The sequence below is a fragment of the Peribacillus deserti genome, assembly GCF_002863585.1.
GTDB lineage: Bacteria > Bacillota > Bacilli > Bacillales > DSM-1321 > Paraperibacillus > Paraperibacillus deserti_A.
Window position 1 is genome coordinate 1 of record NZ_PGUY01000027.1, and the last position, 57,671, is coordinate 57,671.

At 42.3% G+C, this 57,671-nt stretch carries 54 protein-coding genes, 1 pseudogene and 2 other annotated features (1 of these 57 running past the window's edge); of the genes and pseudogenes, 8 read left to right on the forward strand and 47 right to left on the reverse strand.

Annotation, left to right across the window (positions count from 1 at the left end):
• The 4 genes and pseudogenes from safA to nadA (CUU66_RS25380) form a co-directional block, all read right to left on the reverse strand.
• On the reverse strand, positions 1-2,013 hold a 2,013-nt coding region (gene safA, locus CUU66_RS25535), incomplete at its 3' end, for a SafA/ExsA family spore coat assembly protein (protein WP_257967940.1).
• Positions 2,014-2,348: 335 nt separating this feature from the next.
• The gene (locus tag CUU66_RS24105) at positions 2,349-2,504 is read right to left on the reverse strand and encodes a hypothetical protein (protein ID WP_180955220.1); all 156 of its coding nucleotides are present in this window, start codon (positions 2,502-2,504) and stop codon (positions 2,349-2,351) included.
• A 38-nt stretch (positions 2,505-2,542) separates the two neighbouring features.
• A pseudogene (nadA, locus tag CUU66_RS08770) lies at positions 2,543-2,779 on the reverse strand (quinolinate synthase NadA); the annotation flags it as partial.
• Positions 2,676-3,023, reverse strand: coding sequence for a quinolinate synthase NadA (gene nadA, locus CUU66_RS25380; protein ID WP_101641312.1), 348 nt, complete (start codon positions 3,021-3,023; stop codon positions 2,676-2,678). The gene nadA (CUU66_RS25380) and the pseudogene nadA (CUU66_RS08770), both read right to left, overlap by 104 nt.
• A gap of 257 nt (positions 3,024-3,280) precedes the next feature.
• Here nadA (CUU66_RS25380) and CUU66_RS08780 point away from each other — a divergent pair, with 257 nt between their 5' ends.
• Positions 3,281-3,820, forward strand: coding sequence for a transcription repressor NadR (locus tag CUU66_RS08780; RefSeq protein WP_101641313.1), 540 nt, complete (start codon positions 3,281-3,283; stop codon positions 3,818-3,820).
• 37 nt (positions 3,821-3,857) lie between these two features.
• On the opposite strand, the gene pheA is transcribed toward CUU66_RS08780, so the two are convergent.
• From pheA to CUU66_RS08930, 30 genes are all read right to left on the reverse strand, one after another.
• Positions 3,858-4,736, reverse strand: coding sequence for a prephenate dehydratase (gene pheA, locus CUU66_RS08785; protein ID WP_101641314.1), 879 nt, complete (start codon positions 4,734-4,736; stop codon positions 3,858-3,860).
• Between the two features lie 631 nt (positions 4,737-5,367).
• Positions 5,368-5,817: an ACT domain-containing protein gene (locus CUU66_RS08790; RefSeq protein WP_101641315.1), complete on the reverse strand. Its 450-nt coding sequence runs from the start codon at positions 5,815-5,817 to the stop codon at positions 5,368-5,370.
• A 59-nt stretch (positions 5,818-5,876) separates the two neighbouring features.
• Positions 5,877-7,172 carry a GTPase ObgE gene (obgE, locus tag CUU66_RS08795; protein ID WP_101641316.1) on the reverse strand — a complete coding sequence of 432 codons (1,296 nt, stop codon included), beginning with the start codon at positions 7,170-7,172 and terminating at the stop codon, positions 5,877-5,879.
• Between the two features lie 52 nt (positions 7,173-7,224).
• The gene (locus CUU66_RS08800) at positions 7,225-7,758 is read right to left on the reverse strand and encodes a Spo0B domain-containing protein (RefSeq protein WP_101641317.1); all 534 of its coding nucleotides are present in this window, start codon (positions 7,756-7,758) and stop codon (positions 7,225-7,227) included.
• Positions 7,759-7,894: 136 nt separating this feature from the next.
• Positions 7,895-8,185, reverse strand: a complete 291-nt coding sequence (gene rpmA, locus CUU66_RS08805; RefSeq protein WP_101641318.1) for a 50S ribosomal protein L27 — start codon at positions 8,183-8,185, stop codon at positions 7,895-7,897.
• 12 nt (positions 8,186-8,197) lie between these two features.
• Positions 8,198-8,533, reverse strand: a complete 336-nt coding sequence (locus CUU66_RS08810) for a ribosomal-processing cysteine protease Prp (RefSeq protein ID WP_101641319.1) — start codon at positions 8,531-8,533, stop codon at positions 8,198-8,200.
• 9 nt (positions 8,534-8,542) lie between these two features.
• Complete coding sequence (rplU, locus tag CUU66_RS08815; RefSeq protein ID WP_101641320.1) at positions 8,543-8,851, reverse strand: 50S ribosomal protein L21; 309 nt, start codon at positions 8,849-8,851, stop codon at positions 8,543-8,545.
• A 16-nt stretch (positions 8,852-8,867) separates the two neighbouring features.
• Positions 8,868-8,950 (reverse strand) — a sequence feature (ribosomal protein L21 leader region).
• A 72-nt stretch (positions 8,951-9,022) separates the two neighbouring features.
• The gene (locus CUU66_RS08820) at positions 9,023-10,507 is read right to left on the reverse strand and encodes an Rne/Rng family ribonuclease (RefSeq protein ID WP_101641321.1); all 1,485 of its coding nucleotides are present in this window, start codon (positions 10,505-10,507) and stop codon (positions 9,023-9,025) included.
• A gap of 65 nt (positions 10,508-10,572) precedes the next feature.
• Positions 10,573-11,439: a M50 family metallopeptidase gene (locus tag CUU66_RS08825; RefSeq protein ID WP_101641322.1), complete on the reverse strand. Its 867-nt coding sequence runs from the start codon at positions 11,437-11,439 to the stop codon at positions 10,573-10,575.
• The gene (locus tag CUU66_RS08830; protein WP_101641323.1) at positions 11,432-12,190 is read right to left on the reverse strand and encodes a M23 family metallopeptidase; all 759 of its coding nucleotides are present in this window, start codon (positions 12,188-12,190) and stop codon (positions 11,432-11,434) included. Before CUU66_RS08830 ends, CUU66_RS08825 begins: the two co-directional genes overlap by 8 nt.
• Positions 12,191-12,400: 210 nt before the next feature.
• Positions 12,401-13,207 carry a septum site-determining protein MinD gene (gene minD / locus CUU66_RS08835; protein ID WP_101641324.1) on the reverse strand — a complete coding sequence of 269 codons (807 nt, stop codon included), beginning with the start codon at positions 13,205-13,207 and terminating at the stop codon, positions 12,401-12,403.
• Positions 13,208-13,209: 2 nt separating this feature from the next.
• Positions 13,210-13,890, reverse strand: a complete 681-nt coding sequence (gene minC, locus CUU66_RS08840) for a septum site-determining protein MinC (protein ID WP_101641325.1) — start codon at positions 13,888-13,890, stop codon at positions 13,210-13,212.
• A gap of 109 nt (positions 13,891-13,999) precedes the next feature.
• Positions 14,000-14,512 carry a rod shape-determining protein MreD gene (mreD, locus tag CUU66_RS08845; protein WP_101641326.1) on the reverse strand — a complete coding sequence of 171 codons (513 nt, stop codon included), beginning with the start codon at positions 14,510-14,512 and terminating at the stop codon, positions 14,000-14,002.
• Complete coding sequence (gene mreC, locus CUU66_RS08850; RefSeq protein ID WP_101641327.1) at positions 14,509-15,387, reverse strand: rod shape-determining protein MreC; 879 nt, start codon at positions 15,385-15,387, stop codon at positions 14,509-14,511. Before mreC ends, mreD begins: the two co-directional genes overlap by 4 nt.
• Positions 15,388-15,519: 132 nt before the next feature.
• On the reverse strand, positions 15,520-16,545 hold the full coding sequence (locus CUU66_RS08855; RefSeq protein WP_101641328.1) for a rod shape-determining protein: 1,026 nt from the start codon (positions 16,543-16,545) through the stop codon (positions 15,520-15,522).
• Between the two features lie 155 nt (positions 16,546-16,700).
• Positions 16,701-17,390, reverse strand: coding sequence for a RadC family protein (gene radC, locus CUU66_RS08860; RefSeq protein WP_101641329.1), 690 nt, complete (start codon positions 17,388-17,390; stop codon positions 16,701-16,703).
• Between the two features lie 55 nt (positions 17,391-17,445).
• Entirely contained in the window at positions 17,446-18,003 is a 558-nt protein-coding gene (locus CUU66_RS08865) for a Maf family protein (RefSeq protein WP_101641429.1), read from the reverse strand.
• Between the two features lie 402 nt (positions 18,004-18,405).
• Positions 18,406-19,401, reverse strand: coding sequence for an SPOR domain-containing protein (locus tag CUU66_RS08870; protein WP_101641330.1), 996 nt, complete (start codon positions 19,399-19,401; stop codon positions 18,406-18,408).
• A gap of 106 nt (positions 19,402-19,507) precedes the next feature.
• Positions 19,508-19,966, reverse strand: a complete 459-nt coding sequence (locus tag CUU66_RS08875; protein ID WP_180955222.1) for a type II secretion system protein — start codon at positions 19,964-19,966, stop codon at positions 19,508-19,510.
• A gap of 17 nt (positions 19,967-19,983) precedes the next feature.
• Complete coding sequence (locus tag CUU66_RS08880) at positions 19,984-20,769, reverse strand: pilus assembly protein PilO (protein WP_101641332.1); 786 nt, start codon at positions 20,767-20,769, stop codon at positions 19,984-19,986.
• Entirely contained in the window at positions 20,770-21,450 is a 681-nt protein-coding gene (locus CUU66_RS08885) for a hypothetical protein (RefSeq protein ID WP_101641333.1), read from the reverse strand. It abuts the gene before it with no gap.
• 3 nt (positions 21,451-21,453) lie between these two features.
• Entirely contained in the window at positions 21,454-22,446 is a 993-nt protein-coding gene (gene pilM, locus CUU66_RS08890; RefSeq protein WP_101641334.1) for a type IV pilus biogenesis protein PilM, read from the reverse strand.
• A gap of 24 nt (positions 22,447-22,470) precedes the next feature.
• The gene (locus CUU66_RS08895; protein WP_101641335.1) at positions 22,471-23,235 is read right to left on the reverse strand and encodes a prepilin peptidase; all 765 of its coding nucleotides are present in this window, start codon (positions 23,233-23,235) and stop codon (positions 22,471-22,473) included.
• Between the two features lie 13 nt (positions 23,236-23,248).
• Positions 23,249-23,713 carry a pilus assembly FimT family protein gene (locus CUU66_RS08900; RefSeq protein WP_101641430.1) on the reverse strand — a complete coding sequence of 155 codons (465 nt, stop codon included), beginning with the start codon at positions 23,711-23,713 and terminating at the stop codon, positions 23,249-23,251.
• Between the two features lie 130 nt (positions 23,714-23,843).
• Complete coding sequence (locus CUU66_RS08905; RefSeq protein WP_101641336.1) at positions 23,844-25,052, reverse strand: type II secretion system F family protein; 1,209 nt, start codon at positions 25,050-25,052, stop codon at positions 23,844-23,846.
• Positions 25,052-26,092 carry a type IV pilus twitching motility protein PilT gene (locus CUU66_RS08910; protein ID WP_101641431.1) on the reverse strand — a complete coding sequence of 347 codons (1,041 nt, stop codon included), beginning with the start codon at positions 26,090-26,092 and terminating at the stop codon, positions 25,052-25,054. The genes CUU66_RS08905 and CUU66_RS08910 overlap by 1 nt, the downstream gene beginning before the upstream one ends.
• A gap of 15 nt (positions 26,093-26,107) precedes the next feature.
• Positions 26,108-27,772, reverse strand: coding sequence for a GspE/PulE family protein (locus CUU66_RS08915; RefSeq protein WP_101641337.1), 1,665 nt, complete (start codon positions 27,770-27,772; stop codon positions 26,108-26,110).
• A 25-nt stretch (positions 27,773-27,797) separates the two neighbouring features.
• Positions 27,798-29,180 carry a VanW family protein gene (locus tag CUU66_RS08920; RefSeq protein ID WP_101641338.1) on the reverse strand — a complete coding sequence of 461 codons (1,383 nt, stop codon included), beginning with the start codon at positions 29,178-29,180 and terminating at the stop codon, positions 27,798-27,800.
• Between the two features lie 19 nt (positions 29,181-29,199).
• Entirely contained in the window at positions 29,200-29,937 is a 738-nt protein-coding gene (locus CUU66_RS08925; RefSeq protein WP_101641339.1) for a PRC-barrel domain-containing protein, read from the reverse strand.
• Positions 29,938-29,967: 30 nt separating this feature from the next.
• On the reverse strand, positions 29,968-31,461 hold the full coding sequence (locus CUU66_RS08930; RefSeq protein WP_101641340.1) for a hypothetical protein: 1,494 nt from the start codon (positions 31,459-31,461) through the stop codon (positions 29,968-29,970).
• Between the two features lie 138 nt (positions 31,462-31,599).
• On the opposite strand from CUU66_RS08930, the gene CUU66_RS08935 reads away from it, so the two are divergent.
• Genes CUU66_RS08935 through CUU66_RS08945 form a run of 3 tightly spaced genes read left to right on the forward strand, consistent with a single transcriptional unit; the run spans position 31,600 to position 34,369 of the window.
• Positions 31,600-32,082 carry a type IV pilus modification PilV family protein gene (locus CUU66_RS08935; RefSeq protein ID WP_101641341.1) on the forward strand — a complete coding sequence of 161 codons (483 nt, stop codon included), beginning with the start codon at positions 31,600-31,602 and terminating at the stop codon, positions 32,080-32,082.
• Positions 32,075-32,716 carry a type IV pilus modification PilV family protein gene (locus CUU66_RS08940; RefSeq protein ID WP_101641342.1) on the forward strand — a complete coding sequence of 214 codons (642 nt, stop codon included), beginning with the start codon at positions 32,075-32,077 and terminating at the stop codon, positions 32,714-32,716. The genes CUU66_RS08935 and CUU66_RS08940 overlap by 8 nt, the downstream gene beginning before the upstream one ends.
• A 12-nt stretch (positions 32,717-32,728) precedes the next feature.
• Positions 32,729-34,369 (forward strand): hypothetical protein, encoded by a 1,641-nt coding sequence (locus CUU66_RS08945; RefSeq protein WP_101641343.1) that lies wholly within the window; start codon positions 32,729-32,731, stop codon positions 34,367-34,369.
• Positions 34,370-34,390: 21 nt separating this feature from the next.
• On the opposite strand, the gene CUU66_RS08950 is transcribed toward CUU66_RS08945, so the two are convergent.
• The 5 genes from CUU66_RS08950 to CUU66_RS08970 all read right to left on the reverse strand — a co-directional run bounded on the left by CUU66_RS08950 (position 34,391) and on the right by CUU66_RS08970 (position 45,130).
• Positions 34,391-35,311 carry an ankyrin repeat domain-containing protein gene (locus CUU66_RS08950; RefSeq protein WP_101641344.1) on the reverse strand — a complete coding sequence of 307 codons (921 nt, stop codon included), beginning with the start codon at positions 35,309-35,311 and terminating at the stop codon, positions 34,391-34,393.
• A 75-nt stretch (positions 35,312-35,386) separates the two neighbouring features.
• Positions 35,387-38,866 carry a DUF5057 domain-containing protein gene (locus CUU66_RS08955; RefSeq protein ID WP_180955223.1) on the reverse strand — a complete coding sequence of 1,160 codons (3,480 nt, stop codon included), beginning with the start codon at positions 38,864-38,866 and terminating at the stop codon, positions 35,387-35,389.
• Positions 38,867-38,967: 101 nt separating this feature from the next.
• Positions 38,968-40,677: a sensor domain-containing diguanylate cyclase gene (locus CUU66_RS08960; protein ID WP_101641346.1), complete on the reverse strand. Its 1,710-nt coding sequence runs from the start codon at positions 40,675-40,677 to the stop codon at positions 38,968-38,970.
• A 294-nt stretch (positions 40,678-40,971) separates the two neighbouring features.
• A complete protein-coding gene (locus tag CUU66_RS08965; RefSeq protein ID WP_101641347.1) occupies positions 40,972-42,264 on the reverse strand; it encodes a bifunctional folylpolyglutamate synthase/dihydrofolate synthase in 1,293 nt (430 codons plus the stop codon).
• Positions 42,265-42,502: 238 nt separating this feature from the next.
• Positions 42,503-45,130, reverse strand: a complete 2,628-nt coding sequence (locus CUU66_RS08970; RefSeq protein WP_374702985.1) for a valine--tRNA ligase — start codon at positions 45,128-45,130, stop codon at positions 42,503-42,505.
• 93 nt (positions 45,131-45,223) lie between these two features.
• Positions 45,224-45,467, reverse strand: a binding site (T-box leader).
• Positions 45,468-45,780: 313 nt separating this feature from the next.
• On the opposite strand from CUU66_RS08970, the gene CUU66_RS08975 reads away from it, so the two are divergent.
• Positions 45,781-45,972, forward strand: a complete 192-nt coding sequence (locus CUU66_RS08975; RefSeq protein ID WP_101641349.1) for a hypothetical protein — start codon at positions 45,781-45,783, stop codon at positions 45,970-45,972.
• 209 nt (positions 45,973-46,181) lie between these two features.
• On the opposite strand, the gene ysxE is transcribed toward CUU66_RS08975, so the two are convergent.
• From ysxE to CUU66_RS08995, 3 genes are all read right to left on the reverse strand, one after another.
• Positions 46,182-47,231, reverse strand: coding sequence for a spore coat protein YsxE (ysxE, locus tag CUU66_RS08980; RefSeq protein ID WP_308302475.1), 1,050 nt, complete (start codon positions 47,229-47,231; stop codon positions 46,182-46,184).
• Positions 47,232-47,358: 127 nt separating this feature from the next.
• Positions 47,359-48,861, reverse strand: a complete 1,503-nt coding sequence (gene spoVID, locus CUU66_RS08985; RefSeq protein ID WP_180955224.1) for a stage VI sporulation protein D — start codon at positions 48,859-48,861, stop codon at positions 47,359-47,361.
• Positions 48,862-49,652: 791 nt separating this feature from the next.
• Positions 49,653-50,126 (reverse strand): hypothetical protein, encoded by a 474-nt coding sequence (locus CUU66_RS08995; RefSeq protein WP_101641352.1) that lies wholly within the window; start codon positions 50,124-50,126, stop codon positions 49,653-49,655.
• A 103-nt stretch (positions 50,127-50,229) separates the two neighbouring features.
• Here CUU66_RS08995 and CUU66_RS09000 point away from each other — a divergent pair, with 103 nt between their 5' ends.
• Genes CUU66_RS09000 through CUU66_RS09010 form a run of 3 tightly spaced genes read left to right on the forward strand, consistent with a single transcriptional unit; the run spans position 50,230 to position 52,227 of the window.
• Positions 50,230-50,568, forward strand: coding sequence for a hypothetical protein (locus CUU66_RS09000; protein ID WP_101641353.1), 339 nt, complete (start codon positions 50,230-50,232; stop codon positions 50,566-50,568).
• Positions 50,569-50,571: 3 nt separating this feature from the next.
• Positions 50,572-51,819 carry a glutathionylspermidine synthase family protein gene (locus CUU66_RS09005; RefSeq protein ID WP_101641354.1) on the forward strand — a complete coding sequence of 416 codons (1,248 nt, stop codon included), beginning with the start codon at positions 50,572-50,574 and terminating at the stop codon, positions 51,817-51,819.
• A 21-nt stretch (positions 51,820-51,840) separates the two neighbouring features.
• On the forward strand, positions 51,841-52,227 hold the full coding sequence (locus tag CUU66_RS09010) for a DUF350 domain-containing protein (RefSeq protein WP_180955225.1): 387 nt from the start codon (positions 51,841-51,843) through the stop codon (positions 52,225-52,227).
• Between the two features lie 472 nt (positions 52,228-52,699).
• Here CUU66_RS09010 and CUU66_RS09015 read toward each other — a convergent pair whose 3' ends face one another.
• From CUU66_RS09015 to CUU66_RS09035, 5 genes are all read right to left on the reverse strand, one after another.
• Entirely contained in the window at positions 52,700-53,713 is a 1,014-nt protein-coding gene (locus CUU66_RS09015) for a potassium channel family protein (protein WP_101641356.1), read from the reverse strand.
• A gap of 143 nt (positions 53,714-53,856) precedes the next feature.
• Positions 53,857-54,756: an ABC transporter permease gene (locus tag CUU66_RS09020; RefSeq protein ID WP_101641357.1), complete on the reverse strand. Its 900-nt coding sequence runs from the start codon at positions 54,754-54,756 to the stop codon at positions 53,857-53,859.
• A gap of 12 nt (positions 54,757-54,768) precedes the next feature.
• A complete protein-coding gene (locus tag CUU66_RS09025) occupies positions 54,769-55,773 on the reverse strand; it encodes an ABC transporter permease (RefSeq protein WP_101641358.1) in 1,005 nt (334 codons plus the stop codon).
• A 73-nt stretch (positions 55,774-55,846) separates the two neighbouring features.
• Positions 55,847-57,451, reverse strand: a complete 1,605-nt coding sequence (locus tag CUU66_RS09030) for an ABC transporter substrate-binding protein (protein ID WP_101641359.1) — start codon at positions 57,449-57,451, stop codon at positions 55,847-55,849.
• 49 nt (positions 57,452-57,500) lie between these two features.
• Positions 57,501-57,671, reverse strand: the 3' end of a protein-coding gene (locus CUU66_RS09035) for an ABC transporter ATP-binding protein (protein WP_101641360.1). Its footprint extends 798 nt past the window's final position; 171 of the gene's 969 nt are visible here — the last part of the coding sequence; the start codon falls outside the window, past its right edge — the gene reads right to left on this strand; it ends in the stop codon at positions 57,501-57,503.

A 57,671-nucleotide genomic window follows, 5' to 3' on the forward strand; every position in this document is an offset into this window, starting at 1 on the left:
TTGCGTTCCATATCCGGCTGGACCCTGCCCTCCGTATTGCGTTCCATATCCGGCTGGACCCTGCCCTCCGTATTGCGTTCCATATCCGGCTGGACCCTGCCCTCCGTATTGTGTTCCATATCCGGCTGGACCCTGGCCTCCGTATTGCGTTCCATATCCGGCTGGACCCTGCCCTCCGAATTGTGTTCCATATCCGGCTGGACCCTGGCCGCCGTACTGCGTTCCATATCCGGCTGGACCCTGGCCGCCGTACTGCGTTCCATATCCGGCTGGACCCTGGCCGCCATAGCCTTGCGCATAATAATCCGGCTGACTCTGCATCATTTGATCCTGGATAAATCCGCCTCCTGACTGAGAATCAACTGGCGATTCAGGCAGATACTGCTGGCTTTCCCCGCTATAAGCTCCCATTTGAGGAGATTCCTCTGACGGAAAGCTTTGCTGCGGAAATCCTCCGGGAACCTGCTGCCCGTAATAGCCCGTACCTTGAGGGTATGTTCCCTGGAATCCGCCAGGCACCCCATAACCGGCAGGCATTTGCTGATAACCTCCTTGACCTTGAGGGAAAGGCTGTGGTACCTGGGCATGAGTAGGTACTGCCGGATGTAAAGGGATAGGCTGACCTCCTCCGCAGCCGCAGTCATCTGCTGCAGCCTCAAGCGACGGCTGAGCCGTAAACTGACCCATTACCTGCTGAGGAGCGGGCTGCGGTGTCTCCCATGGCTGCCCCGCGTGCACCTGATGCCCGTAATACAAGGAATGCGGAATACTGCTAGATCCTCCGAAAGCTGAACTTGGTGATTCATAAGCTCCTGTATACGATTGTGTACCAGGGTGCGGGATAAATGGCATCTGCTGGCCTCCTCCATATAATGGGTAATTCTGATGCCCGTATCCAGCAGCCGGAAACGGCTGCAGCGTTCCTGGTGCATAGGAAGAAGATTCAAATAAAGAACTTTCATCTTGCTGCATATGAGACGGCTGTGCATACATTCCCTGCACTTGAGCCAGGGGCGGCTGCTGCATGTATGTTCCCTGTACCTGCTGTGGGACAGGAGGCTGCATGTATGTTCCCTGTACCTGCTCGGGGGCAGGTGGCATGTATGTTCCCTGCACCTGTTCGGGGACAGGCGGCATGTATGTTCCCTGCACCTGCTCGGGGGCAGGGGGGTGCATATATATTCCTTGTGCTTCTGGAACACTCGGCTGCTCCATAAATGCCCCGTGTTCCGGCATGAAATGCTGCTGCGGGTAGAACGGCATTTGTGGAAACATAGGTGCTGCCGGGAATGGGAAATTCGCCATATTTATCGGTTCATCATAGCCGGTCCCCGGCATTACAGGTGAAATGGGAATACATTGGTCCTCCGCTGGAACTGCAGCACCTTGTACTTGTGGCGGTGCTTCCATGACAGGAGCTTCTTGTATTGGTACTTCCTTCATTGGTGCTTCCTTCATCGGTGCCTGCTGCACTGGCGCTTCCTTTACCGGTGCCTGCCCCTTTATTGGCATTTCGGTGATGGGCATATCCTGAAACTGTTCCATCATTAAGCCGGGAAGCACATTTTGTGGTTTTTCTGGAATACTCGGGCCCGGAGTAGGCATTTGTGCAGACATATCAGCCATATTAGCCGTATAGTAATTAGTAATTTCAGCTTCCGTCACTTCGGGCTGGGTTGCCTGTGTTACCGATGGCGGTGCCTGCGGAAGCTCTGCCGGCTGCGCCTGTTCTGCTGGAGCGGCGGCAATGGGTGCTTCCTTTACAGACTCTTTTATAAACGGAATCGGTTCACCTTTAGGAGCTTCCTTAGCGCTATAGGTAATTTTTGCGCCTGACCCTGTTTCCGCTTTTAACGGTTTAGCAGTACCAGGTATTTTTATTTTCATCCCTGGCATAATCATATCCGGATTGCTCAATTGTGAATTCAGCTTTTTTAGCTGTTCAAAATTCACGCCATATTTTTTAGCCAGATTCCAAAGAGTTTCCCCTTTTTTTGCTATATGAATTTTCACGCTGTCTTCCCTCCTATGCAAATGTCCTTATATCCTATGAAGGTCTGGGCAAAGTGCTAACGTTTTTTTCATGAAAACTTATGCCTGAAAACATTTATTTAGAAGAGAAAGACAGAAATAATATAGGAATTTCCTCTTTATAGTGCAGTTTCTTTTCGGGGCAAATGTCTGGCAGTTTTATAGGATCGGGAGGATAAAGTCCTTTCTGGTACAGAGGGGCGTGCTGCTTTCGAGTCAATCAGCAACGGAGGGAGTAAAGACATAATGTATGGAAATATGTATAAAAACTCTGAGTGTTTTCTAGCTCATTCGGAGCTTCTGCTGCCTTTCTTCCACTATTGATCCGTTTTACAACATTCCTTCAATACTGCAGAACGGCGTCTATCTTTGTGAATCCTTTCTTTTACATAATCACCTTTTTCGATCAGGGTCCTTTTATCCAAGAATTCTTCAGAAGTTTCAAGATTAATTAAACACATCATCCGCTCCATACATAAACCCCTTTCTGCAAAGGAAAGGAGGCAAATCATTATCCAATTGCAATCATCCTGTGAAGAGCCAGGATCGCTTCTTCTGCTGTTTCCTTGTCTACTTTTATAGAATGAACAGGCCGTCCTTGTTCAATAGATTCCAAGAACCACAAAAAATGCGGCGGGTCGATTCTATTCATCGTAAGACATGGACATATATTGGAATTTAGCGATATGATCGTTTTGTCTGTATGTATTGTTGCAAGGCGGTTCACAAGGTTCATTTTCATTCCGACTGTCCACTCTACTCTGTTCCAGGCTCAGCGTTTTCGATCCTATTAAAAATGTAAGAGCCGAACCGCTGTAATCTGACCGTTCTACTACATCACGAGAACATTCCGGATGGACCATGATCTTCATGTCCTTCTTCTTCGAGCGGATTTGATCGATATTTTGCATGGTAAAGTTTTCGTGAACCGAGCAGTGTCCTTTCCATAATAAAATTTTTAGGTCCTCGATATTTTCCTCTGTTATTAGCATTTTAGCAAAAGATCCCGGACCGCCATCTATGACAGTGGAACCCCAAGTTCATAGGCTGCGTTTCTGCCAAGATGCTGATCAGGCAAAGGAGCTAATACGAATTTCATTTGAAAGTCACGTAGGCAGCAGACATCCAGGCGCTTGCCCACGCGGTTTCAGATATTGCACGGGAGCTCCACGTATCAATTTAGCCATTACTTAAAACCCTATGATAAAATAGTAAAATAATTTCCTTGGTAAATAAGGAGCGTTGATGCATGAAAGAAGATAAAAAACTGCTTGGAGAAAATAGAAGAAACCGGCTGCTTGAATTATTGAAAGGAGCCCAGGCTCCTATCACCGGTTCAGAGCTTGCCCGCCAAGCTAACGTCAGCCGGCAGATCATCGTTGGCGATATAACATTATTAAAAGCACGAAATGAACCCATTATCGCAACAAGCCAGGGCTATTTATATTTACATTCCCCTGTTTCACCCGCCCTGCAAGAAAGGACAATCGCATGCCGCCACACACCATGCCAGGCCAAAGAAGAACTGTATTTACTCGTAGACCTGGGTGTTACTGTTAGAGATGTAAAAGTGGAGCATCCTGTCTATGGGGATTTAACCGCATCCATCATGGTTTCCAATCGCAATGAGGTAGACCAATTTCTTGAAAAAATCAGGCAGACCCAAGCAGCCTATCTTTCCGAGCTGACAGAAGGAATCCACCTGCATACCATTTCGGCATCCAATGAAAATACTTTGAACCAGGCAGAACAGGTATTAAAGAAGTCCGGTTTTTTAATCGAATACTAATAAAGAAGGTCTGACCGCTGTCAGACCTTCTTTGGATTTAACAAAAAGATTTCGCTTGATTGGTAATTAAAAAGCTTGGGTAGCTGCCTAAAACCTTGACGGAACATCCCAGCGCTTCAAGTTCGGCAATTGTGCTCGGAATTAACACATGGTCCATTTCCATATTGATATCAATGATAAAAAAGTAATTCCCGAGCCCGGTTTTCATGGGGCGGGATTCAATCTTGGATAAATTCAATTTTCTCCACGAAAAAGCAGAGAGTACCTGGTGCAGAGCTCCAGGGTGATCCGCTGGCAACGTAACCATCAGGGTTGTTTTAGCACCATTTTCTTGTTCAGAGTGACTCCCGAAATCAATCTCTTTCTTGGAAACAGCAATAAAACGGGTATGATTGTGGGCAAAATCATGTATATTATGCTTGACGATCTCGAGGTTATATTCCTTTGCCGCCAGTTCATTTGCAATCGCTGCAATTTTAAGCTCAGGATGTGCCAAAACATATTGTGCGGCCGCTGCAGTGGAAGTCATGGCTTCACAGGCGGCTCCTCTAAGGTTTTTATGCAAAAATTTGTGACATTGAGCAATGGCATGTGAGTGAGAAAAAATCGTTTCAGCACTCTCCCAGTGATCCCTATGTGCCGGATGCACCATCAAATGCTGGCTGATCGGCGCCACTACTTCCCCCTGGATCGGCAAATCCACTTCATGAACCAGGTAATCTAATGTAATATTGACTGAGCCTTCCAGAGTATTCTCAATCGGAATAAGCGCAATATCCGCCTGATTCTCCTGGACCGCCTCAAAACACGCCGGAATGGTCTGAAGAGGCATCCTTTCCTCATCAGGAAACAGCTTTGCCGCAGCCAAGTCTGTAAATGTCGCTCTAGGTCCCAGAAAAGCTACCTTATATCCCAAGTCTGTCTCTCCCCTACAATAAAAATTACTGTTAATCTTAGTCTATTTTTTTGATAATTACAACAAATTTATGTATTTTTGCCGGACTATGTTGTGGAAAAGCCTTCCTTCAACCAAGAATATTGACCAACAGGTAGTGATTAACTCGCACTGTTAAACGTTTTATAAATCAGGCTCGAAGTATACAGATTAAAGGGGGCGGCTAAGTATCGACAAGAGAATGAGCCAATTCAATTCACAATGTAACACTTATGTGGCTATTTCATCGTTTTATGTGGGTTTCCCCCACTTTTATGTAGCTGTTTCATCGTTTTATTGGCCTTCCCCCACTTTTATGTGGCTGTTTCATCGTTTTATGTGGCTGTTTCATCGTTTTATGTGGCTTTCCCCCACTTTTATGTGGCTGTTTTACTGATTTATGTGGCTTAGCCTTTTTATGTGGATTCCAGCGTAAATTTGCATGCCGGCCCAAAATTTTACATTATGAGCAGTGCTTAGCCATAAAAAATTGTATAATATCAATCATTACTATTATCGTGCTCCCAAGCAGCAACTCAATTATTCAAAGCTTGGATACCGCTGTCCCCATCTAAAACAAAAGCGCACAGCCAAGTTAGCTGCACGCTTTTTGTTATGCTCCTGTCCCGAGAATCTCAACTTTTTCTACGAATTCAAGTTTTCTCAGTTGTGACAGAAGATGATCGATATCGGATTTCATGCCGTTTGTGTTCAGTGACAGGGTGACGTTTGCCCTGTTCTGCAAAGGAATGGTCTGATGGATGGTCAAAACGTTGCATCCGGCAGAAGCCACGACACCCAAAAGCTGCGAAAGTGTTCCCGACCGGTCTTCCAGATGAAAAAACAGCGAGATGATCCGTTCTTTTACAATCGTATGAAACGGAAAGACTGTGTCTCTGTACTTATAAAAAGCACTCCTGCTGATATCCACCTGCTGAACAGCTTCAAGAACGGAATCGGCTTTTCCGCGGTCCAGCAGTTCTTTGGCCTCCAGAGTCTTTTGCATTGCCTCAGGAAGGACGTCTTCGCGAACCAAATAAAATTTTCTATCTGTTTTATTCATGTTCTCCCCCGCACATTATTGGCCATAACAAGAGCAAAACTTACCTAAACCTAACCCTGTTATTCAATAAACTCAAATTCATAATCGAGAAGTCTGATGACATCTCCATTTTCGGCACCTTTTTCCCTGAGTGCTTCATCCACACCCATAGCGCGGAGCTGTCGTGCAAACCTCTTGATTGATTCATCTCTGTTGAAGTTCGTCATCTTGAATAATCTCTCTATATTGAAGCCGGAAATGACGAAGGTTCCATCCGAGTCACGGGAGATGACAAAGTCCTTATCCGGTGTTTCATGCTTGTACATAACACGGTTAACCTGTCCTTCTTCAGCTTCTTCCTGATGCTCAAGTGGAAACTCAGGTGTTGTTTCTAATTTATCCGCTACTTCAAATAACAGATCACGGATTCCCTCTCTGGTAACAGAAGAAATCGGGAAGATTGGCAGATCGCTGCCCACTTTTTCTCTAAATGATTTCAGGTTTTCCTCGGAATCCGGCATATCCATTTTGTTTGCCGCGATAATCTGAGGACGCTCGGTAAGCCTTAGATTGTATTCTTTCAGCTCATTGTTAATCGTTACATAATCCTCATACGGATCACGTCCTTCGAGACCGGACATATCGATCACGTGGACAATAACCCGTGTCCGCTCAATGTGCCTTAAGAATTGGTGGCCAAGGCCCACTCCTTCAGATGCTCCTTCAATGAGTCCGGGAAGATCGGCCATAACGAAGCTCCGATTGTCTTCCGTTTCCACTACACCCAGATTTGGGGCAATGGTGGTAAAGTGATATTCAGCAATTTTTGGCCTTGCTGAAGATACGACAGAAAGCAGGGTGGATTTTCCAACGCTCGGGAATCCTACAAGGCCTACGTCTGCAAGTAATTTGAGCTCCATGATGATATAGCGCTCCTGGCCCGGCTCGCCGTTCTCAGAAATCTCCGGAGCCGGATTGGCCGGCGTCGCAAATCTGCTGTTTCCTCTTCCGCCTCGTCCGCCTTTTGCGATAACGGCACGCTGCCCATGCTCCGTTAAATCAGCAAGGACTTCTTTTGTATCTTCATCCATGACCACTGTACCCGGAGGGACTTTAACAATCATATCTTGGGCATTACGTCCATGCATGTTTTTTGACATACCATGCTCTCCGCGAGGTGCTTTAAAATGCCTTTGGTAGCGGAAGTCCATAAGCGTACGCAAGCCCTCTTCCACTTCAAAGATAACATTTGCGCCGTTACCGCCGTCACCGCCGGCTGGTCCTCCTTTAGGAACATATTTCTCCCTGCGGTAGGCAACTAATCCATTACCGCCATCTCCGCCTTTTACATAAATCTTGACCTGATCGACGAACATTCCATCACTTCCTTTTTCATATATGTATAAACAAAGCTGTTGTCTTTTCTTCTTAGCAGTCTGCCATAACCTCTATGGACAGTTCTCCACGTTTCATACTTAACAAATTTATCTGTAAGCCATGGTGCTTTTGTTTACTAAATGACTTTATTTTCTCTTCTGATGTTATATTACCCTGCAGTTCATAGAGAAATCGTATATTTTTCGCTTCTTTAAAAATTGATATCGTTAATGTACTTTCCAGAAAGGGTTCAATCACCGTCTCAATGTTCAAAAATAATTCTTTTGTCCAATGTGTCAGAGACTTGTCCAGCTCAGGGCCTGCATTCCCGCTTCCCAGCAATTCATATTCAATTTTAAACGAGTACCCATTCCAGTTTCCGGTAAGCAGCAGTTCAGAAAACAGGGGCATATTAAGCTGAGACAACATTGCTTCACTTTGCGATTCAATGATTATTTCTTCAATGATAGCTTTGGCCCGATCTATCTTATTTAACTCTAGGTTACCTTTAATCAGCTGTATTTTATTCAGCCAATCATGTCTGGAGTGTCTCATGGCGTCAATTATATTCCACTCTTTTTCCATCTGAAGACTCCCGTTTTCGCAAATTGATATTAAAGAGGCGTAAAGCCTGTTCATTGTTTCCTTTAAGTATAACAGAATTTTAAGCTAAAAAAAGAAAACTCCAACCAGGAGGTTAGAGTTTTCTTAGATGCAGGATTTAAGCTTCTTGAGCAGCTGGATATACGCTAACTTGTTTGCGGTCACGGCCTAGGCGTTCGAAACGAACTACGCCGTCAACTTTTGCGAATAGAGTATCATCTCCACCGCGTCCAACGTTTTGACCTGGGTAAATTTTTGTACCGCGCTGACGGTAAAGAATTGAACCACCAGATACGAATTCACCGTCTGCACTCTTAGCGCCAAGGCGTTTAGAGATAGAGTCACGGCCGTTCTTTGTTGAACCTACTCCCTTTTTGGAAGCGAAGAACTGAAGATCTAGTCTTAACATATGTTCCACCTCCTATTTATTAATGGTGATTTTTATATATTGTTCGTAATCTCTTTCTATCGTCTGCAGGGAAATAAGCATGGCTTCCAGAAGCAGCTGAACTTTGTCAGATGTCTCTCCGGTGATAGAGCGGGGCATTACACATTTAAGGTAACCTCCGTCGCCTTCCATCTCAATTTCGGGTTCTACATCCGCGAGCGCCATAATGGCGTTCACTGTTCCAAACGAAACAGCCGATGCACCTGCACAAACGATATCCAGACCATGTTCAGCAAAATCAGCATGTCCGCTCATGGTAAAAGATTGAATCTTACCGTTACGGGCATAATCAAAAATAACGTTTATCATTCGTTAGCCTTACGCGTTGATCGCGTCGATAACTACTCGAGTGTATGGCTGACGATGACCTTGCTTTTTGCGGTTGTTTTTCTTCGCTTTGTATTTGAAAACGATGATTTTCTTCGCGCGGCCGTGTTTTTCAACTTTAGCAGTTACAGTAGCTCCCTCAATAACCGGGCTTCCTACTTTCACGTTGTCTCCGCCTACGAATAAAACTTTATCAAAAGTTACAACTTCACCAGCTTCAGCGTTTAACTTTTCAATTGTGATAGCTTGGCCAGCTTCAACTTTGATTTGTTTACCGCCTGTTTCAATAATTGCGTACATATACTTGCACCTCCTCTAATTAACTCAGACTCGCCATCACAGGCGTTCTGCCTTTTAGCAAACTCTTAAAAAACCTGATCTGCGCGGTTGTAGCACGGGTGCTACAAACATAACATAGAAAATATTATCATATACCTGGACTATGTGTCAATACTATTTTAGAGAACAGATTTATACGTTGTGTTCACCTTTAATTCTTACCTGGATTTCTTCTAAACTTCCCATGTGACGGATGTGGTAATGAGGTATAGAGGTGTCCTGTTTAGTAAATATCAATTTTTTTGCTGCAAGCCCTTCAACGAATTCCAAGTGTTCATTTTTAGAGCCTGCCAGTGCCTCAATAACATTTACTGCGGCTTCTATCCAGACTGCCTCTGAATCATTTCCCCGAGCTTCTAAAAGCTCTCTTTCCAAACGAAATGCTAATGTTTCCGCACTTTCTATACTTCCGCTGCCGCTGCAGACTGGGCATGGGACCATAAGCTTCTCATGGATGGACGGCGATGTTTTTTTGCGCGTAAGCTGCAGCATGCCCAGACCTGTAAATCCTGCGATATGTGTAGGCATCTCATCTGCAGCCAGCGCTTCTTTCAATGCCTGCACGACCTTTCTTTTATTATGCTCTTCCTGCATATTCATAAAGTCAATTACAATGATGCCGCCGATATTACGAAGCCGAAGCTGCCGTGCCGCCTCCTTTGCTGCAATGATGTTGGCTTGTGTAAGAGTGGCTTCCTTTTCAGATTTCCCTGTGAAGCTTCCCGTATTTACATCAATAACGGTACATGCTTCTGTTTCTTCAATCACGAGATAAATGCCATCTGTAAGCATAACGTTTTGTTTAAATACAGATGAAGCTTCTGTTTCAATGTGGAATATAGAAAAAATATTTTCAGCTCCACGTTCGAAATGCACTTCCACTGCTTGATCCGTCAATTCTTTCCTTATATCCTGATAAAATGAAAAGTCATCAATGATAACTGCATCCAGCTGTGCCGCTTGGCTCAGCACCGCTTCCCGGAATTTATCCATTTTTAAAAGCAGCCCAGGTTTGTTTATCGAAGATGCTCTAGACAACACACTCTCCCAGCGCTTACGTACTTCCTCCAGTCCAGCATCAAATTCATCTTCTGAAGCTTTTTCCATAGTTGTTCTGATAATAAAGCCTTCTCCCGGCTTTTTCTTGGAAAAAGCCCTTTCTCTCCAATACTTCTGGGTTTCCAGACTGGACATTTTTTTTGAAACACCTATATAGTTTGTGCCAAACATTGCAACCATTTTATCAGAAGTCATTTCAATAATGCCTGTCAGTTTTGGCCCTTTTGCTCCTTCCGGGTCACGGACTGCCTGTACAATAAGTTTTTCACCCTGCCTGATAAAATGTCCTATCGGTAGACTTTTCTTCTTTTTAACATCCATTTCAGAAAGCTGATAGGAAGGAAGCTGATCTCTATGCAAAAACCCCTGTTTTGCCCCGCCAATATCGACAAAGGCGGCATCCATGCCGGGAAGCACTTTTGTTACAGTGCCCCAATAAATATTTCCTGCTATACTCTCATGTCCGGGCTGGTGTACCTCAAGTTTTGTGACTGTATTATTTTCGATCATCGCAAATCTTTTTTCTCTGCCCTTTGCATTAACAATTATTTTCTTCATATAAAAATCCCTTCTTCAAAAGGAACGGGCGAAGCCCTGTTCCGCTTGAAGAAAGGATACCATAGTTAATAGGAGTATAACAGGTCGCCCATTCTGACATTTGTCAGCTTGTCTGTAAAATAAGCATGAAGAATCTCATTTTCATCAAGAACACCGCGTTCTTTGCCTTCCTTCGATACAATGATCGGATGTTTACAGCCTCTCTGGAACCTTCCTAGAACATCGGTAATACTTTCGCTGACATCTGCATGGATCGGTCTTAGTGTTTGAAACCGTTCATTCCGTCCATAATGTCTTTCTAAAAGAAACCGTACGAATACAAAGTGGCGCTGCTTCCATTCCATAAAGAGCGAAAAGAGGATAAAAAGAACCATCACCCACATATTAAGATTATTAGGAGCTACTATTGAAAAAAGCAGCAGTCCCAGCCCCGCTAATATCGTAGAAGCGATAATCGTCAATCTATGAGCATCTAAAAAGGGATACCTCTGGGATAAACAAACAAAAACCAGCTTACCTCCATCAAGAGGCCAAATAGGCAGAAGATTGAACAGGAAAATCACCAGATTCATGTAGAAAAACTGATAAAACGCTTCATGAGTGATAAGCTGCGATTGAAACAAAACAAACCCTATTGCACACAGCCAAATATGCTGTGCCGGTCCGGCAAGTGCCACAATGAGATCTTCTCTAAGGCTTCTGTTCCCATGTTCCTCTGTTTCTAATGCACCGCCAAAAGGAAGAAGTTTGATGGATTTAATTCTCCAAGAATAATACTGGGCTGCAGCAGCGTGGCCCAGCTCATGAATCAATACGATTAAAAATAGCAGGCAGATTGGGATAAATTGCGCTGTAAGGATCCCTATTCCTAATACGAGCCAAAAAGTGGAATGAATTTTTATCTTCGTAAGCAGGGTGAAGTATTCATTCAAACTCTATCACCTGTTTCGGGTCTACAAATTGAGACCCTTTTTTGATAGCGAGATAAAAGGTGCCTTTTGCTCCATCCTCTGTATTGGAAACTTTCCCAATAATTTTCCCTTTTTTCACGGTTTCATATAAGCGGACATCAATGGTACCTAAATGTCCATACCAGGATTCACTTTTATCACTGTGCTGAATGACAACCGTTTTTCCCAGCTTATCCTTCTCCCCGGTAAAGATGATGACACCCTCCTTGGTAGATTCAACAGGCTGATCTTTATCTGTTTCTATCATCATTCCCTGTCCGTTAACCTCGAAGGACTCAGAAATCTTTCCTGCAGCCGGCAGAGCAAATTCCTGATTTTCCTTTTTCGCTGTAACTGCTGGCTCCTTGTCGGACGGAATAAAAACAAGAGGCTTGCCAAAGGTATCCTGGTACCAATCTTTAGCAGCAGCAAACTGAAATTCTTTCTTCATATAATGATTGACCACATCCCTCGTTTCCTCAAGCCTCGGAATCGGCTTTTTAAACATGATGGCCACCATAAGAAAAAGAACGATTGAAACAAGAATTTTAAAATAGAAAACTTCTTTCCGAAATAAGGGATGATCTGTTTCCGGAGGAATTTCATAGCTGGCTGTACTATGGAATCCGTCCTGATCTTCATTATAAGTAACCGACCAGCTGTCTCTTTTCTGCCCCTGCATTTTTCTTCTTTTAGCGATTTTATCTCTGATTTCCTTTTGCCTGTCCTTCATTTTAAGCCCCCCTTTACACAGCGATACCTGTAAAAAATGTATGAGCTACTTGTCCTATATATTCCAGTGTTTTTGGGGAGGCTGCTAAAAGTACTTGGGAGGAAGGAGTCCTGTGAGGTCTGAGTGTGGGAAATAATCGGGAAATGGGGGACAGTCCCCATATTTGGTTCCAAAATAAAAAACAGCCCACTGTGACAGGCTGTTAAGGGATTAGGCACGGACGCCGAAGAATTTTTTGATTTTCGCAACAAAGCCTTTTGGCTCTTCATCAAGAGGTTTTAAAGGCACGGATTCACCGAGGATCCGGCGTGCTATATTACGGTAGGCAATCGATGCTCTGTTGTTTGGATCCAAAGCAATCGGCTCACCCTGATTCGAAGCTTTAATGACTTGGTCGTCATCCGCCACAATTCCGATTAAATCAATGGACAGATGTGATGTAATATCATCAATATCAAGCATTTCACCGCTTTTGACCATATGGCTTCTAATGCGGTTAATGACCAGCTTAGGAGGTTCTACATTTTCTTCTTTTTCCAGAAGCCCGATAATTCTGTCTGCATCCCTTACTGCGGACACCTCAGGAGTAGTAACGACAATAGCTTTATCAGCACCCGCTACTGCATTTTTGTAACCTTGTTCAATTCCAGCGGGACAGTCAATGATAATATAATCATAATCCTGCTTCAGACCATCAATCAGCTGCTTCATCTGTGCCGGAGTTACCGCATTCTTGTCGCTTGTCTGTGCGGCAGGGAGGAGGTAGAGAAGATCATCAAAGCGTTTATCCTTCACAAGTGCCTGATGGAGTTTACAGCGGCCCTCCACTACATCGACAAGATCATATATAATTCTATTCTCAAGGCCCATTACCACGTCCAAGTTTCTCAGGCCGATATCGGTATCAACCAGACATACCTTTTTGCCAAGAATCGCCAAGGATGTTCCCAGGTTGGCTGATGTAGTCGTTTTACCTACTCCGCCTTTTCCAGACGTGATCACTATCGCTTCTCCCACGATCAGAAACCCCCTTCAAATTTATGTAAATGTGGTCTTTTTCGCTTTAACACTTGCAATTTATCAATTATAATCTGCCCATCTTCTACATAGGCACACTCCATTTCATGCGCCTCCTGCATAAAGTTTTCAGGTGTGGGGTTTATGATATCCCCGATCTTAAGCAGGGATGGCTTTAACACAGAAGCAGTGACGACAGCTTCAAGTTTTCCGTGCTTGCCTGCATGGGCAATGCCTTTTAGTGTGCCTAAAACAAAGATGCTGCCTCCCGCGGAAACCTGACCGCCAGGATTTACATCTCCAATCAGCAGTAAATCACCTGGCACTTCAATGACCTGCCCGGAACGAATGATCGCGCAGACAGAGGTCATTTCAGATTCCTCTTTCATCCTTTTGGCTTCTTCCAATGTAATGACATTGGATTTTATTTCTTCAATCTGAAAGATTTTTTTCTTTAAAATAAGTTCTTTCAGTTCCGCTTCCTGTTTTTCATCTACATATCTATTGCCTGTATGCACCCGCACTTTAATCAGCGGGCTGTTCTCCTGAGTCCGGATATTCGCAGATAATTTAGCATCCAGTTCCTGCATAAGCATCTGAAATGAACATGAATCATCGAGATGGAGCGTCAGCCCTTGTTTTGTTCCTTTAATTATAACGTTTTGCAGTAATTTATTACTCATGGCGGTCAATTTTCACCTCAATGATTACATATTCGACATTGTTCTTCATAATCCTTTTCTCTGCAGGCGGTAATTAATAGACTCGGCACTGTAAGCAGAAGGAAATCATTTATTCCGCATCAAAATTCGCTTTTTCAATAATCCGCTTCATAGGAAAAGCTAGAATGATAACAGCAGCGAAATTTAAAATCAGAGTAGGCAGGAGCCTGATCGCTGCGAATTGAGTAAAGTTCATTCCTGTGTCTCTAATCAGACCATTGGCTTCATACACAAGTATTTCTAACAAGGCAATAGCAACGGTTGATAGTAAAGCTGCCACAAAGACGTTTGAATGGACAAGTTTCATTAATTTCGAAACTACTAAAGCCAAGAAGGCGAATAAAAAGGCATAAACCCCTAATATCTCTGTATATACGACATCAAACAGAAAGCCGAATATTAAACCATAAATAATCCCATATTTAGTAGAACCAAATATGGTGATAAAAAGGATAAAGATAAATAAAAAATGAGGTACGAAAATACGGGAGCTGTGAAAATGTTCCCCTGCGAACAAATCGGCGAACGTACTTTCAGCCAAAAAAAAGAAAAAGGCGGAGAGCGGAATGATTAAGCGGCTCACAAATCATCCCCCTCTGCACCAGCTCCATCCGATGAATCAACTGTCTGTTCTCGTTTCACCACAATCACGTGGTTTAAATCATAAAGCTCAGCAGCAGGTTTAACATAGGCAACCTGAGTCAGCCCATATTGATCGGATTCAACCTTTTCCACTTTTCCAACTGGAAGGCCAGGCGGGAAAACTCCCCCTAAACCTGAAGTCACGACTTCAGACCCCTTTTTGATTTTTTCATCATAAGGGATTTTCTTCATCAACAGCAGCCGTTCTTTTTGATCGAAGCCTTCAATAAAGCCATAAATCGTCTTCTTCCCATAAATTCCGACAGAAATACGGTTTTTTGGATCCAATGAACTTAAGAGCTGCACAGTCGAAGTAAATTGAGTCGTGCTTTTCACCTTTCCAATCAGGCCTTTGGATGTAATGACTGCCATGTTTTTTTGTACACCATGGATTTTACCTCTATTGATGATCGTCTTTTCATGCCACATGTCCGGATTGCGGGCAATGATGGTGGCCTCAATAGGATCGAACTTTCGTAAACTTTTCTCTTTATCTAGTATTTCTCTTAATTCAACATTTTCCTTTTCAAGCACCTGGACCTCTGATTTAAGTTTTACATACTCGTCCAGACGTGTTTTCAATCGTTTATTTTCCTGGTATGTATGCTGAAGATCATTTACATTTTCAACAAAACCTGCAACAAACTGAACGGGCTGATGAAAAATATTTTGAACAAAGCCTGTGGTATCCTTTAAAAATTGTTCCGGCCAGCTAAGTTTTTCCCGATCTCTTACAGAAAACCCTATCAATGCCACCAGGATGATAATACTAACCAGCAGCACAATCAGCCTTTTGTTCAGAAAAAATTGCGGCATGATTTCACCTCTATTTAATTCAGTCCATTAGCGAGCCCTAATACTCCACCAAAGAAGCATCAGGGCAGGTTAACAGCATTCTTTTTTTGTCATTTACTATTTAGCCGTAAGAGTAAAATCTATTCGTGTGATTTAGTAACGGGATTCCTTTGTTCTTCCTTTAAATAAGTGAATATGATCTAATGCTTTTCCAGTGCCGATAGCGACACAGTCAAGCGGATTCTCGGCAATAAGAACAGGCATTTTCGTTTCATCACTGATTACTTTATCAAGATTTCTTAGAAGTGCCCCGCCTCCTGTAAGGACAATTCCGCGGTCCATAATGTCCGCCGCAAGTTCAGGAGGAGTTTTTTCAAGAGTGTTCTTAACAGAATCTACTATCGCATAAACGGTATCATTTAACGCCTTAGAAATTTCCCCGGCAGTGATTTCGATCGTTTTTGGAAGTCCTGTCAATAAGTCACGGCCGCGGATTTCCATATTTTCAATGCCCTCAGGATCGCCTGCAGAACCAATTTCCATTTTAATGCTCTCTGCCGTACGGTCCCCGATCATGAGGTTATAATTTTTGCGGATATAGTTGATGATGGCATCATCCATTTCATCACCCGCTATACGGATAGACTGGCTTGTAACAATTCCGCCCAGTGAGATGATGGCCACCTCTGTTGTACCGCCGCCAATATCAACAACCATGCTTCCAGTCGGTTCCCATACTGGAAGGTTAGCTCCGATAGCAGCTGCAAACGGTTCTTCTATTGTATACGCATCCCGTGCACCAGCCTGCCTCGTCGCATCGATAACAGCTCTCTCTTCAACAGCTGTTATACCTGACGGAACACAAACCATTACATAAGGCTTACGGGCAAACAGGCCTTTATTCTTTGTAGCCTGTTTAATGTAATACTTCATCATAATCGCAGTGGTTTCATAATCAGCAATAACGCCGTCTTTCATTGGACGCAGCGCCACTACATTCCCCGGTGTACGGCCGATCATGTTTTTCGCATCATTACCCACAGCCACAATGGACTTTGTATCGGTCTGAAGGGCCACGACGGAAGGCTCTCTTAAAACAATGCCTCTTCCCTTTAAATATACAAGCGTATTAGCAGTTCCCAAGTCTATTCCAAGATCTCTTGTTCCGATTCCTAACATTTTCTGTATCTCCCTTTCCGAACACATGCATTTTTATAGTAAGATTGAAGTAGGTTTCAATGGTCTATTTTTATCATTCCATTTAAATAGGACTATAAATATCCCTTAAAAATCATAAATTATATTATATCGTATCGCTAGTGTTTTTCCTAGCATCATACATATCCTTTTTCCTTTAAACTGACAAATTTCTTTTCGCCGATAATAATATGGTCCAAGAGATCGATCCCGATGATTTTCCCGCATTCCGTCAGCCTCTTCGTAACTTCTATGTCCTCCCTGCTCGGGGAAGGGTCTCCCGAAGGATGATTATGGACACATATAATAGAAGCAGCTGATCTCCTGAAGGCTTCTTTAAATACTTCTCGGGGATGTACGATCGAAGCATTCAGGCTCCCGATGAAAATGGTCTGCCTATGGAGAACCTGGTTCTTAGTGTTCAGATAAAGACATACAAAATGCTCCTGAGTCAAAAAGCGCATATCATTCATACAGTAATTAGCGCAATCCTCCGGAGAACGAATCACATATCTCTCATCAAAACTCAGGTTGCTGATTCTTCTTCCAAGCTCTACAGCAGCCAGAACCTGAATAGCCTTAGCCTCGCCGATTCCCTTTAGCGCCATCATCTCTTCAAGAGACGCATCCGTAAGCAGCCTCAAGCCTTCAAACTGGGTAAGCAGCCTGTTAGACAGCTGGATGACAGATTCATTCCTGGTACCTGTTCTAAGCAGCAGTGCAAGAAGCTCCTGATTAGACAGCGCTTTCGCCCCTTCATTAATAAAACGTTCTCTCGGTCTGTCGTCCACTGGATAATCTCTTATTAACAAATTTTCAGTCAAAATGATTCCCCGCTTTCCTATTACCGAAGGCAGGGGATATCACAAAAAGCACGGGTGTTTATAGGAAATTTTGCAGCTCTCTTGATAAACGGGACACAGGCAGCCCCACAACCGCGAAGTAATCACCGTGGATCTCTTTCACAAGCAGTGAGCCAAATCCCTGTATTCCGTAGGCCCCAGCCTTATCGAAGGGCTCGCCGGTATCTAAATAGCTATCTATCTGATCTTCAGTGAGATCCCAAAACGTCACTTCGGTTCTTTCGTAAAAGATTTTTTCTTTCTCATGGTTCTTTATACATACACCCGTTAACACCTGGTGTTTACGGCCTGATAAGCTCAGCAGCATTTCTTTTGCCTCCTGCCTGTCAGCAGGTTTACCGAGGATCCTGCTGCCGGATACTACCACAGTATCAGCTCCGATTACACACGATCCGGGATTTGTGCTGGATACTGCACTTGCTTTTAACAGGGCTAGATTTGTTACCGCCTCTTCTGGAGATATATGATTGGGGAGTGTCTCATCCACATCGCTCACTATCACGAGAAATGGGATTTGCAATAGCTGCAGGAGTTCTTTTCGCCGGGGAGAAGAAGAAGCTAAAATTAGAGGTTCCACTTTCATTCACCTTACCTTTTTTACATGCAATTTAGGGAGATACAGCTCAATCGTATCAAAATTCATCAAATGCTACAAGAAATCGACAGATATATTTTTCGGTCTTTCTGGCCTTCCTTAATATGCACAGGCAGCTTTACAAGTATAACGCTTTATATGATCTCTGGGCAAAAAAAATAAAAGGCTTTTTCACCTTTTATTGCAGTTCAGTGTTGTTAAAGTACGATGTTGTTTGAAACGGATACCCGATACTTCTTAGCAGAAAAGGGGCTAAGAGCCTCTCCAGAAGGATTGGCAGGGGCCGCGTCACGAACCGTTCGCGAACAAGCGGTGTCCTTTGCTCTCTTCAACATGCCTATTTAAACAGGCCGTTATATTTCCCGGAAAATACAAATTTCGATATTATAAGTTCGAATACAAACCAAGGAAATCAAGAAGTTTCGATTGCGTTTTATACTGGGAAGCTGTATCTGTGGATGATAGATAAAGAGAGGAGGCCTCTTTAATCGCCTTTTCCATTTGTGCAAGATTTTTATTCTCGATTGCGCTATGCTTTTCAACCTTTTCAATCCCGCTTTTAAGTTTTTCTCCCTTAATAGAAGATTCCGTGTCGATAATACTGCTAGCCGTCTTTTCCGATAACATCTGATAGACAGCTGTTAAATCTTTTAAATATTGAATTTCTTTGGATGTCAGCCCTTTTTTTGATGTACCCGAAAAGCTGATTTCCTTCCAGAACGAGTCTATGTTCTGTCCTTTCATGTAAACTGCGAGGCTCTTAGCAGCCTCCATACTCTCTGCAACCCCAAGCAGCAGCACGTATTTATCCTCAAGCTGGGTAATTTTCACAGGAACGCCGGTATCGCTTAAAGAATCCCGGACTGACTGCGCCGCTTTTTCCTTGCTGTAGATTCCGCCTTGGACCACAAATGCCTTCAGTGCAGGAGCATTTGACACGCCTAAAGCTGTCCCTCCGCCGCTCTCGTCTTTAAGCGGTACAGAATTAGAAGGCGTACTTGCAGGGACTGCCCCCGGCTCCGCCATATCCTGGCCAGTCACCGTTTTAAGCACAATGAATCCAAGACTTGTCCCAACAACCACAGCTAATAAAATAGAAATCCACATCGAAGGAATAAAGGTAATCTTCTTAAATCCCTTCAGTTTTCCTGTATCCTTTGTTTTTTTTGTTTTCACCACATAGGGAGACAAGGAACTTTTTGTTTTATCATCACTGCCGGCGGGATCGGGCAGGATCCAGTCAAAGCTTTCCTCTGCGGACTCAGAAGCTGCAGCCGTTTCATCCATCGATAATACAGCCTCATTGTCCTCTGAGAAAATATACTTTTCTCCCCCATTGAACTTCACAACAATTTTATTCGTATTCTCATCCTTCTTCACAGTATCCAGCACCTCCTATCATTCAATTTTTTTCCATCCTATCATATTGGCAAAAAAAAATAACAAGACTTTTGTCGTCTTGTTATGAATAGGTTTCGTCAAATTATTAATTTTTTGTCACTATATCATCTGCTGACAGTTCGTCCAGTGGAACAGGACTCGCTGCACGATCTGACTTTTTAGACAGCATACGTTCCACCCCAATCAGCATGACCGCATACAGCTTACCATTCTTGACCTCAACAAACGACTCGTCACTCGGTTCTAATAGTTCACCGGTATCCGGGTCTTTAATCGGTTCAATATAGCCATTTTCTAACAGAAGCTTATACGAAATTTCCCCATCATATTCCTCTTCACGGACCAGTTTTTCTTTTAAATAAAAATGGGCCGCATCACGAAGCGTATAAGCATTTGCAAGAAACGCTTTGGTCTTTGAAGTTTGGATGAGCTGCGAAATAGAGATCACAGCAATGCCTGCTATTATGCCCAGTATCACTACTACTGCTAATAATTCAATTAAGGTTAAACCTGCCTCACGGTCTCTCTTATTCGCTATGTCCATAAGCACCATCTTTACGTTTAAGGTTCTATGCTGCTGGTCTCTGAGGTGCTGTTGCCTGGTTCGGGCAGTTCTGAATCATTGTTAAAAGGATTCGTCTTCTTCGCAGGGGCCGGGGAGTCCATTGGCGGAAGCTCTTTTATCAAGTCGGTTAGTCCTGGATGATAAAATGCCGAAACCGTGACACTATAGCTGAGGCGTTCCGGATTCTGCTCGATCGTCATAATCTCTACCCCGCCATTAAACTTCAAATCTGTAACCTTCATGATACGTACAGAATTTTCAAGGGCAGCGATAAAATTCTCCAGATCTTGGTAGGTTAGAGATTGGACGGTCATCTCTATATCAACCTTTTTAAGACCTTTAGGGAGAACTTCGCTAGAATTTTCATCCTGCTCGCCCCCGGTGTCCTGATGATTCAAGTCCTCTTCAGCCTCGGCTGCTTCCTGTTCTTCGCCGGGTGCAGCTTCTTCGTCTTCATGCACATTCATTGATACAATAAAGCTGTTCGAAGTAATTTCTGCTTTCTCTAATTCCAGCACGATTTGTTCCACCAGCGGCTTTACAGGCAGATGCTTTTGCAGCTCCATCGTAGATTCGAAAGTAGTTTCTTGTGCTGAATTTCCTTTTGACATCAGCACCTCAGCCATTTTCTTCTCTGACTCTAGTTCAGATCTCTTTATATCGACAGAATTCTGTACCGGATAGAGCAGCTTAAAATAAAGGAAAGCAACCAGACTTGCCCCCAATAGCAATGCCAGTAAAAAAATAATCGTTTGTTTTTTTGTGAATGCACGGTTTGCCATTTAATTTTGTCCCCCCTGACTAGAGGATGGGACATTTTTATTTTTCTCTGCTTTAGCAGCCGCCTTTTTTGCCTTTTCCTGATTGATGGCAAATTCATAGACAGCTGCATATCTTGGAACAAACATAGAGTTCTCCAGCTTCTGCTTATCATCATTCTTATCCGGGTCGGAAGCATCTTCTCCGGTTAATGCGTTAAATTTCCCGAGTGTAGTAGATAGTGTAATCATTTTAACTTCTTTCAGCCACTCGGAAGAAGTAAGTTCACTTAAATAGTAAGCCGCTTCCCTGCTTGTATCAAACTGTGTTCCCAGAGTGATTTTACCGTCATCGGAAAACTCAAAATTAAGGATATAGCCCCTCTCAGGCAATAAAGAAATTACATGTTGAAGTACGGGCACCGTCTTTACTTCGTAATTCTTTGCCCAATCAATTGTACTTTCTAATTGAACAGCAGAATTAGAGTTAGCCAAGTTCTCCATTTTCAGTTCTTGTGCTGCCCTTATCTCCTGCTGTGCCTGTATCTGCTGATTCATGTCTGCCAGCTTAGAGGTTTGCGACTTCCAGCTCCAAAATAGGAAGGAGGCTGCTCCTGCAACTACCAGGGCCAGTACAGCCAAAGCTATAAGAAACGTATAATTCCTGGGTTGTTTACGAGGCAATAAGTTAATTTCTGCAAGCATCTGTTACACCTCTTTTAAAGCCAGCCCAAGCGTCACATAAAACGAATCGGGTAAGGGAGTTTGATTTACGGTATGTACCTCGTGAGAATCAATTCTGTCTACAAACAAATTAAACCGGACAACCAGCTCTTCAAACACTTTGTTTTTAAAAGGATTGTCTCCAGCTAATAAAATTTTAGTAATAGATTGCTGGCCTTGACGAAGAGTATATCGGTAAAAATTCATGATCCGGTCTAGCTCATTAAATATATCGCTAAAAGCAGCTTCTATATCTCCATGATTCTCTTCATATACTAAACTGGTATTTCCAGTTCCAGTTAAGGAAGTTTCCCAGGAGGAGAGCGTACCTGGCAGCTGGATATGCCTCATAAAAATGGGCTTCTCCCCTTCAAAGATACAGATCCCCATGCTGCCTACATCCAGCTGAATCATCAGCAGATGCTCTTCAGTCCGGGATTTATCAAGCGCGTGGTAAAATCTGTACAAAGAAAGAGGAGAGATATCGGCAGCGACAGGAATAAGGCCGCAGTCTTCAAGCAGGCTGCTATATTCTTTGACTATGTCTTCAGGAGCGGCAAACAAAAGAATTTCCTTTTTATCCTTCGCTTCACCTAAAATCACTGTATCAAATACAGGTTCCTCAAAAGGCAGATGGATGCTGGATCCTAGTTCCATGTATAGATAACCTGTAATTTCGTCTCCTTCTACATCCTTTGGAATCTCCAATTTCCGCACTACAATGAAGGGGTCGGGAACAATCATCCGGACCTGCTTCTTTCTGATTTTCCAATCAGCGACACATTGCTCCAGGATGGTAGACAGAGTTTCACGGTCTATAACTCTGCCATCTTTTATCAGCCCGGGAGGCAGGTAATACTCACCGCATTTTTGGACAATCAGCGGATTTGTCTGCTTGAGCTCAACATATCTCAATACATGGTCTTTTATCACAAGATTGACTATTTTATGTTTTCGAGAGAATAATGTAAGGCCCATGCTGCTTTTCCCCTTTTAAAAATACTAATGTAACAACCTCACATACCAGGCTAAAATATCCTGTCCAAAAAAGTAGGCTGTCAATGTCCCAAATACAATGAACGGCCCAAAAGGAATGGGTTTCCCTTTACTGACATATCCAAGCTTCATGCCGGCAAGCCCTAATACAGCTCCGAGAAACGTAGATAAAAAAAAGGACAGCAAAACCATTTTGGTGCCCACAACAAAGCCGATCACGCCAAATAGTTTAATATCTCCCCCGCCCATTCCGCCTTTGCTGACAATCGCAATCGCCAAAAGAGTAAGAAACCCAGCGGCAGCTCCGAGTATGGAATCCCACCACGGGTACAATGGCACAAGAGTCCGTTCAAATAAAAAAATTACTGCAAAAAAGAGCAGTATTTTATCAGGAATAATCATATATGTAACATCTGTTATAAAAATAATGACAAACAGAGAAATCAAAGTCCAGGCAACAAACAGTTCCGAAGTCCAGCCAAAGATGAGCGGGCTGAAGGCAAACAGAACACCTGTCATGAATTCCATAATAGGATAAAGAGGAGAAATCCGGCTCTTGCAGCTCCGGCATTTCCCTCCTTGCAATAGATATGAAAGAACTGGAATTAACTCAATCGGCCTAAGCTGGTGCTTGCAGTTCGGGCAGGCAGAGCGCGGGTAGATGATTGATTTTTTTATTGGGACCCGGAGTCCTACTACGTTGTAGAAGGATCCAAGGATGAGCCCAAATGTAAATAAAATAATAAAAGTAATAATAAATTGATTGTACATAACAGTATTAATACTAATTTACTGCACTTCTCTTCAAGTTATCTACCAATACAGCAGCCTTATTACTTGTTTGAATACCTCTAGTTGCATTTACAAGTTTTACTTCAGTAACAGTTCCATTTACAACTGTTACATATGACCCAGAATTAGGTTTGGTGGTTGATGTTGTAGTCGATCCCGGAGTATAACCTGCTGTAGTCTTGTCTGGATCTTTTATATGTTCTAAGTATTTCTGCCCTTCCAAAAAAGCTAAAGGCAGGTACTGGGTTCCTTGAGCTAAAGCTTGATCTGAAGTGACAGCCAATTTTGCTGAACTAACCATCTGTTGAGCATTCCCAACATGCGCATCCTTCTTAGAGTTATCAATAAGTCCGCCAATACTCGGAATTGCAATCGCAGCAATAATCCCCAAAATTACAACTACAGCCAAAAGCTCGATCAACGTGAGACCTTGTTCATTTTTCAACATTTTTTTCATTTTTTGCAGCACGTTCTATTCCCCCTGGGATTATTTTACTAGATTTGTATAATCTATCTCCGATTATACAACATTACCATATTTGGAAGATATATTTTTTTGCAAAATTAATAGGGAATTTGTCGCATTTTTAATTGCCTACATGATTGAATATTTCAAACATAGGAACCATGATGGCTATGACTATAGTACCGACCAATCCGGCTAGCACGACTATCATCAGAGGTTCGATCAAGGATTTCAACCTATCCGTGCTGTTTTCGACTTCCTTTTCATAAAAGTCGGCTACTTTGCCGAGCATTGCATCAAGCGACCCTGTTTCTTCACCGATGGAAATCATCTGAGTAATCAGCGGCGGAAAGGCCCAGTGCTTTTTCATAGGCTCTGTAATGGATCTTCCCTGCTCGAGTGAGAATCTGGACTGTCTCACTACCCGTGCGACTACTTCGTTTTCAACTACTTTTTCAACAATGCTCATTGCCTGAAGAATTGGAACAGAGCTCGTAAACAGAGAACTCAGAGTACGCGTCAAGCGGGCCAGGACAGCTTTTTGAAGCATGCTCCCAAAGATAGGGATACGCAGCACAAAGTAATCCAGATAATATTTCGTTTGCTGATTTTTTCGTAGAGCGGCAACTGCGACTGCGATAAGGACAGTAAATAAGATGATTAGGTACCATGCTTTCTGCATGAATTCACTGGCACTTAATACAAATTTCGTAATCGCCGGAAGCTCTCCGCCAAAATCGGAAAACATGTCGACAAATGTCGGCACTACCGAAACGAGAAGGAAAATAACTACCGCTACTGCTATTACAGCGACAACAGAAGGATAAGCCATTGCAGACGTGATTTTCTGGCGGGTATTATGCTGCTTTTCAAAATGGTCGGCTAGCCTTTCGAGAGTATCATCTAGATTACCGCCTATCTCCCCGGCTTTAACCATGTTAATGAACAGCGGCGAGAAAATCTTTTTATGCCTTGCAGCGGCATCTGATAAAGGGTTCCCTTCGCGCAGATCCGCTTCTATGTCCTGAAGTGCCTTCTTTAAATATTTGCTTTCCGTCTGCTCTGACAAAATATTCGTGGAATCCACTACCGATACACCGGCCTTTAATAATGTGGAAAACTGCCTTAAATAAATGACAAAATGCTGCAATTTTACAGGATTCCCTATCGTAATATCCTTAGTGAGCACCGTTTCAGGAACCTCGGTAATATCCATAACTTTGATTCCGCTGTCACGGAGCCTGCTTACTGCCTCCCGTTTGTTCGCAGCAGTCATGGTCCCTGATCTTTGTCCTCTCCGGTCCCGCCCGTTATATTTATATTTAGCCATTATTCCATTCTCTCCTGCAAAAAGGCTGCTGCTGAGTCTCTTGATATTCTTCCTCCTGCAAGCAGCTCTTTAATTTGGCTCTCAAGGGTATGCATTCCCTGTGCCTTTGACGTTTGTAGAATACTTACTATTTGGTGGATCTTTTCATTTCTGATCAAGTTTGCTATGGCGGAATTATTAATTAATATTTCTGTGGCCGCAATCCGCCCATCTTTTTCAGCATTTGGAAACAGACGCTGCGAAACGATGGCAACCAATACAGAAGCGAGCTGGATCCGGATTTGCGGCTGCTGGTGAGCAGGGAACACATCGATGATTCTATCAATCGTTGATGGGGCGCTTGAGGTGTGCAGGGTTCCGAAAACCAAGTGTCCGGTTTCAGCAGCAGTAATCGCCGTCTGGATCGTTTCAAGGTCCCTCATTTCTCCAACGAGAATTACATCCGGATCCTGCCGTAAGGCCGCTCTTAATCCATTGGAAAAATTATTGGTATCAAATCCGACTTCCCGCTGGTCAACAATGCAATTCCCATGCTTATGCAAGTATTCAATCGGGTCCTCAAGGGTAATGATATGTTTTCTCATCGTTTGGTTCATATAAGAAATCATGGAAGCCAGTGTTGTGGATTTTCCGCTGCCTGTAGGACCTGTAACGAGCACTAGACCATGAGGCTTCTCTGACACCTTTTTCAGAATTTCCGGAAGGCCTAGTTCCTCAAGGGATGGGATTCGTCTCGGAACGATCCTGATAGCAAGCGCGATGCATGCTCTTTGAAAATATGCATTGATTCTGAATCGGGAGACGCCAGCTAACCCGTAGGAGAAATCAAGCTCCCCTTTTTCCGAAAATGTTTCCCACATAGGCTCTGGAACAAGCGCTTTTGCCATTCTTTCCGTATCCTGAGGCGTCAAAGAGTCTTTCCCATACTTTTTTAACTCCCCATTGATTCTCATAACTGGGGGTACGCCAACCGTAAGATGAATGTCAGATGCTTTTAGTTCAAAGCCTGCTCGGAGTATATGCTCAATATCAATAGCCACCACTTTATGTCTCCTCTACTCAGGTATAGCAACCCTTAGTATTTCCTCTGTTGTTGTCAGGCCCTGCTTTACCTTAAGCAGTCCGTCATCTATTAAGAAAATCGTTTTATTTTTCACTGCAAGATCTCTGAGCCCCGTGAATGCTTCTCCATTCATGATGACCCGTTTCATTTCATCATTTAAAACAAGAATCTCATGTATCGCAATCCGGCCTTTATAGCCAGTCATATTGCAGGACGAGCACCCTTTTCCCCGGTTGATGCTTTGTATGGTCATACCTCGTTTTGCAAAAATTTCAATTTCCCGCTTTGTGGGAATCTGCTCCTTGGAACAGTCCCTGCAGACTCGTCTCACAAGGCGCTGTGCGACAATGCCGCTCAGAGAAGATGCGAGGAGGAAGGGTTCAACACCCATATCCATCAGCCGGGTAATGGTACTGATGGAATCATTTGTATGGATGGTGCTCAAGACGAGATGTCCCGTCAATGAGGCTCGGATTGCGATCTCAACGGTCTCTTTGTCCCGAATCTCACCCACCATAATAATATTCGGATCCTGTCGCAGAATGGAGCGCAGTCCAGCGGCAAACGTCATCCCTACATTCGGATTTACTTGGATCTGGTTAATTCCCTCCAGCTGATACTCCACCGGGTCTTCAACTGTAATAATATTTACTTCTTCACTATTTAATCGGTTTAACGCTGCATATAATGTTGAGGATTTCCCTGAGCCGGTTGGCCCTGTAATCAGGACAATGCCAGTTGGTTTTTCAATCATATTCATAAAACGCTGGAGATTCAGCTTATTGAACCCAAGCTGATTTATATCATTCAGGGAACTTCCTAAATCAAGGATCCTAAGCACCATTTTTTCACCATAAATCGTAGGAAGCGACGCAACCCGGAGATCCACTGGATGGAAATCAAGATTGATCTTAATCCTCCCGTCCTGGGGTGTCCTGTGCTCTGTAATATCCAGATTAGCCATGATTTTGATTCTTGCAGTCAGCACACTCTGCATGTGCTTCGGCAAAACTCGTTCTACCCGCAGAACTCCATCCACTCGATTTCGTATGACTACTTTTGTTTCCTGCGGGTCTATGTGAATGTCACTGGCTTTTTGAGTGACGGCATCCGAAATAATCTGGTTGACCAGCCTGACAATGGGTGAGTCCTGATCGGTAATTTTATCTTCTTCAACCGTTTCCTGCGGGACAGAAGTCTCTCCCAGTAATTCTTCAAAGCCTTCATCCGTGTCGTAGTATTTTTGAATAGCGCGGAGAATATCGTCTTTTGTAGCTATAGCCGCCTCTATTTGAAATCCCGTAGAAAGCCTTAAATCATCGAGTGCATAAAAGTCCATTGGATCTGCCATGGCAATATAAAGTTTTTCTCCATCCCTTTTAAGGGGAATCAGCAGATTCCGCTTTGCGTACTCCTTTGAGACAAGAGAAAAAAGCTTTGTATCAAAGGGAAATCGGTAAAGGCTTACATGAGGTATTCCAAGCTGGAATTCAAGAACCTCAATTAACTGCTGTTCAGTAATGTAACCTTTCTGCAGCAGCACATCGCCCAGCTTCTGTCCCGAGCTTTTTTCCTTTAAAGCGGAATGAAGCTGATCTTGAGTGATAAGACCAGCTTCAACTAATAAATCTCCAAGGCGCTTTCGGGTTTGTGTCATTGTTTATCCCCGCCTTTATCTTTTTTTATTTTTGTGGACTGTTTGTTTCTGTTTCCTCTTCTTCTTTCACGCCGCTTTGCGGATCTATATTCTCTGAATCCTGGTTGTTTTCCACTTGCTCATCTTCAGGGATTTCTTGCTCGTCTAACCCCTCTTCATCCTCTGAATCTTCTTCATTTATTTCTTCGTCCTGTGACTCACTATCAGCTGTAGAATCATCTTCCGAAATTTCTCCTTCGCTTTCAAGCTCTGGGAGCGGGATGAATAAACCTGTGTCAACTATACTGAAAAGGGGTGCGTAAAAATCCTCTGAGATCAATACACTTTTTAGCTGTTTCCCTGATTCGTCCGAAGTTTTTCTATAAATGTTAATGATTTGTCCCGCTTTACCTTCATCTTCTACTGCAGTCTGAAGGAATGACAATTGGGACTTAAAATGAACAATCGTTTTGGGATCAAAGGTTTTTTCACCAGTCTTCGTTAGATCGTACTTGTATAAAAACGGCCTTCCCAGTAATTTAACCGTTAAACGATCATCTTCCATCGCAAAGGCCAATGTAAAGGTGTATTTATTCGGATTGGCAAACATGAGATCTAGGTTTTTCTTTGAATCGGCTTTCGACTCGAAACCCAGCTGTGCATAATCTGGCAGCTCCCTGCTGATATGGCGCTCGATGATTTCAAAATTTGATTTCAAAATTGCTTCATAGACCGCTGTAGCCAGCCTGCTTTGCGCCTCAGTTGTCAGCTTTTTATCCAGCTTCTTAAGCAGATGGTCCTGGAGTGAAAATGGAGTCTGGCTTCCAATTTCCACTTCCGGCATAGATTTTGCGAAGATTGCCAGCTCAGTCGCGTTTTGCCCTCCATCTACTGCTGCCTTATTAATTACTTCTTCTTTATCGGAGCCCGGAATATAACTCTCGAGGCCAAATACATAGCTTCCCGGCTCAAGCATGGTCGAACTGACCAGCAGATCTGACTTTAGTCTGTCTTTTTCCAGATTATCAGCCGATAGGCTTTCCGAAACACTACGGATCATCTTATCCAGGCTGGATTCCGGCAGACTGACAGATGCCAGATTTTTGCTGCCAGATTGTATTCCAGAAATTGTTTTTGGAATATTGAAATGGAAATCCTTCTTACTGACAGAGATTTTTTTCTCTTTAAAAGAAAAAAAGATTTTTGTAGATTTTTTCCACTCATTTGTTTTTGCAGTTACCAGTTTTTCAGCTTGTGCTTCACTTTTCCCTGATACATCCACAGTCCCTATGTATGTTCCCTTTTCGTAGGTTACGGTGGAGTCAATCAATGAATGATAGGCACTGGCGCCAAAATGTGAGAAACAAAAAATGTAGGCAGTTGCCACAAAAAGAGCTGCAAAAATTTTAATCTGATCCTGATTTCTCACGCTTTACTCCCCGCTTTACTTAGCCTTCGACATTCATTGAGAGTTCGACTATAACTCCAGGACCTTCTTCCTGAGCTCTTGTGATATCCCCTGATTCTAAGATCGTTCCCTCTGGGAAGAGTTCTTCACCCCTGCCAGAATAAATCGTTTTGGTTACTCTTTTACCGCTTAACAGTTCAATCTGTTTTTCTCTTATTGTTTGCAGGTCTTCGCCAGTCTGCTCCATTTGGCTGTCTTCAGCAAGGGTTGCATAGGCTGGATCAAGCTTCTCGGCTACCTCGACGAAGTTATCCTGAGCTTCTTCCTGAACAATAATAATGTCTTTTCCATAAGTCAGGACCCATTCTGTGGGAAGGAGCTTCTCTTCACCTCGGACATTTAAAATCATGCCGATCACATGACCGTCCTCTTCATCCGTAAAGAACTCAATTGCCTCACCCAAAAGCTGTCCTTTTCTTGTCATGACCCGGGTATTATTGATTTGAATGTTTTTTGTAACGAGCTGGTTGACTACAGGAACCTCGGTAAGGTCAATTACAGCATTTGCATTTTCTATGGTTAAAGCAAATTCTCCTATGCCGACTACCTTTTTAAACGGAATTGCCTTGATATTCTCTTCCCATTCCTCGTGCTGAATGGTAAGGAATTCAATCGTCCCTTTTTCCGGATTTAATACTAGTGACTCGACTGATCCAATTTGAACTCCATCATTAATACTGATTATAGGAAGCCCCGCAATTTCCGCGCTTTTTTTCATCATTACCACACCTGTCTTCTATTTTTGTCATTACATGCAATACGTTTCTCTTAAAAATTTTATTTCACTCAGGATAATCGGGAACTGGCTGTATTTCGAAGACAGATCCTCAAGCAAATCACTTAAACTGTCACGATTCTTCTGCTGAACAAGCTCTTCTATTAATAGATTGGCAAACACATAGTAATCAACCTGTGCCAGTCCGGGATGCATATGCTGGCGTATAAGATTAAGATACGAATCGGAATCCAGCTGCTTTTTGGAAAGAGCAAGCTGTTCAAGCATCGTCTGAAGTATTTCTCTCTGTATAAGTTTTGGAGCTGATTCCTCTGGTTCCACTTCACGAATACCAGGAAGCGCTGCAGTTTCCAGCGAGTTTAATTCCTCAGCCTCTGGATGTTCAACAACCATTTCTGTCTCAGCAGAAGCTTCCTGTTTAACCAAATGTTCGTCATCCTGAGAAGATATTTCATCTTCCTGTTCGTGAACAGTTTCTATTTCATCAGAAGCATTTTGGTTATCATAAAGCTGAGCATTTTGAGAAGGCAATTCAAGTTGTTCTATATCAGCGGTCATTTCCAGCTGATGGATCTGTTTAGTTTGAAGCTTACCCTCGTTTTTGCCCTTAAGATCAGTTTCTTCAATCTCTTCCAGGCCCCATTCATTCTGAAATACTTTTTCCTCTAAGGAGCTTTCAGTTTCCAGCTGCAGTTCTCTTTCGTCAAAAATCTCCAGGAACTCCTCAGTCCCTAACTGAACATTATCTTCTTTAGAAAGAGACTCTTGTTGAGCTGGTTCAAGGGATATAATGTCAAGTTCATTGTTACTTTCTTCCTGGAAGTTATCTGTTTCAAGAATTTCCATTTGTTGAAGATCTTCCTGGTTTCCAGCTGCTGCTTCTTTAGAAGCCTGAGCTTCTGCCTGCTCCACGAGCTGTTCAATTTCAGAAAGTGGGCTGATCGATTCCTCCACAGCTGACTCCCCGCTGCTTTCTACAAACGTTTCACCAGTGGCTTCTGTCTTAAAGTTTTCAGCAAAAACTAGAGTATCCAGCCAGCCGTCTTCATAATTACTCTCTTCCGCAGCGTTCTCTTGCTTTTCATTATGTTCTTCTACAATTCTATCGATATCGATTTCTATGAGTTCTTTTTCATTTTCTGCATCTGAATCATACTGTAAATCTATTTGATCTGCAGGATCTATCTGAATGCTCGCTGGATATGAAACGGCTGCTGCAGGAGCAAACTGTTCCTCCGCTTTGCTGTCTTCGGCTCCCTTTACAGAGAAAAAAAGATTGAGCTTTTTTCCGTAAAGAAATGCGGTCAGAATAACTAGAAGCAGGGATAGTAATATCGTCTGCTGCAAGGGAAAACTGGAATTGGCAGCAAGCAGCCCAATATTTGATATAAAAAAAGCGGCCGCTCCTATAAGCATTTTTCCTTTCAAACTCATTCCCATTTTCAAAAATACCAGGACCGGAATAAGCACAATGAGGGATGCACACGCCAGCAAAAAGGATGTCAATCGACCCACCTCTTTTATTTCTATTTTTATCAAATTCTACCTTTAATACTAAATTTCTTCCTAAAAATACAATTATCGACTATTTGTTATTGTATAATAAAGTCAAGTATTTTGAAAGAAGAGGAAGTACATAAATCTATGAAAATTTTAAATAAATCTGATGGATTCAGCCTCCTTGAGGTGTTGATAGCGATAACCATTTTAGGGATTTTTCTTTTATCGATTATGGGTTTTTTTAACCAGGCCTATGATTATACGAAAAGAAATGAAAGCAAGACTGTGGGAATTAACGTAGCGAGAAACGTGTTGAATTATATCGAACGCCAGGACTACGAGGCTGTAAAAAAGACTTACTTTCCAGCAAAATCGACTGCCAGCGTTCAGCTTACCTTACAGAACTGCCTAGAAGATACTAAAGTCTTTCAAGGAAGCTGCCAATCTATATTCCAATCTAAGGTCAATAATGTCACGTATGAGGCAAAAGTGATTCTTAACAAGCCGCTATTTGAGAAGAACAGTGAGAACGAACCGGATCCAAACTATTTTTATATGCCAGTAGAAGTAGAGGTTACCTGGGGCGGCCATCAGACTTCGGTAAGAGGAGTACTAAAAAATGACTAATAAATCGCTATTCAGCCAGCGCGGGATCACTCTTATCGAGGTGCTGATTACCATCGTAGTATCAGCTATTGCCTTGACGCTGATTTATTCCGTTTTTGCTACCGGGATCAAGCTGTATCAGAAGATCGAAGTGGAGGGACAGATAAGAGATGATGCAGATTATTTAGCGGCAATGATTTTAAATGAAATGTACACAACCCCTCCTTCCTATGTAGAGTATGAAGAATCTAAACCAAACTTAATTAAGCTAGTGCGTTTACAAGATAAAGCCATTGAAGGCTATTTGGTCGAAGATTCTGCTGCTCCCCAAAAAACGACTGATATATCCATTAATCAAAATAATTTAATCATTCAACGTGGAAGTGAAGGAGAGACGATCATTGACTCTCTAACTGCTCAACTGACCAGTATGAACAAGGGGGAATCTAATGAACGTTCTTCATCCCTCGAGGTGCGGGGAGGGCGGGACTGCAGGCAGGTGCCAAAGAAAAATGCGATGGGTGAAAGAATAGAAGTAACTCAATGTACTCATGGAACGATTGATTTAACCCTTATACTAACGGACAGCCCTCATCAGCAAGGATCTATAATAAAAACGGAACCGCTTGTTCTAGAAAGCTCTTTTGGTTTTTAACGAGGTGAAAGAATGCAGAAATTAAAAAATGAATCCGGAACCGCCCTAGTGACTGTGATGCTGGTTTTTTTAATATTTACTGTACTAGGAATTACATTGATGTCCATTACCATCGGGGGAACCAAGCGGACAGAAGTGAGGGAAACAGAGATAACCGGAAATTTGGAATCTATCAAAGCAGTAAAAGAAGGCACGTCTTTGGTACAGGCATATGTTGATAAGTATGAGGCAGAGCTTGTATCAAAGGACGTCACCCATTTTAATTCAAAATTCAAATCGGATATCATTCAGGAAATAAATGGACGTGATCTGCCATTTAAGGTAAATGATCTCTCAGAAACCTACAAAAATCAGATTGGTACGAACAGTTTTACAAAAGTCTTGGAGGTCTCAAGTGATGCTCATCGGCAAAAGGTTTATATTACTGCCATGCCAAGCTTCCTAAAATATGCGCTTGGTTCGCGTTCTTCACTCACTATAAACGGATCCCCGATCCTTGAAGGAAACTTATATTCTTCCGGGCCCCTTCAAATAAGCAGGGATGCAAATTATAAATACGAATCCAAATATTTTACTGTTTCGACCGACCTGCCATCGATGAAAGATCCAGTAAATTCAAGAGTGACTGTAGAGGCGGATTCTATCAACCTGTGCAAAAGCCCAGGCTGTTATACACCTACCTCTGCAGGCTGGGATAAGAATGAAAGCAGCTGGACATCGATCAGTCCTGGTCAAATTCAGGATGCTTTCAGTCCTCACGCGCCTGTATATGAAAGCGATAAAAGCAATTTTGTAGACGTGGACATTCCTAAAACCTTTTTGGATAAATTAATTGAATGCGGATATAATCCTGCTCCATTTGGGGAGTCATTCACAGATACGCAGAAAATTTCAGCCTTGAAGGATGCTGTGGCTGCAAATCCTGTGCCAGGGGATATTAGTGTTATTACCAATTTCCGTAACCTTAAAGATTACCCGAATACGAAAGGATTTATATACAAAGGAAATGCAAAAATTGATACAGATGCCCTTGAAATCAATTCTAATCAATGGATGATCATTGATGGTGATGCAGCGATAGAAAGCAGCCTTTTAAATAGAATGGATGTTAAGGCTAATATCTTAATAACTGGTAACCTGGTTATTTCAGGACATGTAACGTTTAATTCCGTCATTTATGCCCTTGGAGATACTACACTCATGAACGTAAATATTTCCTGTTACAAGGATTCCTGTAAAGATCAAGACCAAAATAATAATGAGGATACTGTCCTTATCTTAATAACACAGGGGAACCTCCAGATTTCTCGAATTAATAGCTTCCTTGATGTTCTTCAAAAGAATACAAATAAAATTAAAGGCTATTTATACACGGCTTCGAAAGCTGATATATTCGCTGTCGGATCTTTATTAAATGTGGAAGGCGGCGTTTTTTCGAATGAGGATTTGGTTGTTAACAGCTATAGAGGGGATGCAAAAGGAGGGACTGCCGATTTAAGCTTCACCGCTCATACTGAGGCTGAAGATTCCAGGCTCACCATAAGCAATAACAAACGTCTTTTCCTAAACCAGCTTCAGGGACTTCCCCGAGTGAATGGACTTGAAGTGATACCCGAAATTCTTGAAAAAACTAATAAAAAGGCTGAACCCTGATCCTAGGGTTCAGCCTTTTTATTAACTTAATAAGTCCACTATGTCTTTATGCTTCCATTGACGAGCATAATCAGCCGCTGTTTTTCCTTCTTTACTCCTAAGGCCAGCAGCAGCACCATGTTTTAGCAAGATTTTAACCGCCTCTGTATCACCGTATTCACTTGCGTACATAAGGGCTGTATGTCCATGAATATCTTGATCATTGATATGGTCCCGATTAATCTTAAGCAGGAACTTCAGCATGTCATGCACACTGTTGCTTGCCGCCAGAATGATTAATGATTTTTTTTCGGAATTCAACTTAGTGAATCTTTCTGGATTTTTAGCTGCGATTGCTTCCACAGCAAGAGGCTGATTGCTTAAAGCTGCAAGTTCCACGGGAGTATTTCCAAGGTTATTAGCCATATCGTCATCTATACCTGCCTCTTCTAACATTCGGATGACATCAGGATCTCCCTTGCCGCTTGCAATATGAAGAGCATTATTTCCTTCTATATCGGTTAAATTTATTGCCTCGGGAAAATTCTTTAGGACCGCTTCAATCATTCGGATCCTTTTGTTTCTTTGGTCTTTTGTCTGTTTCACAGTTTGTAAATAATCAGGAAGAGACAGGGCGGCCTGAACTACTATAGGAACTTGGGATTTTGCATTTATTTTTCCTTGTTTTTTGATAAGGTAAACTGCAATGTCATATTGCTGATATTGAAATGCATATTCAAGAGGAGTTTTCGCTTCCTCTTTCGTTACAAAATTAACTGTATCTAAATCCTTGGCTGCCTCCCTGACTTTTTTTAAATTCCCCGTTATGATAGATTCTATTAATTCCTGCTTGGTAACAGAATCCTTTGTCGCCAAGGTTGGCTTCATTTGGTTCAGGAATATTCCAACCGAGAGCAAGACCATCACTAGTAAAACACTCGCTATTATGAGCTTCTTTTTCATATATTCTCCTTATAGTCTGCACTCTGCAGTAAACGAATAAGCAGCCATAACTGTGCGTTATGGCTGTCAGCTATATTAATACAATGAATCTCCATGATCTTCTTCTTTAGGCATTACAACCTGCACCATACAGCTTGCCTTAAATTCTTTGCCTTTATCATCTTTTACAGATACCCATATTTCAGACGAGCCAATTCGGTTCCCTAAAATTTTCCCGTCCTCTTGTATTTCTGCATAATAAGGGTCCTTGGATACGTACTGAAAGCTGTCTTCGTTAACATTAGTAGCATCCTTTGGCGTTCGTACAAGGTAATTTGTTATGGAAGTGAATTTTCCTTTTTCGATTTCAATTTTTTTCGGTAAAGAGATTCCAAGCAATGGCTGTCCTACATTAACAGTAACCTCTGCCTTCACTCTCCCATTTGGGGTAGAAATAATCACCTTTGTACTTCCTGTGCCGATGCCTTTGATTTTTCCATCACCTAGATATTCAACAATGGTGCTGTCGGCGACTTCCCAATTGAGCTGTCTGTTTGTAGCATTACTTGGTTCTACGGAAGCTTTTATTTCTGCTGTTTCATATTTGTTCATATCTATTTTGTCAGGGTCCACATTAATTTTTGTAACAGGCACTTCCTTCACAGTAATCGTGATTTTCTGGGTATCCTTAACTCCCTCAGAATTCACCCCAGAGACAGTCAAAATAGTTTCTCCTTCTTTTAGCCCTGTAACAGTAAAATCAGTTTTGTTAATCTTAACGACACTCTGTCCATCTTCCGGTACAAGTTCAAGCGAGTTTCTCGCTTCATCATTTGGAAGAACCTTAATCGGAAGCGGCTTCGTTTCATCAACATGAAGTGTAATGTCTTCTGCTTTAAATTCAACAGGGATCCTGACAGTTACAAGAGAGCGTATTTCTTTAACAGTTCCAAACACGTCTGTAACTCTTACCCTGATATACGTACTGCCTTCACGTACAGCCTCTGCTGTACCTGTTTCTCGGTCAAGCTTTATAATACTGCCGCTGCTTTCATCGCTCCATTGGACATCTTTTATACCTGCATTACCAGGATCCATTTGTAAATCCAATGCAAAATTCTTCGTATTCCCTTTATTCAGCACAAAGCTTTCGGGGAAAATCAAGTTTCTCAGCTCTATATCTGTAGTTATAGTTAACGGATTGAACTCAGCAGTGATACTTTTGTTATTTGCATCGTTATATTTTAGTGATGAGTCTTTCAATATATATGTCTCTTTTTCAGCTGGCCGGATTCCGACTGTAAAGGTAACAGGCTCAGCTTTAAATATAGTTCCCTGTCTTTTATAAATAATGTTTTCCAGCGTTTTTGTATAAATTACTCCTGACGCAGCAGTCCCTGTTTTTACTCCATTGGATAAGACTTCAATCCCCTTCGGAAACTCCTCCCTGAATACAGGGCCAGATATAACGATAGTGTCTCCTTTAACGGCAGCAGCAACAAGGCCCGTAATATCTTTGGGAGTTACTTCATACGTTATGACGAGTTCCTCACGAGTTTTGATGATTCCGGTTTTATTAACGGTTCTATTAACGTCTAAATGGGTCTGCAGCTTTTCAACTTTCAAGGTTACCGTTTTTTCACTTACGGCACCTCTGTCATCAGAAGCGACAATCTTAAGGACCGCATTGCCTCCATCAGGCATAGAATGCTGGATAGAATTTGTCAGAGTGGTTCCACTCGGAATACCTGTTTTCGAATCTACCAGTTTATCATTCAAGTATACTTTTGTGTTAATCTTCTTGTCCTTCAGATCATAATCCTGCACCTGATAAGAAAGCTCAATGTTTTGATTAGAAGGGATCACTGCCTGGTCAGCCGGCGAGAGAACAGTTATCGCAGGTGCATGATTTGATCCTAAAAAGGCCCGGTACATTGTATTGACAAACAGTTCCTGCTCCTCAATTGGAAACCCTGTACTAGTATGGCCTGTCCCAGAATACGTGATATTCCCTTTAGAATACGTATAATAGTGGTTCCAGCTGTCATTAACATCACGCTTATCGGAGCTTCTATCCTCACTTATGATGTTATACCATGGAATCACTTCAGGGTCTTCCAGATCGAGCGTATAATACTGGTTGTGAGTCGTTGCAATCTGGACATTATCATCCAGCCTGAATGGATAATTGGTTATTAAACCCTCATTTACTTTGGCTGTTTTTGTAGAAGTATTTGGTGCTCCAACCCCTAAGTCAGTTCTTGGTGTCTTTTGTCCAGTAATAGCTGTAAAATTATTAACCCAATTATTCCCTGAGCTGTATATAGTATCATGGGTGAACATTACACTTTGTTTTGATTCAATGTATTTTTTCAAGGAAGCTACTGCATTGTTATTAATATTTGCTCCATTATATACATCAGCAAATCCGAAAATAACCATGTCATATGAACCATTAATATTACTGTGTGAGTATTTTCCCGTGCTTCCGTTAAATGTGCTCATATTTGTTGTATCTATTGATATGCGATATTCACCGTCTCTATATAACTTGCTTTGCTTCATATTACTTTCATACTTCAGGCTGCTGCTTGTATTGGTGTCCTTCATGATCTGTAAAACTTTGAGATCAACTAATTGGTCTTTAAATTTTGTTAAACCTTTCTGATATTCTTTTAGATTGGTTGAGTTATCAATAAGCTCTAATTTCCAATATCGGAGCCCGGAATATCCCTTAGGGAGCTTGTATGAAATCATGGACGCCTTAGTGGTGATTGGTTTCTCTGCAACTAGTTCATCTGGTTCGTAACGGTCATTGAAATCGGAGTCTATATAAAGCCTGGCCTTTAGATCTTTTGTCCTGACATCCTCAGGTTCCAATACGTTAAGCGTAAAGGACAAACTTTCGCCAGGAGTAAATGTTTTTTCTGGATCTGGTTTCTGCGTTAATTCAAACCTCGGCCTAGGTATATAATCCTTCTTTAAAAAGTTACGCAAATGAGAGATCAATTCCTGGTCTTTATCATTCCCATTTGAATTGTAATAGATAATATTAGATTTATATTCTTTGTCAATATCTCCAAATTTACTTCTTAATATAGTGGAACTTTTTGCTTTCATTGTTACACTATCAAGGATAACAGGCTGGTTTTTTTCTATAAATTTCGTAATAATCTCATCTGCTCGCAGATTTGTGATATCATTCTTTACATTTGTTGTATTGTGAGTTTTTCCGCTGACTTCAGCTGAGCTGTAACTGCCCTCCATTATAGCAATAATGTCATACTGGCCATCAAGCTCATCTCTCAATGCAACAAACCTTTTCATTGTCATAACCTTATGATCAAATTTGTTAAGCTCACTGCCTAATATAGGAGCTAATATAGAGCTGCCATTGTCGATAATTTCAAGGATCTTCAGCTTCGGGGTATAACTTGGAATATCGTTTCCGTTTCCATAGGAAACGGAAGCTATTGACTTGATGGGATTAGGAGATAGGAAAGAAAAGATAATTATTAAAGTTAGGCAATAATAGAAGGTTTTTTTATCATGTGTTATGCTCCTAATGAAACTCAAGGAGTGATTCCCGAATTTCAACATTTTTTCTATAATAGATCTCTATAATATTTGCTTATAAATAAATCCCGCCAAAGACGGGATGATTATTAATAAATTATTTACTTCACATACTCTGCCACACGATTTCTCCCAGCTTTTTTAGCCCCCATATACATGGCTCTGTCCGCATGACGGACGAGTGACAGCGGATCCTCTGAGTCTTGAGGTGCTGAGGCAACTCCGATGCTGGCTGTTATGTATACTTCAAGCTCCGTCCGTTTTTCGTTTAGGTCGGAGTGAAGTTTAAAAGGCTTCATTTCTATGCTTTTACGGATCGATTCTGCAAGTACGTATGCTTCACTCTTTATATAGTCTGGAAGCAGGATAACAAATTCCTCGCCGCCATAACGGGCTACTGTTCCGTTTGTGCCTATAATATCCTTCAGTCTGCTGGCCATCTGGAATAAAATGTCGTTTCCGCTTTGATGTCCATACGTGTCATTTACTGATTTAAAGTGATCCAGATCCAATAGGATTAAACTTAAGTTATGTATGTTGCCTGTCTCGATCCGTCCATATTCCTTTTGGAGAAGTTCTTCGAAGTAACGGTAATTATAGACTCTTGTAAGGGCACAAATTTCGCTGTTTTTCTTCGTTTCCTCATGGAGCCTTGCATTTTCAATTGCGACGAATAAATGGGAACACAAGATATCAACCAGTGTGAGATGATATTTTTCAAAGGCTTTTTCCTGATGGGAAGCTAATGTAATCACCCCGCAAGGCTTATTCTTTCTCATGATAGGTACGGAAAGAATACTTTCTACCGCTGGCGGAACATTAGAAGTCTCCAATTTATTTGCTTGTGTCTGTGAGTTTAAGATAATGGGTCTGCCAGATTTGTAGACAGACCGGCTGATTCCCGTATACGGCTTTACAGACAGGGTATCAGCACGATCTTCACTTTCAGACGAACAAATCAGCGCCAAGTCCTCATCCTGGTATTCATATACATAGGCGTAGTCAATCGGGAGGAGATCCGTTATTTTCTGCAGAAAAATATCAAGCACCTTTTCGACATTGAGAATTCCTGTTATTTGGTGACCGATGTCGCTGGTCTTTTGCAGGGCCCTATTCATATTTCCTGTCGAATTATACAGCCTTAAAACTCCTGTCAGGCACACATACGGAATGCCCACTAGCAGGATTGAGATAATACCGAGCTCCTTATAAAGCATATAAAGCGCAAGGCCTATCGGAAACGCTACAGCAGCAGAAGTTACAACATCCCAGAGGAAATCACTGATCCCAAATACCTTTCGATCTTTAAAAACAAAGAAAAGGATGGATGACAGGAAAATCTGATTTAAGATAAAGGCTGCTGCTTCATATCCAGTTATCGGAATGAATTCTCCTAAATTTCCAAAATTCGGATTATGGTTTCCTCCAAGCATATAGAATGTGACAGCACTGCCAAGTGAAATGTAGAAAAACATAAGTGAATTCAAAGGATATCGATAAATAGATTCGCCTCGAACCCTAAGGTTAATCAGCATCACCATGGTGGCGATCTGAGTCAGAACAAGCTCTGTAGCTAATCCAAAAATGAGAAATACCGCCAGTGAAACTCCCTGAGAAACGACTACCGGTATTTTATTAATCATGATTGGGATACAGGAAACAATGCTCATTAAAATAAGAAATGCAATTACATCCAGTTCTTTACCAGTGACTTGTGGAGGAAATGCAGCATAAACTAGCCAAAAGCTCGCTGGTATCAGCAGGAACCACAAAATCCATATAATCATTCTATTTCTTTTTGATACCCGCAACACTGCACCCCCTGATGCAAATGGCAACACCACATTACATTTTCTTAGGATTTTAGTCTTAATTTTACAGTAATTTTAACAAATTTTCTCAATTTTGTCATACATCTTTATTAAAATATAGTTAAAAAGTTTTACTTCACATTCTTAATTTAGACACCGCCGACAGAAGGCAGCAGGTCAAATTGAGTAAATTCGAGTGAGATAAAAAAATCCAGCCAGTAAGTTGATCATAAGAAATACAAGTAATTCTCAGAGGAACATAAACAAAAATTGGTTTTTCTATCTTTTGAACACTTATAGCTTTTCAAGCAGATAGCCCCTGGCCTCTGCAATGAAATAAAGAGAACCTGTTATAACAAGGGCTTGATCGCGGTCAAGCTGATCTATAGACGAATCCACGGCCTGTTTCCAATCCGGGAAAAGCTTTTTTCGCTGGTGGCAGCTATGTGAAAGCAGTTCTTCAGCAGATAAACTCCTGTACATTTCTATTTGGGTAAAAATCAGCTCTTTTGCCAGTGGTTCAACGATCGAAAGCATTTCTTGATAATCCTTGTCCTTTAGTACTGCCATAATAAAGGTAAAGTCTTTATCAGGAAATGTTTTACCCAGAGTCTCCACCAGGACGGTCATTCCATCCGGATTATGAGCCCCGTCCAAAATGACAAAGGGATTTTCGCTGATTACTTCAATCCGGCCCTTCCATTTTGCATTTGAGAGCCCTGACCTCACTGCTGTTTCACTTATGCTGAATCCCATTTCTTTCAGTAATTCAACCGCAGCGACTGCAAGTGAAGCATTCTCTATTTGATGCTCACCCAGCATGCTGATTTCTAAGGAATTCCACTCAGTTTTGCCAAACTTAAAGTTGAATATCTGCTTCTCAGGTAAAAAAGAGACTTTCTCCATCACAAAATCTCTGGATAAAGAAAGCATTTGTGCATGGGTCTCTCTAGCTTTATTGGCGATAACCTCATAAGCTTCCATTGCTAGGTCCCCTGTTATCACAGGAGTATTTTCTTTAATAATTCCCGCTTTTTCAAATGCAATTTTATCAAGTGTGCCGCCTAATATATCTGTATGTTCTAGTGAGATATTTGTAATGATGGACAACAACGGATGAATCACATTGGTGGAGTCCAGCCTGCCGCCCAATCCTGTTTCAAAAAGTACGACATCAGGCTTCTCATCTGCAAAATACATGAACGACAATACGGTTAATAGTTCAAAATACGTGATATGTTCTTCTTCGCCGCAGTCCTGCAGTGCTGGCACCAGCCGATTCATTAATCCTGTTATTTCTTGATCTGAAATCTCCCGATTATTGATCATGATTCGCTCATTCAGCCGTTCAATATGAGGAGACGTAAATGACCCGGCAGTAATTCCGGCAGACATCAATATTTCTTTTAAATAATTTAGTGTGGAGCCTTTGCCGTTGGAACCCGCAATATGTACAGATTGAAACTCCTTCTCAGGATGATTCAGCGCATCTAGAATGTGTTCCATTCTGGACAAGCCAAAATCCATGCCGAGCTGAAGTTCTTTTTGTTTAAAAAAGCTTTGGACCTCCGAAAAGTCTTTGAACATGAAAAAACCCTTCCTATATATATATATTGGTTCATAAACTTCTATTATCTTATCAAAGTTCGGGTGTTAGTTAAATACTGCCTAAAAGAATGTCTGGGGCAGCGAAGGTGTAAGTCCGCCGCTAGGCATACCCGCTTCTCGCACAGGAGGGCTGTTGCACCGCCGGCAAAATCATTCTTGAACTCTAACACAACCATGAAAAAAGCCGCCATACAATAGATACTGGCGGCTTTCTTCCTTACATTTGTTTTAAATCATTGATGCGGCTGATCACTGCATCACGTTTTTCACTATAATCTTTCTCTTTGGCTTTTTCTTCTTCGATTACTTTTGCCGGCGCTTTGGCCACAAAGCCTTGATTGCTCAGCTTTTTCTGAACCCGTTCCACTTCTTTGTTAAGTTTGTCGAGTTCTTTATTCAGACGCTGAATTTCTTCATCGATATTAATTAAGCCCTGTAGAGGCAGGATTAATTCGACTCCGGTTACGACAGCTGTCATTGCTTTTTCAGACGGCACGGCGTCCGTTCCGATCATTAATTCCTCAGGATTACAGAATCTTTCAATGTATGCGGCATTTTTATTTAAGATGGAAGCGATGTTTTCATCCTTCGCTTTCAAAATCAGCTTAATCTTTTTACTTAATGGTGTATTCACTTCAGCACGGATATTGCGGACAGAACGGATAATTTCCACTAACAGCTTCATTTCTTCTGCTGATTCTTCGTCCGTCAGCTCATCTCTAACCTCTGGCCAAGCAGCCGTTGTAATCGATTCACCGGAATGCGGCAGATTCTGCCAGATCTCTTCAGTGATAAACGGCATGAACGGATGCAATAGACGCATGGTGTGATCAAGTACATGTGCCAGGATGGAACGGGTTGTTTTCTTGGCTGCTTCATCTTCACCGTAAAGCGGCAGCTTCGCCATTTCAATATACCAGTCACAGAAGTCATCCCAAATGAAGGTATATAGGGCACGGCCCACTTCACCGAACTCGTATTTATCAGCAAGCCTTGTTACCGTTTCAATGGTCTGATTTAAGCGGGTTAAAATCCATTTATCTGCTACGGATTTTTCTCCTGTAAGATCAATCTCTTCGTACGTCATGCCTTCCATATTCATCAATGCAAAGCGGGAAGCATTCCAGATTTTATTCGCAAAGTTCCAAACAGATTCTACTTTTTCAGTTGAGTAGCGAAGATCCTGGCCTGGAGAGCTTCCAGTTGTCAGGAAGTAGCGGAGTGAATCGGCTCCATATTGGTCGATAACCTCCATTGGATCCACACCGTTACCCAGTGACTTACTCATCTTGCGGCCATCAGCTGCACGAACCAAACCATGAATCAGCACATCTTTGAAAGGACGCTCTTCCGTAAACTCCAGCCCTTGGAAAATCATTCGGGACACCCAGAAGAAGATAATATCGTATCCGGTTACCAGAGCACTTGTCGGATAGTAGCGCTTATAATCCGATGCTGCTTCATCCGGCCAGCCCATAGTTGAAAATGGCCATAGTGCAGAACTGAACCATGTATCAAGAACATCCTGATCCTGCTCCCAGTTTTCAAGATCTGCAGGAGGCTCCGTATCAACCAGGATTTCACCTGTTTCTTTATGATACCAGGCAGGAATCCGATGGCCCCACCACAGCTGGCGGGAAATACACCAATCGCGGATGTTTTCCATCCATCTCATGTACGTATTTTCGAATCGGTCTGGAACAAAGTTGACTTTTTCGCCTTCTTTTTGCTGAAGTTCGATCGCTTGATCAGCAAGGGGCTGCATTTTTACAAACCACTGAGTGGACAGATAAGGCTCAACTACAGCGTCGCTTCTCTCCGAATGGCCTACAGAGTGCATATGCTCTTCTATTTTGAAAAGAACGCCTTCTTCCTGAAGATCCTTGGTTATCTGCTTTCTGCATTCAAAGCGGTCCATACCTTGATACTTTCCTGCTTTTTCATTCATAGTGCCGTCTTCATTCATCACCAAAATGCGTTCAAGATTATGCCGGTTACCAATTTCAAAGTCGTTCGGGTCATGTGCGGGTGTTATTTTAACTGCCCCGGAACCAAACTCCATGTCTACATAATCATCGCCGACAATCGGTATCTCTCTGCCTGTGATGGGCAGGATAACCGTCTTCCCGATCATATGCTTATAACGGTCATCTTCCGGGTGTACAGCAACCGCCGTATCACCAAGCATAGTCTCAGGTCTTGTTGTTGCGATTTCAATGTGGCCGCTGCCATCGCTTAAAGGATACTTCATGTGATAAAAAGCACCCTGGACATCCTTGTGAATTACCTCGATATCTGAAAGAGCCGTCTTTGTAGCCGGGTCCCAGTTAATGATATATTCGCCTCTGTAAATGAGCCCTTTTCGATAAAGAGTAACAAATACTTCGCGAACGGCTTTAGAAAGCCCTTGATCAAGGGTAAACCGCTCTCGGGAATAATCCAGCCCGAGTCCCAGTTTAGACCATTGCTTACGGATATGGTCCGCATATTCTTCCTTCCATTTCCATGCTTCTTCCAAGAACTTTTCACGGCCTAAATCATATCGTGTTGTTCCTTGCTCTCGAAGCTTTTGCTCTACCTTCGCCTGGGTAGCAATTCCGGCGTGATCCATTCCCGGAAGCCATAAAACATCGTATCCCTGCATCCGTTTCATTCTTGTTAAGATATCTTGAAGCGTTGTATCCCAAGCATGCCCTAAATGCAGCTTTCCGGTTACGTTAGGCGGTGGAATCACGATTGTATATGGTTCTTTCGTTTCATCAGGTACAGCTTCAAAAAACTTGCCCTTCAGCCACCATTCATAGCGGCCTTTTTCGATTGACTGCGGATCGTACTTTGTCGGCATAGATAATTGATTTTCTTCCAAAGTCTTTTCCTCCTTCATTCTCCCTGCTGCTTGTCAGCAGAATTTTTTCCAAAATAAAAACTCCTTTCGCCTTAAAAGGACGAAAGGAGCTGATTTCGCGGTACCACCTTTTTTCCGGATAGAAAAACTCACCTTATCCGGCTCTTAAAATTATATAACGGCTCTCCACCGGTTCCCACTACTCTGACACTTTGTCATTTGGCAGCAACAGCTCAAGGGTGACTTCCATTGGAGACTAACTTAAGAAACCTTTCAGCAAGCGGCTTCTCTCTCTAAAAGCAGTAATCCATGTACTTTTCCCTGTCAATGCTTTACTCGTTTATTTAATTACTCCTTATGTTACAAAAAAGAGATAGTTATAGTCAATAATCTTTTCCGATTTTTAATAAAAATATACATAAATCTACGCTCTATTAAACCTGCCTGTTAATTGCAGCATACGGCAGCCGCCTCCCGTACTAATTAACATACTCACAAAATCAAAAATGTAGGTAAGCGTATTATATGAAAGTTCAGTGATCGGGTGATGGGTGTTAAGCACAATTATCTCTCTTTAGTCATAAAATAGGGCGATCTTTATATTTTATATAGAGCGTATCTATTCACGTCTTAATAAGGGAGGGTTCCTTTTGAAAAGGAGATACAGCCCATATGCCCTGCCGCCTTGGCTCAGGTCTTTGAGGGCAGGATGCAGCCAGTTAATCATCCCGTTTAGTATCTTTCAGGGAATAAGGACTTTTCTTATTCCAACCACCTTTGATGTTCTGTTTCTCGCCATTTTAGTTCTCCTTGCTATCGCTCTTCGTCTTGAATGGATATAGGTATTGACGCCGTTCTTTTCGATCAGGTTAGAACCCGCAGGCGAAGACGAGGAGGCTCACCGCGGAAAGCGAGCATGCCTTGCGCTCCAATCAACCTCTTGTTCAAAAGCAACAAAATTTGCGAAAACAGCCTTTTTTAAAAACAGGATCGTACTAGTTTTCAGGAAAAAAATCAAAAAATTTCCCGCACACTTCTAAGTGTACGGGAATCACGTTTCGGTCTGCTGATTCTCGGCAGCCTTTTTTTGCTGTTCTATTTCTTCCATCCGCATGACTACATACTCTGTGTTTTTCAGCTGCCAGTAATTGCTCTGCAAATTCTGCAGATATCTGATTTCAGGTTTGCTTCCCTTTTTTTCATGAAAATGCTTGACCGATTGAATCAAGTGGACCGGATGAGACAGATAGGCCATAAAAAGCTCCATTTCTCCATCCCTAAAGGTGAAATATTTGAAATACGTATACAGCCACTCTACACAGTCGGTATTCATAACAGGATATGTTTTTGATGAGTTGACTACAAAAGGCAGCAGGTCGGCATGCGGAGAGGCTATCCTGGAATTCTCGAAATTTATAAAATACCCATACCCCCGGTCATCATAGACGAAATGCCTTGTCGATACCTTCCCATGGGCGATGACCGTTCGTACCTTTTCCAGTTCCTTCGTTTTTTTAAACCACTCTTCGAATTTTTTGATTGAAAAATCTAATGCCTGCAAAAAATCGAAATAATATAAGCAGTACATCAGCTCAAAAGGGGACATGTATATTTTCCGCTCACATACTTTCAGGAATTCCTCTGCAAATTCTTTATGCTTTTTCCACTCTTCAATTGTCTTCTCGTAATGTTCCTCCCGTTCCTCCTTCTTTACTTCCATGTCTTTGACAGATAGAGAATGAAGCCTTGCAAGCTCCCTGAACATCTGCTTGTGTTTTTCATTTCTCTCACTGTTTGCCTCATTTGGCAGCCAAGGCATCAAATAATACAATTTATTTTTGTGGAGCACTGCGTATCTGCCATCATTTGACGGGAAAATGGGTACAATGCGGTTATATCCTCGCTGGTATATGCGCTGGACATTTTGGATAAAATCCACCCCCTGCTTCGGAGGTATCGTTTTCAGGGCAAACACCCCGTTGTTGGTGTACACTTTCATTAGTCTGCCGAATGTCTCAGCATAGTGTACCTCCAGGTGATAATGACTCATGATTTCTTCTATATCTTTTTTGGAATTCTCGCTTATAGTCACGAGATTCACACACCCTTCTTTTTGCACAACAACAGCAGAACAACTTATTACTAAGGAATGAAGTATAACCAATACATTTTTCTAAAAGGAACAAAGGCAGGGCAGGATCCTTCCGCTGCACCTGCCGAATATCTTATTATCTCTTTTGGCTTACAGGTTTTGAGGGAATATACAGTACTTGGCCTTCCGAGATTTCACTTGCCGAATCCAGTTCATTTAAGGAAAGAATCGCATTAGCACTAATTTCATACCGGCTCGCCAGCGAGTTCAGAGTGTCTCCCTGCTGAACCAGGCAAACCTTCACTTTTATATGTTCCTGTTCCTCTTTCCTTCCGAAGAAATCAATAAGAGAAACCGATTCCTTCGAACCTTTAGAAGACTGGCTTTCTTTTTCCTGAGCGGCCTGAGAGCGCTCACGGACTAAAGGAGCGGTATCCTCCTTTTTTAGTTCTTGAACGGGTGCTGAGCTAACAAAGTCAGCCCTTTCCTCTGGTTCCTGTTCATACACGGCAGCTGGCAGGGGAGTCTCTTGTTCCTCCTGCTGCTCCACTGTGAGCTCAGGCTTGCTATTCACCGGCACTTCATCAGGCAATCTTGATACAATTTCTGATTTTTGCTGCTTAGGCTCTGCCTGCTGGACTGGCAGTTCAAATGTACGTCCAGCCTTTTTTTCCTCGGAAAAGAAAACCTGCTCAATTGGCGGCGCTTGTGTTAAACGTTCATTTTTTTCTGTTTCGGGTGCGTTCTGGGCTGATACCTCCTCCATCCGGAGCACGGCCTCTGTTCGCTCGGTCGGACTGACAGCCTCTTCTACTGCTTCTTCTGACGGAAATTCAGATTCACTTGCTGCTTCTATTGTCCTGATCGGCTCAGGTTCGGGAACTTCTTCTGTTTCTAGCTGAACCTCCTCTTGTACTGCATTCTCATGAAAAATGGGAATTTCCTGCAGCTCTGGCTCTGTATTTTCCTCACGTTTAAATAAAGAGGATATCGTTTCAGGAGCTGACTCCTCCTCGGGAAGTTTCTTGGCTTCCGCTTCAAAAGGAGTATATAAATCCGTATCGGGAGGGGCAAAAATGGAAGAATTGTAGTAATAGGGACTGCTTCCGCTTTCTACCTCCACTTCGGCGACTCCAGAAGGTGCTGAGCGATACAGGAGTTCTTCTTCTATTAATTCAGCTTGAGGCTCAGGTGCATTTTGCTGCTCTCCATATATCCCGGAAATCATGAGCTCTGCACAGAGTGTAAGGCAGTTCCTTTCAGGCATGGAATAATCAAAGGAAGAGATGGTAACTGATACATCCTCCAGTGACGAAATCCTATTGGCCGGTATTGTAATGTCTACTGGAAAACTATGCTGGAATTCAAATAACCCATCTTCTCTTTCCTCAAACGTACGAATAGTCTTTGGCGAGACAAACGAAAAACTCTCATCTTCTTCCCGGATGCTTGATTGTTCCCTTTTATATTCACCTGCTAAAAAGAGTTCTCCTTTTATAACTACATATTGGTCCATATCCTGAACCGTTACATTCGGATCTAGCGATAATGAATATAACTCTTCAACTTCCTGTCCTTTTTGGAACCATATGGATTCTTCCACGGAAAATCGCAAAAGTGAATTGTGATCACTGGCCATCATCTTTCCTCCCTCCAAAATTACAAGGCTTGCATATATATCCATACAATTTATGAACTCGAGGGAAGAAATATTACTGATCTATCAAAAGGAATCCTGGGTTATTTATATTGATCTTGGTGGTGCCGCCTGAGGGAATCTATAGCGGGTTTCTTTTGTAAGAAGGATTTTTGTTCTCTAATGATGGAAGTTTGTCTTAAGTAAAGGCTGTTTTCGCAAACTTTGTTGTTATTGAATAGGGGAGTTGATTTCCACTTCAGGATGCTCGCGGACCTTAGGGGCGGGCGGCTTGAGCCTCCTCGGCTCCGCCTGTGGGGTCTCCCCTGATCGAAAAGCGGAGGACGGTGCTTTTCAAGAAAAGATCCATCCGAAAGCTGAATGATGATCTTTTTTTAATTAGAGGCAAAACGCTAAAAGAAAAGCAGACACCTGATAAAGAAGACTTGCTGATTGGCAAGCGACAGCGAAGACAGAACCTTAGTCGCCCTTACCACGCTCCAACCGCCACGTCCTGTGGCCCCGCCTGGCTCGCACATCCTGTGCTTCGTGCGTTAGCCCGGCATAAGACTAGCGGCAGTAAAAGGCCGATTTTTCCTTTTAATGGCGATTGGCTTATGACTCGAGGGTCTAAAGCCTTGTAGCTGGATCAAGGAGTCTCGCACCTTACGTTCCAATCAACCTGATTAACAATAGGGTAGGTTCACAGAACTTATTAAAAAACAACAATCTTTTAGAAAAGAGCCTAAGTAAAACAGCTGATGAGTATGGAAAAGGTTTTGAAATTAACGGTTTTATTTATGGATCTTCAGCCCTGTCCGCTTTCCATAGAACACATAATTCCCTCGATCTTCGTCAATCTCGGTATACATTAATTCTAGTTCGTGAAAGGTATCTTGTTTTCCGCAGTCCTTAGTATATATAAAATCACTTTGTAGATATTTCAGTGCTTGGGCGTGATATTTAAATTCAAGAACCTCAATTAGCGGTGACGAATCTCGGCTTATAAATTCCCGGATTTCAAGAGTGATTCCTTTATACATTCTTTCGTCTGGAAACGGAATATTGCTTCCTTCTTTTTCAACGTATAATATACAGTTTTCATAAGGCTCTACTGCAGACGATACAACTCTGTATACCTGGCCGGCCTTTATGTAATATTCACACGACATGCGGCACGCTAACTCTGCTGTATCCAGATTTTTATACTGAAATAAGGCTGGATAGCCATCAAAGCTGTCATTCAGACGATACTCTAAATTTTCCACATCCAACACCTTCCTAAATGCTAAATAATATGTAATAGTTAAAATACTAATTTTTTCTTATTTAAGAAATATAATAAAGGTAATCTTCAGTGGAGGGAAGTCTATGGCTCAAAACAATAAAACCGAAAAACTCGTAAAAGGGTTGTTTGCTGGTTTGCTTGGAACTGCAATGACGGGCTGTTCTTCTGATCAAGCCGACCTTCCGCCAAAACCGGATACCGAAGAATGTTCAGATTGGGATTGGGATAGTGAGGAAGGTGTGTATTCCTGCGATGAACGTAACTCCCACTATTATGGGCACTTTTGGTACGGAGGATTTTTTTATGGCTCGAGAAACGCACTGCATTCCAGTTCAGCTTATAACAAATATAAATCCAGCCCGTCATTTAAAGGTGGCAGCACCGGTTTTGGCAGCGGCAGAAAAGGCGGCTTTGGAGGATAACAAATGATAGACCTGGAAGCATACCGGTTAAAACGAAAGAACTTTTATAGCAGCATCGATGGTTTTTGGCCTGATTTATACGGAAAAGAATATAGTTTATTTGGTACATACTCTATAGCACATTCAGAAGTACTGAAAATTAACAAAATCACAGACCGGCTCGGACAGATTTTTACAAGGATGGCTTCATACTTACGGGCTGCAGATGATGCCACTTTATTGGAGCTTGGAATTCCTAAGGAAGCATTGATGGTCATTAGGATCAATGCAATCGGGATTGATAGTGTCATAGCGAGGCTCGATTTGGTAAAAACCAGCAAAGGCTATAAGCTGCTTGAAATCAATAGTGACACACCTACCTTTATTGTTGAATGCTTTAAAGTCAATGGGCTGGTTTGTAATCATTTTAAGGTGAAAAATCCTAATCTTCATTTAGAAGAATGCCTTGCACAGGCTTTAAGAAGAGCGATCATAGAGAGTGCCAAAAGCATTCACTCAATGGATCCACATGTCGTTTTTACAGCACACGCTGATAATATCGAGGACTGGAACACGGTTTCCTACCTTAAGGAACTTTCTCAGTTTCAATCATACCTATGTCCTCTAGATTCCCTGTCCATCAATGAGGAAGGGATATACGATGATAGAGGCAAAAGGATTGATGTATTATACAGGCAGACCTATCCACTTGAGCATTTAGTTCACGACACTGATCCTGAATGCGGAGAAAAAATCGGTATCCAGCTTCTTAGACTGGTCAAGAACAGGAAGCTTGCCATCCTCAATCCGCCATCTGCTTTTCTGCTTCAATCCAAAGCTCTGCAAGCTTTAATATGGGGGATAGCTGAAAGTGGTGCCGGTTCGAAGATATTCACATCAGAGGAACTTCATTGGATTCATTCATACATGCTCCCCACCTATTTAGAGGCTGATCCTTTCTTAAATAAAAAAGCTTTTATACGAAAGCCAAGCTTTGGAAGGGAAGGTGACTCCATCGAGATATTTAATGAACAAGGAAAATCACAATATAAAGAAAAACTGCAGACCTATGAATCAGAGCTGCCAGTGTATCAGGAACTTGCCGATCTGCCTGAGGCTGAGATCATGACAGCTCAGGGTCCCGAAAAGCTGAAATTTTTAATGGGAAGCTTCCTTATTGGAGGAAAGGCCAGCGCAATTGGAATCCGGGCAGGCCGAGCTGTTATCGACAACGATTCCTACTTTTTGCCCGTCAGCCTAAAAAAAGAGTAAAGGAGATCAGCCATGGAACTGATTCTTAATTATTTTGCTTATTTTGGGGTAGCAGTGGTCCTGTTAGGAGCAGGTATCGTGCTATTTGAAATCACTACTAAAGTAAAGGAATTTGAATTAATCTCCAAAGGAAATAAAGCCGCCAGTCTGGTTTTAACAGGGAAAATCCTGGGACTTTCGGTGGTTTTATATTCATCAATATCTAATTCAGTTTCCATTTATGATTTGATTATATGGGGTTCAATAGCCATCATTACCCAAATCCTGGCCTATTATCTCGCGGAACTTCTTTCTCCTAAATTCAATGTTCACGATGCAATCAACAATGACAATCAGGCAGCAGCCCTTTTACTGCTGGCTCTCTCAGTTGCAATAGGCCTGATTGTCGCGGGATGTTTGACCTACTAAAGAAGATGGCTGGATGGGTCATCTTTATTTTAGGCTCTTTTGTAAAGGCTCTTTTCTAAAAGATTGTTGTTTTTTAATAGTTCGGTGAACCTACCCTATTGTTAAACAGGTTGATTGGAACGTAAGGTGCGAGACTCCTTGATCCAGCTGCAAGCTGAGACCCTCGAATCATAAGCCAATCAGTCCATGAGAAGAAAAACCGCTTCTCACGGCCTGCTCGTCTTATGCTTATCGGGTCTCTGCCTGCCACTTTGTTTACCATTTTATATTTATTTGGATTAACACTGAGCTTTTAATATTTATATGTTGGGCAGGCACCGCTTTCCGCTTTTCTGTGCGGGAGCAGCGGGACAGGTGAGACCCCACAGGCGAAGCCGAGGAGGCTCAAGCCGCCCGCCCCGCGGAAAGCGAGCATCCTGTAGTGGAAATCAACTCCCTTGATCAAAAAACAACAAAGTTTGCGAAAACAGCCTTATTTTATTTTTTCAAAAGTGGCTTTGTCACATAAAACCATCAGCCTGGCACCCTCAGGAATTGCAAGGTCCAATTTCCGCGCTATGCTCAAATCCTTTCCATCCGCTATTAAATTAGCACCTCTTGCTGCTAAATACTGGTCGGCATCCCTATATGTCACCCATTCCTTCTTCCTGGCAACTTCCCATAAGTCTTCATTGTCCTGTGAACTTAAGAGCTGTTCAAATATTTTGCTCGACCCTTTTTGAATGGATGACTTGGCCATGAGATAGGAAACCGAATCCTCGGAAAGTATAAAGTCATCCACTCTGGCATGGATGAAATTCTTTTTATGTGTATGCTTTAAGATTTCCACGACTGTATAAATCTCCCGGTTATGAAGAGTTCCGTAGCTTTCTATGGATGAGGCAATCAACAATGTATGCCCATCTGCCAGTACAGCGTCATCAATTTGGGGAGGAGCCAGGATAAGTACTGAATCAGATTCTAATAAATTGGCAGAGTCAAAGGTTCGGTAATCGGTCGGATCACCCTGGATGTAATGAATTCTTTCTTCCTTCATTGGCTGCTTTTCCAGCTTCTCCATCAGAACAATGTCTCTTTCCGTAGAATGCAAGACTTCGTCTATGACTTTTTTTGTTTTATTAGACCAGCCAATTATAACCACATGACCCTTACCTTTGTATTTCAATTTCCCTTCCTCCTTTAAACGATGATAAGTGCCAAATAAGCTAATCACATTACCGATTACGACAGAGATCAAGCCAATCCCAAAGATATATAATAGAACCCCAAATGTCCTGCCTTCTGCTGTCTTTGGATAATAATCTCCGTACCCGACTGTAGTGACTGTAGTCATCACCCACCAAAAGCCTTCGAATGTAGAAGGAAAGGTCTCTGGTTCAATTAGATGGATCAATACTGAACTAAGGACAATCAATAGAACACCCAGCATTCCGATCGTAAAGGAATTCGCTTTTATCCTGCCCAGAAGTCTCAGTAATAGGTTCATGTGTTCTCTCACCTCCGCAGTTTTTTTGTTTATATATATTAAACCATTACCTGCTCTATTCGAGCCTGTACTAGTTATTAAAGACTTGCCAGCCCGAATTTTTACATAAAAAAACAGCAGTTAAAATGCTGTTTTTTTATCCATTAATTTTTCATTCTAGGATCCAGAGCGTCCCTTAAGCCGTCTCCCATCAGGTTAAAGCCTAATACGGTAAGCATAATAGCCAGCCCCGGAAATAATACGGTCCATGGGGCATCAAGGATAAACTCACGTGAGTCCGCTAGCATTTTTCCCCATTCAGGTGCAGGCGGCTGGGCTCCCATACCCAAGAATCCCAATGCAGCTGCTTCAATGATAGCTGTTGCAATTGCAAGGGTGCCTTGCACAATGATTGGAGCAAGGCTGTTTGGCAGGATGTGATGGATCAGTATCCGGCTGTCAGTCATTCCTATGGCTTTTGCAGCGGTTATGTATTCTTCTTCTTTAACGGTTAGCACCCTTGACCTGAGGAGGCGTCCAAAGGTTGGAACATTGATAATAGCAATGGCAATCAATGCATTTCGCAATGACGGCCCAAGGACTGCCACTACTGCTATTGCAAGTAAAATACTTGGGAAAGCAAGTAGAATATCAAAAAATCGGGAAATAATAGTATCCACCCATTTCCCATAATAACCAGCAATGATGCCTAGAAATGAACCCACAATTACAGATCCGGCCACAGAGATGAATCCTACCCCAAGTGATATCCTGGCTCCATAAATAACACGGCTCAGGATGTCTCTCCCAAACTGGTCTGTACCAAACAGATGCTCAGATGATGGAGGCAGATGCTTGTCCGCAAGTTTCTGGTCGGCGAATTCGTATGGTGCGATGAAATCAGCGAACAAAGCGATCAATATAAAAAATAGCACAATCGATAATCCAACAATGGCCAGCTTATTTTTTCTAAAGCTTTTCCATGCCTCTTTCCAGGGGGATACTGCCTGCTCCTCTGCTATAGGAGGAACCGCGGGAGGAGTGCTGTGTGCAAGTTCTGCCATCTTTATTCCCTCCTATTTATACTTGATTCTTGGATCAATCGCTGCATACAGCAGGTCAACCACCAGATTGATTAGTACGAATATGGCCGCCACTACAAGGATACCGGATTGGATCACGGGATAATCGCGGTAGGATATTGCTTCGTATATATAAGTTCCTATGCCAGGCCAGCCGAATATCGTTTCTGTTAAAATAGCTCCTCCAAGAAGAAGGCCAGTCTGCAGCCCTATTACTGTAACCACCGGAATTAATGCATTCTTTAATGAATGTTTGTACACGACCCAGAACATTTTCATTCCTTTTGCCCGTGCTGTCCGAATATAATCTGATCTCATGACCTCAAGCATGGAGGAGCGTGTCATTCGGGCAATAATCGCCATCGGGATGGTTCCAAGTGCAATACCCGGGAGAATTAAATGTCTAATAACTTCAATAAATTGGTCAAATCTATTATTCAATAACGAATCTATTAAATAGAAATTTGTAACAGCCTCCACAGGATCTCGTATATTATCCCTTCCTGTTGTTGGCAGCAGGTCCCATTGAATGGCAACTATGTATTGCTCCATTAATCCCAGCCAGAAGATCGGCATAGAAACACCAATCAGTGCGACGACCATAGCCACATAGTCGAACCAGGAGTTTTGGAACCAAGCGGAAATGATTCCCGCATTAACCCCTATCACGATGGCGATCAGCATAGCCACTAATGAAAGTTCAATGGTAGCCGCAAGATATGGCCATATTTCCTCTGAGATCGGTACTCTTGATTTTAATGATACTCCTAAATCACCCGTGAAAATCCCGGATAAATACTCCCAAAATTGTGTCGGCCAGGGCCTGTCCAGACCGAGCTCCTTGGTTAAAGCCGCCATGGCTTTTTTAGTTGCCTGCTGGCCTAATATAATCTGGGCTGGATTGCCAGGTATGGCACGAATCATCATAAATACTATGAAAGTCATTCCGAGCAGGACTGGAATAAGTGCAGTTAACCGCCGTATAGTATAAGAGAACATATCCGTTCACCTCTTCCTAAAACATCATAAGATCAGGGAGTATGAAGAGATCCATACTCCCTGATCCACTTAATTAGTCTACAGAAACGTCTACGAAGGATTGAGACCCAGTTGGATGCGGAACAAATCCCTTAATGCTGCTCGAACCAGCCAGCTGCGGCTTAGAATGAACAAGCGGAACCCAAGGAGCATCTTCATGGATAAGGACTTGTGCCTGTTGGTACAATTCATTACGTTTATTCTCATCTGCAGTAGACTGCGCTTCTACCAGCAATTTATGAACTTTCTCATTGCTGTAACGGGCATAGTTATTTGATCCAATCGTATCTTTATCAAGTAATGTATAAAGGAAGTTATCGGCATCTCCATTATCTCCTGTCCAGCCAAGCATAAATGTTGGTGCTTCACCTGCTTGAACCTTCTCAAGATATGTTCCCCACTCAAACGTCACAATCTTTGCATCGATATTCACTTGTTTAAGGCTTGCCTGTATAGCTTCAGCAACTTTTTGACCGGAAGGCATATATGGACGTGGTACTGGCATAGCCCACAGGTCCATTTTAAACCCTTTTTCCAGTCCTGCTTTCTTCAGCAGTTCTTTTGCCTTTTCTACGCTATATTCATAATCCTGAATGTCGTCATTGTATCCGCTGACTGAAGGCGGCATTGGATTTTTAGCCGGCTCTGCTGTACCTTCAAAGAAGTTTGTAATGATATCCTGCTTGTTGATTAAATGGCTGATTGCCTGGCGGACCTCTTTCTTATTAAACGGTTCTTTCTCTGTATTAAATCCGAAATAGCCGACGTTCATAGACGGACGCTCAAATAACTGCAGTTTGCTGTCCTCTTTAACTTTAGGCATATCACTTGGATTTAAGCCATCCATCAAGTCAATTTCACCTTTAATCACTGCATTTAAGCGGGCTGAGTTATCCTTTATGACCTTAAACTTAACACCAGCAAGCTTAGGCAGTCCCTTTTTCCAGTATTTATCGTTCTTTACCACTTCAATCGTGTCATTCTTTTTCCAAGATTTGAATTTAAAAGGACCTGTACCAACAGGATTTTTTGTGAAATTGTCCCCATCTTTTTCAAATGCAGTTGGGCTTGCAATAGCAAAAGGGCTCATCGCCAGATTTTTCAAGAATGGAGCTTGAGGGCGTGTCAGAGTAAATTCAACAGTTTTTTCATCAACCGCTTTTACTTCTTTAATTACGTGGCCTTCATCACCTTCAAATCCGCCAAACATAGAAGGATAGTAAGCAAATTTTGCCTCATCTTTGCTTTTTGCCCAGCGCTGAAAGTTTTTTACAACCGCTTCTGCATTAAAGTCCGTTCCATCATGGAACTTAATTCCTTCATTTAAGGTAAAAGTATAAGTCAGGGCATCCGGTGAAATTTCCCAGGATTTTGCAAGTGATGGTTCTATTTCAGTATTATCTTTCCCATAGGTTACTAGATTTTCAAAAATCTGTTCCGTAACAATAAAGGATTCTCCCTCTGTTGTCACAGCCGGGTCAAGAGCTGTCGAATCGCCGCCCCGTCCATAAATAAGGGTGTACTCTTTTTCACCGCTGCCGCCTTTTTCACCGCTGCCGCTGTTTGAAGAACTACAGCCGGACAGTACAAGTGAAAAAGCAAGCAGACAGGCAAATACATACCATAAACTCTTTTTCATATTTCTTATCCCCCTTTGAAATGATGGTACTTAATATATATACTTACTGTCATTCATATAAATGACAGGCTGTATAATGACCGGGACTAACTTGTTTGAAAATCGGCCTTGAAGAGCTGCATATATCCATCACCTTAGGGCACCTTGTATGGAACGGACAGCCTTTTGGCGGGTTTGCTGGACTCGGCACATCCCCTTGCAGGATGATTCTTTCTTTTTT

Bases quoted from the DNA above. Each gene is read 5' to 3' on its own strand.
- mreC (WP_101641327.1), bottom strand. From the start codon at position 15,387: ATGCCGCAATTTTTTCTGAACAAAAGGCTGATTGTGCTGCTGGTTAGT.
- spoVID (WP_180955224.1), bottom strand. From the start codon at position 48,861: ATGGCCAGTGATCACAATTCACTTTTGCGATTTTCCGTGGAAGAATCC.
- minC (WP_101641325.1), bottom strand. From the start codon at position 13,890: ATGAGTAATAAATTACTGCAAAACGTTATAATTAAAGGAACAAAACAA.
- nadA (WP_101641312.1), bottom strand. From the start codon at position 3,023: ATGCTAATAACAGAGGAAAATATCGAGGACCTAAAAATTTTATTATGG.
- CUU66_RS08925 (WP_101641339.1), bottom strand. From the start codon at position 29,937: ATGAAAAAAAGCGCGGAAATTGCGGGGCTTCCTATAATCAGTATTAAT.
- CUU66_RS08855 (WP_101641328.1), bottom strand. From the start codon at position 16,545: ATGTTAGGAATCGGAACAAGAGATCTTGGAATAGACTTGGGAACTGCT.
- CUU66_RS08885 (WP_101641333.1), bottom strand. From the start codon at position 21,450: ATGCTTGCAGAAATTAACTTATTGCCTCGTAAACAACCCAGGAATTAT.
- CUU66_RS08935 (WP_101641341.1), top strand. From the start codon at position 31,600: ATGAAAATTTTAAATAAATCTGATGGATTCAGCCTCCTTGAGGTGTTG.
- CUU66_RS08900 (WP_101641430.1), bottom strand. From the start codon at position 23,713: ATGAAAAAAATGTTGAAAAATGAACAAGGTCTCACGTTGATCGAGCTT.
- CUU66_RS08810 (WP_101641319.1), bottom strand. From the start codon at position 8,533: ATGATAAACGTTATTTTTGATTATGCCCGTAACGGTAAGATTCAATCT.
- CUU66_RS08895 (WP_101641335.1), bottom strand. From the start codon at position 23,235: ATGTACAATCAATTTATTATTACTTTTATTATTTTATTTACATTTGGG.
- CUU66_RS08940 (WP_101641342.1), top strand. From the start codon at position 32,075: ATGACTAATAAATCGCTATTCAGCCAGCGCGGGATCACTCTTATCGAG.
- CUU66_RS09020 (WP_101641357.1), bottom strand. From the start codon at position 54,756: ATGGCAGAACTTGCACACAGCACTCCTCCCGCGGTTCCTCCTATAGCA.
- pilM (WP_101641334.1), bottom strand. From the start codon at position 22,446: ATGGGCCTTACATTATTCTCTCGAAAACATAAAATAGTCAATCTTGTG.
- CUU66_RS24105 (WP_180955220.1), bottom strand. From the start codon at position 2,504: ATGGAGCGGATGATGTGTTTAATTAATCTTGAAACTTCTGAAGAATTC.
- rpmA (WP_101641318.1), bottom strand. From the start codon at position 8,185: ATGTTAAGACTAGATCTTCAGTTCTTCGCTTCCAAAAAGGGAGTAGGT.
- CUU66_RS08830 (WP_101641323.1), bottom strand. From the start codon at position 12,190: ATGAAGGACAGGCAAAAGGAAATCAGAGATAAAATCGCTAAAAGAAGA.
- rplU (WP_101641320.1), bottom strand. From the start codon at position 8,851: ATGTACGCAATTATTGAAACAGGCGGTAAACAAATCAAAGTTGAAGCT.
- obgE (WP_101641316.1), bottom strand. From the start codon at position 7,172: ATGTTCGTCGATCAGGTCAAGATTTATGTAAAAGGCGGAGATGGCGGT.
- CUU66_RS09025 (WP_101641358.1), bottom strand. From the start codon at position 55,773: ATGTTCTCTTATACTATACGGCGGTTAACTGCACTTATTCCAGTCCTG.
- CUU66_RS08965 (WP_101641347.1), bottom strand. From the start codon at position 42,264: ATGTTCAAAGACTTTTCGGAGGTCCAAAGCTTTTTTAAACAAAAAGAA.
- CUU66_RS08880 (WP_101641332.1), bottom strand. From the start codon at position 20,769: ATGGCAAACCGTGCATTCACAAAAAAACAAACGATTATTTTTTTACTG.
- CUU66_RS08905 (WP_101641336.1), bottom strand. From the start codon at position 25,052: ATGGCTAAATATAAATATAACGGGCGGGACCGGAGAGGACAAAGATCA.
- CUU66_RS08970 (WP_374702985.1), bottom strand. From the start codon at position 45,130: ATGCCGACAAAGTACGATCCGCAGTCAATCGAAAAAGGCCGCTATGAA.
- CUU66_RS08875 (WP_180955222.1), bottom strand. From the start codon at position 19,966: ATGGACATAGCGAATAAGAGAGACCGTGAGGCAGGTTTAACCTTAATT.
- CUU66_RS09030 (WP_101641359.1), bottom strand. From the start codon at position 57,451: ATGAAAAAGAGTTTATGGTATGTATTTGCCTGTCTGCTTGCTTTTTCA.
- CUU66_RS08780 (WP_101641313.1), top strand. From the start codon at position 3,281: ATGAAAGAAGATAAAAAACTGCTTGGAGAAAATAGAAGAAACCGGCTG.
- CUU66_RS09000 (WP_101641353.1), top strand. From the start codon at position 50,230: ATGGCTCAAAACAATAAAACCGAAAAACTCGTAAAAGGGTTGTTTGCT.
- CUU66_RS09015 (WP_101641356.1), bottom strand. From the start codon at position 53,713: ATGAACCTATTACTGAGACTTCTGGGCAGGATAAAAGCGAATTCCTTT.
- CUU66_RS08950 (WP_101641344.1), bottom strand. From the start codon at position 35,311: ATGAAAAAGAAGCTCATAATAGCGAGTGTTTTACTAGTGATGGTCTTG.
- CUU66_RS08790 (WP_101641315.1), bottom strand. From the start codon at position 5,817: ATGAATAAAACAGATAGAAAATTTTATTTGGTTCGCGAAGACGTCCTT.
- CUU66_RS08945 (WP_101641343.1), top strand. From the start codon at position 32,729: ATGCAGAAATTAAAAAATGAATCCGGAACCGCCCTAGTGACTGTGATG.
- CUU66_RS08915 (WP_101641337.1), bottom strand. From the start codon at position 27,772: ATGACACAAACCCGAAAGCGCCTTGGAGATTTATTAGTTGAAGCTGGT.
- CUU66_RS09005 (WP_101641354.1), top strand. From the start codon at position 50,572: ATGATAGACCTGGAAGCATACCGGTTAAAACGAAAGAACTTTTATAGC.
- CUU66_RS08820 (WP_101641321.1), bottom strand. From the start codon at position 10,507: ATGAAGAAAATAATTGTTAATGCAAAGGGCAGAGAAAAAAGATTTGCG.
- CUU66_RS08800 (WP_101641317.1), bottom strand. From the start codon at position 7,758: ATGGAAAAAGAGTGGAATATAATTGACGCCATGAGACACTCCAGACAT.